56 protein-coding genes and 1 tRNA gene are annotated in these 55474 nt (G+C 64.4%); 31 read left to right on the plus strand and 26 right to left on the minus strand.

Annotated features, from left to right (window positions below):
• Positions 1 to 161 precede the first annotated feature (161 nt).
• A complete protein-coding gene (locus tag B3547_RS06960; RefSeq protein WP_124810552.1) occupies positions 162 to 1256 on the plus strand; it encodes a Zn-dependent alcohol dehydrogenase in 1095 nt (364 codons plus the stop codon).
• Positions 1257 to 1445: 189 nt separating this feature from the next.
• Here B3547_RS06960 and B3547_RS06965 read toward each other — a convergent pair whose 3' ends face one another.
• Together B3547_RS06965 and B3547_RS06970 are read right to left on the minus strand one after the other, a co-directional pair.
• Positions 1446 to 1820 carry a response regulator transcription factor gene (locus B3547_RS06965; RefSeq protein WP_292961537.1) on the minus strand — a complete coding sequence of 125 codons (375 nt, stop codon included), beginning with the start codon at positions 1818 to 1820 and terminating at the stop codon, positions 1446 to 1448.
• 172 nt (positions 1821 to 1992) lie between these two features.
• Complete coding sequence (locus B3547_RS06970) at positions 1993 to 3186, minus strand: sensor histidine kinase (protein WP_292961540.1); 1194 nt, start codon at positions 3184 to 3186, stop codon at positions 1993 to 1995.
• Here B3547_RS06970 and B3547_RS06975 point away from each other — a divergent pair.
• The 4 genes from B3547_RS06975 to B3547_RS06990 all read left to right on the plus strand — a co-directional run bounded on the left by B3547_RS06975 (position 3185) and on the right by B3547_RS06990 (position 8139).
• Entirely contained in the window at positions 3185 to 3409 is a 225-nt protein-coding gene (locus tag B3547_RS06975; protein ID WP_158453993.1) for a hypothetical protein, read from the plus strand. The two genes, B3547_RS06970 and B3547_RS06975, sit on opposite strands and share 2 nt — an antisense overlap.
• Positions 3410 to 3611: 202 nt before the next feature.
• Positions 3612 to 5882, plus strand: coding sequence for a TonB-dependent receptor (locus B3547_RS06980; RefSeq protein WP_292961546.1), 2271 nt, complete (start codon positions 3612 to 3614; stop codon positions 5880 to 5882).
• Between the two features lie 391 nt (positions 5883 to 6273).
• Entirely contained in the window at positions 6274 to 7149 is an 876-nt protein-coding gene (locus B3547_RS06985) for a helix-turn-helix domain-containing protein (RefSeq protein WP_292961548.1), read from the plus strand.
• Between the two features lie 102 nt (positions 7150 to 7251).
• Positions 7252 to 8139 carry a helix-turn-helix domain-containing protein gene (locus tag B3547_RS06990; RefSeq protein ID WP_292961551.1) on the plus strand — a complete coding sequence of 296 codons (888 nt, stop codon included), beginning with the start codon at positions 7252 to 7254 and terminating at the stop codon, positions 8137 to 8139.
• Positions 8140 to 8467: 328 nt separating this feature from the next.
• Here the strand turns inward: B3547_RS06990 and B3547_RS06995 are convergent, their stop codons facing one another.
• Positions 8468 to 8794: a hypothetical protein gene (locus B3547_RS06995; RefSeq protein WP_125956018.1), complete on the minus strand. Its 327-nt coding sequence runs from the start codon at positions 8792 to 8794 to the stop codon at positions 8468 to 8470.
• 110 nt (positions 8795 to 8904) lie between these two features.
• Here B3547_RS06995 and B3547_RS07000 point away from each other — a divergent pair, with 110 nt between their 5' ends.
• The 6 genes from B3547_RS07000 to B3547_RS07025 all read left to right on the plus strand — a co-directional run bounded on the left by B3547_RS07000 (position 8905) and on the right by B3547_RS07025 (position 16127).
• Positions 8905 to 9831: a helix-turn-helix domain-containing protein gene (locus tag B3547_RS07000; RefSeq protein WP_292961555.1), complete on the plus strand. Its 927-nt coding sequence runs from the start codon at positions 8905 to 8907 to the stop codon at positions 9829 to 9831.
• 179 nt (positions 9832 to 10010) lie between these two features.
• Positions 10011 to 10397: a response regulator gene (locus tag B3547_RS07005; protein ID WP_206694604.1), complete on the plus strand. Its 387-nt coding sequence runs from the start codon at positions 10011 to 10013 to the stop codon at positions 10395 to 10397.
• A 47-nt stretch (positions 10398 to 10444) separates the two neighbouring features.
• Entirely contained in the window at positions 10445 to 12070 is a 1626-nt protein-coding gene (locus B3547_RS07010; protein ID WP_292961563.1) for an FAD-dependent oxidoreductase, read from the plus strand.
• A gap of 213 nt (positions 12071 to 12283) precedes the next feature.
• Complete coding sequence (locus B3547_RS07015) at positions 12284 to 13000, plus strand: sensor histidine kinase (RefSeq protein ID WP_158453991.1); 717 nt, start codon at positions 12284 to 12286, stop codon at positions 12998 to 13000.
• Between the two features lie 3 nt (positions 13001 to 13003).
• Positions 13004 to 13516, plus strand: coding sequence for an OsmC family protein (locus B3547_RS07020; RefSeq protein WP_292961566.1), 513 nt, complete (start codon positions 13004 to 13006; stop codon positions 13514 to 13516).
• A 250-nt stretch (positions 13517 to 13766) separates the two neighbouring features.
• Positions 13767 to 16127: a putative bifunctional diguanylate cyclase/phosphodiesterase gene (locus B3547_RS07025; RefSeq protein ID WP_292961568.1), complete on the plus strand. Its 2361-nt coding sequence runs from the start codon at positions 13767 to 13769 to the stop codon at positions 16125 to 16127.
• Between the two features lie 49 nt (positions 16128 to 16176).
• Here B3547_RS07025 and purQ read toward each other — a convergent pair whose 3' ends face one another.
• The 7 genes from purQ to purC all read right to left on the minus strand — a co-directional run bounded on the left by purQ (position 16177) and on the right by purC (position 25228).
• Positions 16177 to 16854, minus strand: a complete 678-nt coding sequence (gene purQ, locus B3547_RS07030) for a phosphoribosylformylglycinamidine synthase subunit PurQ (protein WP_124810286.1) — start codon at positions 16852 to 16854, stop codon at positions 16177 to 16179.
• The gene (gene purS, locus B3547_RS07035; protein WP_124810287.1) at positions 16854 to 17087 is read right to left on the minus strand and encodes a phosphoribosylformylglycinamidine synthase subunit PurS; all 234 of its coding nucleotides are present in this window, start codon (positions 17085 to 17087) and stop codon (positions 16854 to 16856) included. The genes purQ and purS overlap by 1 nt, the downstream gene beginning before the upstream one ends.
• Positions 17088 to 17289: 202 nt before the next feature.
• Positions 17290 to 19590, minus strand: a complete 2301-nt coding sequence (locus B3547_RS07040; RefSeq protein WP_292961573.1) for a TonB-dependent receptor — start codon at positions 19588 to 19590, stop codon at positions 17290 to 17292.
• Positions 19591 to 19592: 2 nt separating this feature from the next.
• Positions 19593 to 20111 carry a MarR family winged helix-turn-helix transcriptional regulator gene (locus B3547_RS07045; RefSeq protein WP_255530158.1) on the minus strand — a complete coding sequence of 173 codons (519 nt, stop codon included), beginning with the start codon at positions 20109 to 20111 and terminating at the stop codon, positions 19593 to 19595.
• Between the two features lie 221 nt (positions 20112 to 20332).
• A complete protein-coding gene (locus B3547_RS07050) occupies positions 20333 to 21400 on the minus strand; it encodes a tyrosine-protein phosphatase (protein WP_292961575.1) in 1068 nt (355 codons plus the stop codon).
• A 77-nt stretch (positions 21401 to 21477) separates the two neighbouring features.
• A complete protein-coding gene (locus B3547_RS07055) occupies positions 21478 to 24330 on the minus strand; it encodes a M16 family metallopeptidase (protein ID WP_292961577.1) in 2853 nt (950 codons plus the stop codon).
• A 109-nt stretch (positions 24331 to 24439) separates the two neighbouring features.
• A complete protein-coding gene (gene purC / locus B3547_RS07060; RefSeq protein ID WP_124810291.1) occupies positions 24440 to 25228 on the minus strand; it encodes a phosphoribosylaminoimidazolesuccinocarboxamide synthase in 789 nt (262 codons plus the stop codon).
• A 322-nt stretch (positions 25229 to 25550) separates the two neighbouring features.
• On the opposite strand from purC, the gene wrbA reads away from it, so the two are divergent.
• Entirely contained in the window at positions 25551 to 26150 is a 600-nt protein-coding gene (wrbA, locus tag B3547_RS07065; RefSeq protein ID WP_124810292.1) for an NAD(P)H:quinone oxidoreductase, read from the plus strand.
• Between the two features lie 298 nt (positions 26151 to 26448).
• On the opposite strand, the gene B3547_RS07070 is transcribed toward wrbA, so the two are convergent.
• Positions 26449 to 28386, minus strand: a complete 1938-nt coding sequence (locus B3547_RS07070; RefSeq protein WP_292961580.1) for a S9 family peptidase — start codon at positions 28384 to 28386, stop codon at positions 26449 to 26451.
• A 188-nt stretch (positions 28387 to 28574) separates the two neighbouring features.
• Between B3547_RS07070 and B3547_RS07075 the strand changes: the two genes are divergently transcribed.
• From B3547_RS07075 to B3547_RS07105, 7 genes are all read left to right on the plus strand, one after another.
• On the plus strand, positions 28575 to 28985 hold the full coding sequence (locus B3547_RS07075; protein WP_292961582.1) for a ketosteroid isomerase-related protein: 411 nt from the start codon (positions 28575 to 28577) through the stop codon (positions 28983 to 28985).
• Positions 28985 to 29620, plus strand: a complete 636-nt coding sequence (locus B3547_RS07080) for a GNAT family N-acetyltransferase (RefSeq protein WP_292961584.1) — start codon at positions 28985 to 28987, stop codon at positions 29618 to 29620. The genes B3547_RS07075 and B3547_RS07080 overlap by 1 nt, the downstream gene beginning before the upstream one ends.
• The gene (locus B3547_RS07085; protein WP_292961586.1) at positions 29614 to 30513 is read left to right on the plus strand and encodes a carbon-nitrogen hydrolase family protein; all 900 of its coding nucleotides are present in this window, start codon (positions 29614 to 29616) and stop codon (positions 30511 to 30513) included. Before B3547_RS07080 ends, B3547_RS07085 begins: the two co-directional genes overlap by 7 nt.
• Before the next feature lie 63 nt (positions 30514 to 30576).
• On the plus strand, positions 30577 to 31698 hold the full coding sequence (locus tag B3547_RS07090) for a glycerophosphodiester phosphodiesterase (RefSeq protein WP_292961588.1): 1122 nt from the start codon (positions 30577 to 30579) through the stop codon (positions 31696 to 31698).
• A gap of 68 nt (positions 31699 to 31766) precedes the next feature.
• Complete coding sequence (locus B3547_RS07095) at positions 31767 to 33965, plus strand: dehydrogenase E1 component subunit alpha/beta (RefSeq protein WP_292961590.1); 2199 nt, start codon at positions 31767 to 31769, stop codon at positions 33963 to 33965.
• A complete protein-coding gene (locus B3547_RS07100) occupies positions 33958 to 34971 on the plus strand; it encodes an ACP S-malonyltransferase (RefSeq protein WP_292961592.1) in 1014 nt (337 codons plus the stop codon). Before B3547_RS07095 ends, B3547_RS07100 begins: the two co-directional genes overlap by 8 nt.
• A gap of 13 nt (positions 34972 to 34984) precedes the next feature.
• Positions 34985 to 35449: a low molecular weight protein-tyrosine-phosphatase gene (locus B3547_RS07105; RefSeq protein ID WP_292961594.1), complete on the plus strand. Its 465-nt coding sequence runs from the start codon at positions 34985 to 34987 to the stop codon at positions 35447 to 35449.
• On the opposite strand, the gene B3547_RS07110 is transcribed toward B3547_RS07105, so the two are convergent.
• The gene (locus B3547_RS07110; protein WP_292961596.1) at positions 35446 to 36552 is read right to left on the minus strand and encodes a PLP-dependent cysteine synthase family protein; all 1107 of its coding nucleotides are present in this window, start codon (positions 36550 to 36552) and stop codon (positions 35446 to 35448) included. The two genes, B3547_RS07105 and B3547_RS07110, sit on opposite strands and share 4 nt — an antisense overlap.
• A gap of 164 nt (positions 36553 to 36716) precedes the next feature.
• Here B3547_RS07110 and B3547_RS07115 point away from each other — a divergent pair, with 164 nt between their 5' ends.
• Positions 36717 to 39527: a TonB-dependent receptor gene (locus B3547_RS07115; protein ID WP_292961599.1), complete on the plus strand. Its 2811-nt coding sequence runs from the start codon at positions 36717 to 36719 to the stop codon at positions 39525 to 39527.
• The gene (locus tag B3547_RS07120) at positions 39527 to 40549 is read left to right on the plus strand and encodes a phytase (RefSeq protein ID WP_292961602.1); all 1023 of its coding nucleotides are present in this window, start codon (positions 39527 to 39529) and stop codon (positions 40547 to 40549) included. The genes B3547_RS07115 and B3547_RS07120 overlap by 1 nt, the downstream gene beginning before the upstream one ends.
• A 45-nt stretch (positions 40550 to 40594) precedes the next feature.
• Here the strand turns inward: B3547_RS07120 and nikR are convergent, their stop codons facing one another.
• Positions 40595 to 41065 (minus strand): nickel-responsive transcriptional regulator NikR, encoded by a 471-nt coding sequence (nikR, locus tag B3547_RS07125; RefSeq protein WP_292961605.1) that lies wholly within the window; start codon positions 41063 to 41065, stop codon positions 40595 to 40597.
• A 174-nt stretch (positions 41066 to 41239) separates the two neighbouring features.
• Here nikR and B3547_RS07130 point away from each other — a divergent pair, with 174 nt between their 5' ends.
• The 4 genes from B3547_RS07130 (at position 41240) to B3547_RS07145 (ending at position 45897) form a co-directional block, all read left to right on the plus strand.
• Positions 41240 to 41800: an HdeD family acid-resistance protein gene (locus B3547_RS07130; RefSeq protein ID WP_125955981.1), complete on the plus strand. Its 561-nt coding sequence runs from the start codon at positions 41240 to 41242 to the stop codon at positions 41798 to 41800.
• Positions 41801 to 41820: 20 nt separating this feature from the next.
• On the plus strand, positions 41821 to 42825 hold the full coding sequence (locus B3547_RS07135; RefSeq protein ID WP_349676478.1) for a zinc-dependent alcohol dehydrogenase family protein: 1005 nt from the start codon (positions 41821 to 41823) through the stop codon (positions 42823 to 42825).
• 167 nt (positions 42826 to 42992) lie between these two features.
• On the plus strand, positions 42993 to 45398 hold the full coding sequence (lon, locus tag B3547_RS07140; RefSeq protein ID WP_124810305.1) for an endopeptidase La: 2406 nt from the start codon (positions 42993 to 42995) through the stop codon (positions 45396 to 45398).
• A gap of 85 nt (positions 45399 to 45483) precedes the next feature.
• On the plus strand, positions 45484 to 45897 hold the full coding sequence (locus B3547_RS07145; RefSeq protein ID WP_255352115.1) for an HU family DNA-binding protein: 414 nt from the start codon (positions 45484 to 45486) through the stop codon (positions 45895 to 45897).
• Between the two features lie 126 nt (positions 45898 to 46023).
• Here the strand turns inward: B3547_RS07145 and B3547_RS07150 are convergent, their stop codons facing one another.
• Both B3547_RS07150 and rlmB read right to left on the minus strand, forming a co-directional pair.
• Positions 46024 to 46875 (minus strand): hypothetical protein, encoded by an 852-nt coding sequence (locus B3547_RS07150; protein WP_292961613.1) that lies wholly within the window; start codon positions 46873 to 46875, stop codon positions 46024 to 46026.
• Positions 46876 to 46893: 18 nt separating this feature from the next.
• The gene (gene rlmB, locus B3547_RS07155) at positions 46894 to 47736 is read right to left on the minus strand and encodes a 23S rRNA (guanosine(2251)-2'-O)-methyltransferase RlmB (RefSeq protein WP_124810307.1); all 843 of its coding nucleotides are present in this window, start codon (positions 47734 to 47736) and stop codon (positions 46894 to 46896) included.
• Positions 47737 to 47915: 179 nt separating this feature from the next.
• Between rlmB and B3547_RS07160 the strand changes: the two genes are divergently transcribed.
• A tRNA-Tyr gene (locus B3547_RS07160) sits at positions 47916 to 48001 on the plus strand.
• Here the strand turns inward: B3547_RS07160 and B3547_RS07165 are convergent.
• From B3547_RS07165 to B3547_RS07205, 9 genes are all read right to left on the minus strand, one after another.
• A complete protein-coding gene (locus B3547_RS07165) occupies positions 47986 to 49077 on the minus strand; it encodes a tyrosine-type recombinase/integrase (protein WP_292961615.1) in 1092 nt (363 codons plus the stop codon). The genes B3547_RS07160 and B3547_RS07165 overlap by 16 nt on opposite strands.
• Positions 49077 to 49271 (minus strand): hypothetical protein, encoded by a 195-nt coding sequence (locus B3547_RS07170; RefSeq protein WP_292961616.1) that lies wholly within the window; start codon positions 49269 to 49271, stop codon positions 49077 to 49079. Before B3547_RS07170 ends, B3547_RS07165 begins: the two co-directional genes overlap by 1 nt.
• The gene (locus tag B3547_RS07175) at positions 49271 to 49546 is read right to left on the minus strand and encodes a DUF2312 domain-containing protein (RefSeq protein WP_292961617.1); all 276 of its coding nucleotides are present in this window, start codon (positions 49544 to 49546) and stop codon (positions 49271 to 49273) included. The genes B3547_RS07170 and B3547_RS07175 overlap by 1 nt, the downstream gene beginning before the upstream one ends.
• An 82-nt stretch (positions 49547 to 49628) precedes the next feature.
• Positions 49629 to 49790 carry a hypothetical protein gene (locus B3547_RS07180; RefSeq protein ID WP_292961618.1) on the minus strand — a complete coding sequence of 54 codons (162 nt, stop codon included), beginning with the start codon at positions 49788 to 49790 and terminating at the stop codon, positions 49629 to 49631.
• Entirely contained in the window at positions 49781 to 49936 is a 156-nt protein-coding gene (locus B3547_RS07185) for a hypothetical protein (RefSeq protein WP_292961619.1), read from the minus strand. Before B3547_RS07185 ends, B3547_RS07180 begins: the two co-directional genes overlap by 10 nt.
• A complete protein-coding gene (locus B3547_RS07190; RefSeq protein WP_292961620.1) occupies positions 49923 to 50105 on the minus strand; it encodes a hypothetical protein in 183 nt (60 codons plus the stop codon). Before B3547_RS07190 ends, B3547_RS07185 begins: the two co-directional genes overlap by 14 nt.
• Positions 50102 to 50317 (minus strand): hypothetical protein, encoded by a 216-nt coding sequence (locus B3547_RS07195; protein WP_292961621.1) that lies wholly within the window; start codon positions 50315 to 50317, stop codon positions 50102 to 50104. The genes B3547_RS07190 and B3547_RS07195 overlap by 4 nt, the downstream gene beginning before the upstream one ends.
• A 94-nt stretch (positions 50318 to 50411) precedes the next feature.
• Positions 50412 to 50822, minus strand: a complete 411-nt coding sequence (locus B3547_RS07200) for an ogr/Delta-like zinc finger family protein (protein WP_292961623.1) — start codon at positions 50820 to 50822, stop codon at positions 50412 to 50414.
• A gap of 4 nt (positions 50823 to 50826) precedes the next feature.
• Positions 50827 to 51276 carry a hypothetical protein gene (locus B3547_RS07205; protein ID WP_292961625.1) on the minus strand — a complete coding sequence of 150 codons (450 nt, stop codon included), beginning with the start codon at positions 51274 to 51276 and terminating at the stop codon, positions 50827 to 50829.
• Between the two features lie 75 nt (positions 51277 to 51351).
• Here B3547_RS07205 and B3547_RS07210 point away from each other — a divergent pair, with 75 nt between their 5' ends.
• Positions 51352 to 51585 carry a hypothetical protein gene (locus B3547_RS07210; RefSeq protein WP_292961627.1) on the plus strand — a complete coding sequence of 78 codons (234 nt, stop codon included), beginning with the start codon at positions 51352 to 51354 and terminating at the stop codon, positions 51583 to 51585.
• Here the strand turns inward: B3547_RS07210 and B3547_RS07215 are convergent.
• Complete coding sequence (locus tag B3547_RS07215; protein ID WP_292961629.1) at positions 51562 to 52053, minus strand: hypothetical protein; 492 nt, start codon at positions 52051 to 52053, stop codon at positions 51562 to 51564. The genes B3547_RS07210 and B3547_RS07215 overlap by 24 nt on opposite strands.
• Positions 52050 to 52370, minus strand: coding sequence for a transcriptional regulator (locus B3547_RS07220; RefSeq protein ID WP_292961632.1), 321 nt, complete (start codon positions 52368 to 52370; stop codon positions 52050 to 52052). Before B3547_RS07220 ends, B3547_RS07215 begins: the two co-directional genes overlap by 4 nt.
• Here B3547_RS07220 and B3547_RS07225 point away from each other — a divergent pair.
• The 4 genes from B3547_RS07225 to B3547_RS07240 all read left to right on the plus strand — a co-directional run.
• Entirely contained in the window at positions 52369 to 53121 is a 753-nt protein-coding gene (locus B3547_RS07225) for an XRE family transcriptional regulator (RefSeq protein ID WP_292961635.1), read from the plus strand. The genes B3547_RS07220 and B3547_RS07225 overlap by 2 nt on opposite strands.
• 14 nt (positions 53122 to 53135) lie before the next feature.
• Entirely contained in the window at positions 53136 to 53543 is a 408-nt protein-coding gene (locus tag B3547_RS07230; protein WP_292961638.1) for an HIRAN domain-containing protein, read from the plus strand.
• A gap of 371 nt (positions 53544 to 53914) precedes the next feature.
• Positions 53915 to 54994 carry a DUF262 domain-containing protein gene (locus B3547_RS07235; RefSeq protein ID WP_292961640.1) on the plus strand — a complete coding sequence of 360 codons (1080 nt, stop codon included), beginning with the start codon at positions 53915 to 53917 and terminating at the stop codon, positions 54992 to 54994.
• A gap of 8 nt (positions 54995 to 55002) precedes the next feature.
• Positions 55003 to 55474, plus strand: a 472-nt coding sequence (locus B3547_RS07240; RefSeq protein WP_292961642.1) for a hypothetical protein, incomplete at its 3' end; no start/stop codon positions are given.

Here is a 55474-nt window from a genome sequence, read left to right on the forward strand (position 1 = left end):
AGGCGGGGTCCGCCGGATGGATACGATTTCTGCGAGCCGCTCGCATACGGAGTTCGGGCGGGGCCATACCGGGGTAGGGCTGGCTGCTTCGCTCTCAAACCCCTTCCTTAAGCGGGAAGGTCCCCCTCTGGTGGCGGATCGGCGAGAAGGGTGAATGGGGTATGAAGGCAGCTGTTCTGAACGCCAACGAGGGCCGCTTCGACGTGGAGGATGTCCGGATCGATATACCCAAGGGCAGGGAGGTACTGGTCGACGTCAAGGCGTGCGGGCTCTGCCATTCCGATCTTCATCTCGCCGAGGCGAACTATGGTGTGCCCCTGCCGGCCGTGCTCGGTCATGAGTTGGCGGGCGTCGTTCGCGAAGTCGGACCGGACGTCCGCGAGCTAAAGGTCGGCGACCATGTGGTCGGATCGCTCGTGCAGTTCTGTGGTCATTGCGTCTCCTGCTTGTCCGGTCGCACGTACCAGTGCGAGCATCCCGAGGAGACGATGCGCGCGACGAGCGACGGTCAGCGGCTTACGAGGATGTCGGACGACAAGCCGGTGTACACCGGCTGGGGAACCGCCGCCTTCGCCGAGCAGGCGCTTGTCCATGAGAACCAGCTCGTGAAGATTCCCGAGGCTGTGCCCTTCCCGCAGGCCTCGATTTTGGGTTGTGGCGTGATCACGGGCGCGGGAGCGGCGATCAACTCGGCGGACCTCAAGACCGGGGACACCGTCGTCGTGATCGGAGTCGGGGGTGTTGGCCTGAACGCCATCGCAGGAGCGAAGCTTGCCGGCGCTTCGCATATCATCGCGATCGACAACCAGCCCGCGAAGGAAGAACTCGCCCGAAAGTTCGGCGCAACCGACTTCATCAACTCGGGTGAACGGGACGCCGTCGCCGCGGTGAAAGAAATCCTGCCGCGCGGTGCGGACCACGCCTTCGAGGTGATCGGACTGCCCGTGACCACGGAACTTGCGGTTCAACTGGTCCGACCGGGCGGGACGGCATATCTCGTCGGCCTTCACCGTCCCGGACAGACCTTCCCCGTCGCCGGTCTTGACGTGATCGTGCGCCAGGTCGAGGTGAAGGGCGTCTTCATGGGATCAAGCAACATCAAGCATGACATCCCGATGTATGCGGATCTCTACCTGCAGGGTCGGTTCAATCTTGATGATCTCATCTCGCGTGAGGTGAACATCTCCGAGATCAACGAGGCATACGAAGACCTGAAGCACGGCGCGATTGCCCGCTCGGTCATCACCTCGTTCTGACCGGAAGCTTCGACGCGGAACTTCGCACGCATCCCGGCGCAAGTTCGCGGGCTGTCCAAAGCCCCCCGCCGGAAAACGGGGGGGCCGGCAGGGCGTGTTCGTTTGCGGCGAGATTTGCTGCAACCCTGTACACAAGCAGGTCAGGAACGGCAGCAGATTTTGAAAGCAAGGCGTCTGTAAAACCAGGAGCTAATCATCCGGACGTCGCAAGGCGCGTTCCAGACAGGCGAGCAGGTCGGCTGGATCGAATGGCTTTCTAAGGAAGCTGCTGGCTCCAGCGTCGGTGGCTTGCCGTGCGATGTCCTTGCTTGGAAAAGCCGTGATGAGGACGACGGGTATATCGGGCTGGGTCCGGCGAATATGCTTGGTGAGTTCGATCCCGCTCATGCCAGGCATCTGGACATCGCTCAAAACGCAGTCGGGCCGGCATTCCTCGTCGCGTACGTAGGCGTCGGCGTTCGCGAACGACTTGGTCCGATAGCCGAGGCTGTGCAGGAGGTCCTCTAACGAAAGGCGAACATCCTCGTCGTCCTCGATGACGCCAATCAGTGGAGACCCGAGCAACTCATTTCCTTCAACCGTTCGATTGGACCATTGATCTCACCGTCTCGCGTCGGCAAGGCTTACTGCATCATCGGGCTCGTTTTCCCCTCCATGGGGCATGGAGAACGTGGGCATAACGCAGGTGAGGTCCATGGAAATCATTCCCGGCCGCCGTCAATGGGATCGATCGTCATCACGCCGTTAGGTCTTCCGACCGGTGATGCGCCGTAGGGAGAACCGGGAGGGTGACCCGGAAGATCGCGCCTGGCTGATCCGTTCGGTTCAGTCCGACGATCGTCCCGCCATGGGCTTCGACGAGGGTCTTGCAGATGCTTAAGCCCAGTCCGAGCCCCTCTGGGCGGGAGGTGTAAAAGCTGTCGAATATCCGGGAGATGCTCTCGGCGGGTAGCCCCGGGCCGTTGTCCTTTATCTCCAGCACGTAGCAGTCGCTATGGTGATGGCCGGCAACCTGGATCGCAGGCCGGCGCGTCTGACTGTCCTTGAGTATCTGGACCGCGTTGAGAAGCAGGTTCACCAGGACCTGCTGGATCTGGATCGGGTCCGCCTGAATGTGCTTCTGCAGGTCTGGAATATCGACGGACCAGGTGATCTTTCCCCTCTCCAGTTCGTGCCTGATGAATTGCATCGATTCCCTGACGAGGTCGACTACCGGAACGGTGACGGCGTTCGTTACCCGACGCGCCGCCATCCCGCGGATGCGATCCATCACGTCGCGTGCCCGACCGGCTTGCGAGGAGATGCGGGTTATGGCGTCGAGAGCGGCTGCCACATCGGGAACATCGCGTTCAAGGAACCGGGTCGCCGCCATCGCCGAGATCGAGATGGAACTGAGTGGCTGGCCCAGCTCGTGGGCGACAGATGCCGACATCTCGCCAAGCATGGAGATGCGTGAGAAGTGCGCGAGCTCTTCCTTCAGGCCGTCAAGGGCTGCACGCCTCTTGAGTTCCTCGGTTATGTCGATGAACGCGGCAAGCCAGACCCCATGTGGTCCATTCGGAACCCGCATCACCGCAGCAAAGATCGTGTCGAAGCCCGACCCATCGAGACGAATGGAGCGAGCCTGCTCGTGGTATTCGTGCTTTCCATCGAAATAGGCCGCGGAGACGTTCTTGAGAACCGGACACAGCGGATCGAAGAACCGGTGGGTGGGCGACCCGATGAACTCGCTTTTATCCGTTCCTCCGAACATCGCGACAGCCGCATCGTTCAGATCCAGGAGGACGGCGCTGGTGAGCGCAGCCAGGTCTGCGGGACGTTCGGACAGGTAGGCCTTGAAATCTTCGACGCCGTTCTTGCGCAGTTCGTCCGCCTTGCGCGAACGCTCGCGGGCGTCAACGACGACGAACGCGATGGTGGAGATCTGCATGAAGATCTCATACCAACTCCATCCGGGCTTCTCGAACGGTTCGCGATGGCGCGGCGCGCAATCGTCGTCCTCCGAATTCCGCCTGCTCTTCCCGGAGATCGTCCTGTTGTTCCAAGGCACCGTGTCCGGGCTGGACATGCAGCCAGCGTCGGAGAGCCAGCCTGCTCCGTCGATGAGCGCGGGAGCTTTGCATACGGGTGTCGAGGGGAGGGAAGGCACCTGATCATTCCGGGGCAAGCCAAGGGCACCGGAGATGGACTTCGCAACGCTTTTGGATTCTCCCCGAGAGGACAAGGGTGGTTCTCCCTAGTATTCGCTTATTTAGCCAGTATCCCGAGGCCAGTACCTTAGCGACCCATACGATCGCATGTAGTGACACTCCCGTCTGTCCGCCGCAGCACACGCGGAGGAAGGTGGGGTATCGGGTGCTAGGGCGGATTCTTTTCTTTGGCGCCGGCGTTGCGGCGTGCGGCTCATCCGGAGGCGCGCTCGCCCAGGATGCCATTCCGGCCGGTGGGGACGAAGAGACACCCGCGATTGTCGTGACCGGGAGCAAGCTCGGGAGCGATCCTCAACGCCAAGCGCGGTCGCTGCAGATACTGAGCTCGGAAGATCTTGCATCGCGGGGGATTCAGGACGTGGCCGGGCTGGCCAAGGTGGTCCCAGGCCTGACATTCACCCGATCGACCTATGGGGTGCCCGTCTATTCCATTCGAGGGATCGGTTACTTCGACAACAGCCTGACCGCTCCGCCAGCGGTGGCAATCTACATCGACGAGGCGCCGCTTCCGTACTCGGCACTGTCAACCGGAGCCGCGCTGGATCTCGCTACCGTCGAGGTGGCAAAGGGGCCGCAGGGAACGCTGTTCGGACAGAATTCCACAGGGGGGGCGATAAACTTCGTGTCCGCCAAGCCGACGGACCGCCTGAGTGTGGGCCTATCGTCGGACATCGACAGCTTTGGGCAGTTCACCAACGAGGGCTTCGTAAGTGGCCCCATCGCCGCGAATCTCAAGATGCGGCTTTCGGCCAGCTATGAACGCGGTGGCGACTGGCAGGAGAGCGATAGGACAGGAGAGAAAAGGGGGGGCAAGGACTTGCTGATCGCCCGCCTCCTGACCCAATGGAACCCAGCCCACAATCTGGATGTCCTGCTCAACATCAACGGGTGGCGGGATCGGTCCGATACCCAGGCTGGCCAGCTGGTGACGCTAAGGGGCGCGAGCCCGCCTCTACCTCAGGGCGTCCAAGGCCATCCTGCGGGCGTGCGCAGCAACCGGTTGGCCGATTGGTCGGATGATGGCGCGTTTGCTCGTGATGCCGATTACTACCAGGCTTACCTCCGGGTGTTCTATCGGCTCGAGAACCTCACCCTCACCTCGATCACATCGTGGCAGGACCTGTCGCGTGACGATACGTCGGATTCAGACGGCACGAACTTTCAGCTTCTCCAGTCCCGGACCCCGGGGCGGGTCTCCATATTCTCCCAGGAATTGCGCGCGCGGCTCGAGCAGGGACCGGTCAAGTGGATGGTGGGAGGAAACTTTCAACGGGAACGGGTCAAGGATGAACTGGCTCTCACCATAAAGGACAGCAGTTTTCCGTTCGACGCCATTCAAACCAAGACGAGACATCGCAACCGTAGTTGGGCGGTCTTTGCCAATCTGGAGGTCGACGTCACGGACAGGCTGACTCTTGAGGGCGGCGGACGCTATACCGATGAACGCCGAAGGTTTCAGGGGTGTAGCTACGATGGTGGCGATGGCAGCCTTGCGGCGTATGTAGGCCGCGTGGCAACGACGCTTTCGGGAACGACGGTGAACATTCCCGCTGGCGGATGCGTGTCGCTTTCGGACCGTCTCCTGCCCGCGGTCACCCACACGGAATTCTCTGATCGGAACTGGTCCTGGCGCGCCGGCCTCAAGTGGTCGCTGCACCCAGCGATCATGCTTTACGCCAACGTGAGCAGAGGTCAGAAGAGCGCGGCATTTCCCACCGTCGCCGGAACGGTTGCAAGCCAGTTCGCGCCTGCCAAGCCGGAAACCGTCATTGCTTATGAAGTCGGAGCGAAGGCCACGGGCTTGGGAGGGCGCGTGCGCATATCTGCGGCTGCCTTCCACTACGACTACCGCGACAAGCAGGTGCGCGGAAAGACGATCGATCCCAACATTGGACCGGTCGGAGCACTCGTGAACATCACCCGATCAAGCGTTTGGGGAGGTGAGGTCACGGTGGACGCCGAGCCGCTCAAGGGGGTCGACCTCGCGGCCGGGATGAATCTGACAAGCAGTTCCATCCTGGGTCCATTTCTCGCCTATGACGCCTATGGCCGGCGCCGCGATCTGGGCGGGGAGCCGTTCCCCCTGACGCCGAAGTGGCAGCTGTTCGGCAATGTGGGCTATCGCCGAACCGTTGGCAGCGGTGGCTCGGAGGTGTTCGTCGGCGCGAGTATCAAATACCAGTCGGGGACGAACGCGGACCTCGGAGAAATCGCAGCCCTTTACCTCAACCCGTATGCGATCGTCGATCTGCGGGCGGGCGTGACTGTGAATGGGAGTTGGACCGTCCAGGCCTATGTCACGAACGTCGCCGACCAGAAGTATGGGACGTTCACCAGCACGGTTTCGCCTGACGTCAACGTGCGCTTCACCGGTATGCCTCGAACCTTCGGTTTGCGGGCGAGCTACCGTCTCTAGGTCGTAAACTTATAATAAGCAGGCTCGAGGTTTGGAGCAAAATGGCCCGGCGCAAGAAGGAGGGGTGCAGGAATATGTCGATATTTCAAACCACTCCGACGCCGCGCTGGGCCATTTTGGTCAAATCCCTACGGGACGTCCAAATGGCTTCCATCTCGAACCGAAAGGCGCTTGCAAAGGCAACCAGCCTTCGCGGCGCGTCTTTCGGCCCGATATGTTCGCCATTTGGACGCCTCGATCCTGCTGATTATAAGTTTACGACCTAATACTCCGTACAGATCGCCATTCGGTCCGCGGTGCCGATACCTTGGTATGTATGGCCAGCTCGGGGAGGGTGGACCATTGTCGGCGCGTAAAATGAGCTGCCGATTTCCGGTATTGGGACTGAAGTTTGTCTGAATTCACGAAACTCGACATCGAGGGTGACGTCTCCAGCCGTGACGTCGCATATCGCGCGATTTCGGGTTCAGGGCAGGTGGCACGGCAGAGCACGTTGACGAGCTCGGCGGTGCACATCGAATTCAATAGGAGAACCGCGCCGCAGCCGGTTCTTGAGTGGCTGTACCGGCAACCCGTCGCCACGATGATGTGCCTGCGGAGCGGCTTCTCCGGATACAATCTCAGCGTCGGCGGCTCGGCCGAAAGGAGCTACTCGCCGAGACGGCACAGGTTGTTCTACCTGCCTCCCGGTGCGGATGCCCAGGGTGACTACACCGTCGGAAACACCTGCAGCTACATCGCGGTGTTCTTTCCTGCCGAGCTGGCGGAGAACGCGGCGAGCGATCCGGTGATCGGGTTCGATGATCCGGCGATACGCCATGGCTTGGCCGACCTCACCAACTGGAGCGATGATCCCGGGTTTTCCATCATGGCGGAGGGGTGGACGCTTCAAACCGCAGCACGCCTCCGGCTGCGGAGCCTAAGGACAGCTCAATCACCGGATACCGTGCCCGAGCTCAAGCCCGATCGGCTCATCGAGTTCCTGCGATACGGCCATGTCGTCCCCACCCTGGGCGACATGGCGCAGGTGGCCGAGATGTCGCGCACGGAGTTCATGCAGTCGGTCTGGCAGAAAACGAAGCAGACACCGTTCGAGTATGCCGTGAAAATGCGGATGGAGGCGGCGGCCGCGCTTCTGAACGACAGAAGCCTTTCCATCGAGCAGGTCGCCTCGCGCTTCGGTTATGGATCACTGGAAGCATTCTCGCGCGCATTCGTCCGGATCTTTGACATGACCCCGGAGAAGTATCGCGCATGCCCAGGGTGACGGCGTGCCGGTTCGGTCGTGTTCGCTCGATCATCTCGATCGCGCCGCGCCACTACCAGGGTATAGGTCGACCTTACAAAATGTGGCTGACAGGTTCCGTCGATGGTGATTTCGCGGGAACCGGAAAATCCTGAGTTCTACAGGCATGTGAATGGCAAGGCGCATGTGTCCATTCGAGCGTCGCCTTCGCTACGGCTTGAAAAGGTCGATCGCGTCAGCGACGAACCCGTCGTAGCCCGCTACCGTCAGCCCTGCCTTTCGCTCTTCATGTTCGATGCCGGATATCGGCACTTCAGCGTCGACGTGGCCGGCGAGGTCAGCAACGTGTCAAGGCCGCAGCGTAGCGTCTTCGCCTTGCTTCCCGCTGCTGAGGAGGTGCGTGGAGAGTTCCACGCCGTCGGGGACCGCTTCCGCTACAGCATTGCGTACATCGAAATCGACTTTCTCAGCGCAAGTGACCGTGCGCTGTTCGAACGCCCGCTGGTAGGGTTCGAGGATACCACCCTGCAGTGGGGGATGTCGGAGCTTGGGGGATGGAGTCATGACCCGACTTTCCCGCTGATGGCCGAAGGGTGGGCCCTGCAGTGCGTGGCGCGGTTGCGTGCGAAACTGGGAGATAGGAAACCGGGGGAAGCACGAAGTGGCGGGCTGGCGCCGGCTCGGCTTAAAATGGTCACCGATTATATCGAACACCGCATCCAGGAGAGCATCACGCTCCACGAGCTTGCCGCCATCGCGGGCCTGAGCATCCGTCAGTTCGCGCGCAGCTTCCAGGCGAGCAAGGGCAAGACACCCGCGCGCTACATCCACGACCGGCGATTGGGGCGGGCTCGCGAGATGTTGGCCATGCCGGGGTTCTCGATGACGGATGTCGCGTATGCCTGCGGCTTCTCCCACGCCCAGCACTTCTCCAACAGCTTCCAGCGTTCAACCGGCATGACGCCGACAGAATTCCGGCAGGCGAATGGGGGGCGATGCGACGCGGTCTGACCGCCTTCCCATTGCGACAGGCGCGCGTCTTCCTCAGGAGTTCTTGGGGGGTGGACCCATACCATGTTATGGGATGTTCGGCCCAGCGCGCGATGCGAAAGCATGGTCGGGGGTGGAACATGCTGCGACACGACCGCATCGAAGATTGGCTTGGACTTCAAAAAGCGCCTTCCCCGAAGGCGCTTCACAGCATGAGTTGAGTGGCGGTTAGATGGCGGCAGCTATCCCAGCCGGTGCGCGCGGCGATGCGTTCTATCCCACCAGAGCATTCTGGCATCGGGGGCGCCGATCGAGCAGCAAGTCTAGCGGCCCCGGCGGTGCCTCCAGATCATGCCGCGCGGGCGTCGCACAACGGAAAGGTCGCTCCGCGATCTTGGCCGCCGAGATGCTCGAGCACCAATTCCTGCAGTTCGCTCACGGCGGACGAGGCGGTGTAGCTTACGTCCATGATGCGTTTCAAAAGATGCCGTACACTTGCAACATCCAGTTCGGGCCGATCGAGAAGCTGCTCGATCAGAGAGGACTGGAGCACCGTGGCGCAAACCTTCTGCTGGACGTGATGGGATACTGCGATCAGCCGGTCCATCCCGTTCGCCGTCTCGAGATCGAAGTTCAGGTTCGCTTCGGAGATCGGCGGCAGGGCTATCATTTCCATCGTCGTGGTCTCCTTGTTTCGACTGTCTGGATAGCATCCCCCTTGGCGAGCGAATTGCAGAACAAGGACACGACATACGCGAAACGGACAGAAAGCGCGGAGCGGACCGAGTGGCGATCGCCAACAGGTTGTCTGCGGTGACTGACAGCGCGGGCTCATCAAGGTCTTCTGAGGACAGCATCCATAACGCCGGGGGAAGCGACTACTATCGCGATGTCAGCGGAACCGTTTCTCTGGTGCCCAAGGATTCGCCATCGGTTCGCATCGAATCACTGACACGCCATTCCCGGGAACCGATAAGCTGGCTGCTCCGGCAGCCCCGTGTCGCTCTCTATTGTTGGGATGCGGGCTTTCAGCGCTACTCGCTCGATATCGGAGGCTCGCGGGTCGAGACCGAGCGAGCTTCCGGGAGTCTCACTCTCATCCCCCCGGAACTGAAGGCTTCCGGCGAATTCTATTGCCACCCGACGACGCAGTACCGCGCTGCCTTCATCGACTTGTCCCTGTTCGAGGACAGAGGCCGCTTCACGCTCTCTCAACCGCTTGCCAGTTTCACGGACCAACCCTTGGAGAGGAGCGTGAAGGAACTGTTTGGTTGGCGTGACGATGCAACCTACAGCCTGATGGCGGAGGGGTGGGCGCTGCAGGCTGTCGCTCGCATTCGTCGCATAATGGACGGTGTCCACAAGCCGACGATCGTCAAGGGCGGTATCCCGGCGCCCGCGCTCCGGCGAGTCGAGGAATACGTCCACAGCCGGCTTCATGAGATCATCAGTCTCGACGAACTCGCTGGCATCGTTGGGCTGAGTATTCGGCACTTCGCCCGTGCCTTTCAAACCTCAACCGGAAAGACGCCGGCTCGCTTCGTTCAGGAGCGCCGCATATCCCGCGCGAAGGAGATGCTCGCCCACGAGCACGTTTCGATAACAGAGGTGGCGCTCGCCTGCGGCTTCAGCCACGCACAGCATTTCTCGACGAGCTTCAGACGCGAAGTTGGAATGACACCATCGGAATTTCGCCACGCGCATAAGTCGTGAAAGCAAGGCTGAACGGGGATCCCCTACCCGGTGCCACCGTGGCGCCAATACCACGGTATGGTTCAACTGAACGGGCCAGGCGTTGTACGATGCTCCGATGACGACGGCTGACGCCGGCGCAGTGCTTCTTGTCGATTCGATCCGGCATGAGATGGTCGAGTATAAAGGGAGACCGTCTTTTGGTTGAATCGTCACCGCCCAATGGGTCGCCGCGGTTGATAGCGGTCGTCGATGATGACGAGGACGTTTCGTCGGCGCTCGGAAGTCTCATCGAGAGCATGGGCATCCACGCCATGACCTTCGGCTCTGCGGATATCTTTCTTGCTGACCGAGATCGGCGGTTCGATCTCGTTATCAGTGATGTACAGATGCCGGGGACAAGCGGTCTGGAGCTGGCGAAAATACTCCGTAAAGAGGCCGTGCCGCTGATACTGATCACGGCGTTTCCGAGCCCGGAGGTGAAGCAGCAAGCGATCGCGCAAGGCGTCCGTTGTTTCATGCGAAAGCCATTCGACCCAGACGAGTTGATCGACTGCATCGAGCGTATCCTGGCAGGCGACTTGTAGGGTAATCGCCATTGGGTATCCCTTTCTCAACGTGGAATTGAATCATCATGGAGACAATCGGAAGAGATCTGCAGGAGATGCAGCGGACGCCGCTTCTGGCTGCTCATGTAGAGGCTCTCCGCAAATCGGGAGTGGTGAGGGAGTATCCGACGGGTGTCTTCGTCGCGCGGCCCGGTGAACCCGCGGACCGTTTCATCTATGTCCTTGAGGGCGAGATCGAGGTGGTCAACCCGCTCACCAATGAGCGCCACCTTCCATCCACACTCGGCCCGACACAGTTCATGGGCGAGATCGCGTTTCTGGACGGCGGCAACTGGTCGATGCTGTTGAGGACCGCGCAGCCGACACGGGTCATCGAAGTCGATCGGCAGACGATGCTGGGCCTGATGGCGCACATCCCGGAGATGTCGGACATCATCATCACGGTTTTCGCCGCGCGACGCCGCCGTCAGCTCGACACCCGGGATGGCGCTCTCATTCTCATCGGGGAAGACAGGGACCGGGCGATCCGCAGGATCGCGGACTTCGCGAGCCGGAATCGCATCCCTTTCACTTCGCTCGTGCCTGGCAGCGACGAAGCGGTCCTGGCGGCACGCAGCTGTTCGAGTACCTCAACGGAGCCGATGGTGATATTCGGGCGGACAGTCATCGAGGATCCGACGCCAGAACGTGTCGCTCGCCTGCTCGGTATCGGCCGTGAACTGGTCGATGACGAGGTGTTCGACGTCGTCATCATCGGGGGTGGTCCTGCCGGCGTCGCGGCGGGTGTCTATGCTGGCGCGGAGGGTCTGAGCGCCCTGGTGGTCGAGGACACCGCGGTCGGGGGGCAGGCCGGCACCTCCAGCCGCATCGAGAACTACATGGGGTTCCCGACCGGGATTTCGGGCGCCGACCTTGTCTGGCGTGGCGAAGTTCAGGCGATGAAGTTCGGAACCCGCTTCGTTGTTCCAAGGCGCGTATCCCTTCTCGAGCGTCTCGACGACGGCGACTTCTGCGCCACGTTCGACAGCGGGCAAGCTGTCCGCGCGAGGGCGGTAGTGGTCGCGACCGGCGTACAGTATCGACGCCTCCCAATCCGCGGTCTCGCCCAACTCGAGGGAGCCGGCGTCTACTATGCGGCGACGGAGAACGAGGCGCGCAGCTGTCATGGCGGTGACGTCGTCGTGATCGGTGGGGGAAATTCCGCCGGGCAGGCCGCCATGTATCTCAGCCGCTCGGCGCGCAGCGTGAGGGTGCTGGTCCGCGGAAGCTCGCTTGCGGCGTCCATGTCCAGCTATCTGTCGAGCAGGCTGGAGGCGGATCCGGCGATCACGATCGATTACGGCGCCGAGGTCGTCTCCCTCGAAGGGGACGAGCGTCTGGAGAGAATTTCTATACGGGATGTCGTCAGCGGGGATGAGAGGGTGGTGGATGCTTGCTCGCTCTTCGTGATGGTCGGAGCTGCGCCCAACACGGACTGGCTGTCGGGGCTGGTGTCACTCGATGACAAAGGTTTCGTCGTCACGGGCGATGCCGCTGGCGCCGCATCGTCCTACGCGACCTCCTGTCCGGGCATCTTTGCCGTAGGCGACGTGCGGGCCCGCTCGGTCAAACGTGTCGCGTCTTCGGTGGGCGAGGGATCGGTGGTGATCTCCCAGGTCTGGGACTTTCTCAATCCGAGCCTCGGTCGCTAGAGTCAGGACGCGAAGTTCGCAATACCAATGTATGAGCGCCCTGATCCGGTAGGGCGGTCCCATCGCTTCCCCTTCGCGGCTACATTGTTTGCAGCGAGCACCACCCGCAGGGGAAAGGCAGCGCCAGCGACACGAAGTTTTCGGATCGCCGGAGGCGAACCGTCCTCGCCAGGTCCTCGACCCGTGGTGCGGGTGAGAGTGGAGGAACGCACAATGAACCCGAGCATGCTGCATCCTTCGGGGGAGGTCCTGGCGGATTCCGAGATGAACCATCGGATCGCGAACAATCTCGCGCTCATCGCCGCGATCGTCGAACTTGATGGGCGCACCGTCTCCGACCCGCAGGCAGCGATCGTGTTGGCGGCAACGCAGCGCAGGATTCACGCCGTGGCCAGCGTCCATCGGGCGCTGTACCGCGAACCCCTGGCGGAGACCGTCAATCTCGGCGTTTTCCTCGATGAACTGGGCGATTCCCTCCGCGCCCTGGTTTCCGATGGCCGGGACCGCCGGACAATCACGGTCAAAGCCGACGACTTTGACCTTCCCAACGAACATGCCGCCGCTTTCGCGATCATGGTGAGCGAGCTGGTGGGAAATGCCTGCAAGCACGCCTACCGCGTGGACGATCCCGGCGAGGTACGCATCCTTTTCGACGCAACGCCATCCGGAGACTGGCGTCTGGCGGTCGAGGACGATGGTGTTGGCATTGGTCACCTCAATGGCGGAGAGCGCGGACTGGGTTCGCACATCATCCAGGCTGTCTGTAAGAAGCTGGGTGGTCAGCATGCATGGGAGGCGTGCTACCCGGGGACCCGTTTCATGATGTGGACGGGAAGCAAGCCAAGGCGAGCTCGGAGTAGCAACGCGATGACAATGGTTGGCGAGATTCTCGATGCAGAGCACGCAGGAACCTGGAGTTCGAAAGGGTGAGTGATGAAGATTGACGAGAAGCGCGAAGAAGCCATTGCGGAGAAGACAGGCAGCGGGCGGTTTCAGCTGGCGATCACGGCCGGCGGCGCGCATTTCATGGCAGATGAGCCGGTGGAGGTTGGCGGCCTGGGATCCGGGCCAAGCCCCTACCAACTGCTGGCGTCGGCGCTCGCGGCCTGCACAACGATGACGCTACAGCTCTATTCCGAGCGCAAAGGCTGGGATGTCAAAGTAAGGTGCACCGCTGTCGGCCATCGCCGCGATGAGGCGTCGAACCCACCGGATATTTTCACGCGCAGGATCGAGTTCGATGCCGACATTGATCCGGCCAGGAAAGCCCGGCTCCTGGAGATTGCCGATCACTGCCCCGTCCATCGCACGCTCATGCGCGGAGCGCAGGTAGTCACCACGGACGGGGCTCTGCCGAGCGCGGCCCCGGCGACGAGTCACATGGCCGACATGGAGGCCTTGATCGCTGTCGGTCGCGGCTCCTTCGACTTCACCGAAACGAATTAGGGCAGGCTGAACCGCGCCGGGTTTGCCGCAGGCTCGGCAACATCCCGCCCGCCGAAGCCGAAGATCAATGTTATACTGCCGCCACCACACGCGCGATGGCAGCCGCAGACCCGGCGCGGTTCAAGGACGTCTGTCGTCTCATCGCAGAGCCGTTTCCTCGTGCCTCTGCGAGACATCCGAAAATCCCGATTGTCGCTCAACACCCGCTTACCATTGTTCAAGGTTTGCGCGGTAAGGCGAAGGCGTGCAAATGCCGCCGTCGCTCTCGATTCAGACACTGCCACGCAGTCTGCCGGTCATGGCCGTTCTTGGCCTTGACGAACCGGTCGAAGGCGATTGGGCAAGGCTGCGCGGCTATCAGTATTTCAGCGCATTCCGTCGTATGTATCTGAAAGTCGGCATGAATGTGCTGGCGGCGCTATTCCTTGCCTTCGTGAGTTTCGGGGCAACGCCTCCTCTCTTCATCCTTGGCTGGATGGTTCTCCTGGCCGCTGTGCTGCTTCAGGGCATGCGCCTGGATCGGGGGCTGGCCGACGCCGACCGCCGCCGTTTGACCAGGCCGGAAATCGTCCGCCACGCGCTATGGATCGTGGCGCTGGCCTTGATCTGGACGCTGCCGCTGGTTGTGTTTCCCCTGTTCGGACATGTGGAACGGCTGGCCCTGTGGATGGTGATGACGGTGATTATTGCCGGCATGGCCTATGCGCTGGCCGCGGTGCCGCTGGCCCCGCTGCTTTTTGGCGGCATCGTGGGCATTACCGGCGCGGTCATGTTCGTGTGGTCCGGTCAGGTCGTGAATGGCGGGCTGGCGCTGGCGTTCGTGACGATCGTTTCCGCCGGCAGGATCGAGGCGGCACGTGCGTTCCTGAACGCGCGCGTGGCCGAAGCCGGCATGGCCGAAAAGGGCGAGGTGGTTTCGCTTCTGCTGCGCGAATTCGAGGAAGGCGGGGCGGACTGGCTGTGGCAGATCGATACGGCCCGCCGGGTCCGCGCCGCATCGCCGCGTTTTGCCTTCGCGCTCGGCTGCGAGCCGGACGAGGCAGATGGCAAGCCTCTGATCCAGCTGATCGCCGGACCTTCGTGGGATAGCGGGCAATTCCATTCCAGCCTGCACGATCTGGCGGAACGCCTGAAGCGGCGCGAAAGCTTCTCCAACCTCATAGTCCGCGTCACCATCGATGGTGGCCACCGGTGGTGGGAGCTGTCGGCATCCCCCAAGGTCGACGAGAATGGTGGCTTTGCCGGCTTCCGCGGCGTGGGTTCAGACGTGACCGAACAGCGCGAAAGCTCCGAGAAGATCGCCTATCTCGCCAGCTACGATACGCTGACCGGTCTGCCCAACCGGATGATGGTGACCGACACGCTGGGCGAAGCGATGGCGGACGCCGACAAGTGGCGCACGCGTTGCGCGTTCCTGATGATCGACCTCGATCGTTTCAAGGCTGTCAACGATACGCTGGGGCATCTTGTGGGCGACCAGTTGCTCGCGCTCGTTTCCGAACGGTTGCGCAAGCTGATGACCGACAACGAACTGTGCGGCCGGCTGGGCGGCGACGAGTTCGCCATCGTCCTTCGCGACGCTTCGGATACGGATCGCATAGCCCATGTCGCCCAGGCGGTGATTCATGCGCTGTCGCAGCCGTATCAGGTAGACAGCCACACCCTTTATGTGGGGGCGAGCGTGGGTTCCGCCATCGGACCGCGCGACGGGGCGACCGTGGAAACGCTGATGCGCAACGCCGATCTGGCGCTTTACCGGGCGAAGGACAGCGGCGGGGGGACGCATTGCAACTACGAACCCGCGCTTCATGCCCATGCCGAGGAACGCCGGCAGCTGGAATTCGCGCTGCGCCGCGCGCTGGAACGGAACGAACTGCACCTGACCTATCAGCCCGTGGTTGATGCCACGAGCGAACAGCTGGTGAGCTTCGAGGCGCTGCTGCGCTGGAACAGTGCCGAACACGGCATGATCAGCCCGGCCAAGTTCATTCCGCTGGCCGAGGACACGCGGCTGATCGTACCGATCGGCGAATGGGTGCTGCGCATGGCCTGCCTCGAAGCGGCGCGCTGGCCCGATCCGATCAAGATCGCGGTGAACGTGTCGGGCGAACAGCTGCTCGATCCGGCCTTTGCGGACACGGTGGTCAGCGCGCTTTCCGCCAGCGGGCTGCCGCCGCATCGGCTGGAGATCGAAGTCACCGAAAGCATCTTCGTGCGCGATGGCACGACCGCGCAGGCGACCCTGCAGCGCATCATGGCGCTGGGCTGCGGCGTGGCGCTGGATGACTTCGGTACCGGCTATTCCTCGCTCGGATACCTGCGGCAGATGCGGTTCTCGACAATCAAGGTCGATCGCATCTTCGTGCAGGGCGCGGCGCGGAAGAACGCGGAAAGCCTGGCGATCGTGCGCGCCGTGGTGGCCATGGCGGACAGCCTGGAAATGTCGACCACGGCCGAAGGCGTGGAGACCGAGGAGCAACTGGCGGTAATCCGCGCGCTGGGCTGCAAGAAAATCCAGGGGTATTATTTCGGCCGCCCGATGCCGGCGGAAGATGCGCGCGCTCTGTTCGCGCCCGCATACCAGCAGCACAGCGGTGGCGCGGCCGCCTGAGCCAGCCTACTTGAGCCAGGCGACTTGAACCAGCCTGCCAGAGCAGCCGTCAGGCGGTGACCAGCCCCCGCACCACGCTTTCGAACAGCACGCGGCCATCCGTGCCACCCTGCGCCGCTTCGATCATGCGTTCGGGGTGGGGCATCATGCCCAGCACGTTGCCGCGATCGTTGAGCACGCCGGCGATATCGCGCTGCGAACCGTTGACCGGTTCGGCATAACGGAACGCCACGCGGCCTTCGCCTTCCAGCCGGTCAAGCGTTTCGGCATCGGCGTAATAGTTGCCGTCATGATGCGCGACCGGGATATGAATCCGCTCGCCTGCATCGTAGCCGGAGGTGAACAGCGACTGGCTGGTTTCGACTTTCAGCGCCACTTCGCGGCAGACGAAGCGGATGCCGGCATTGCGCATCAGCGCGCCGGGCAGCAGGCCGGCTTCGGTCAGCACCTGGAAGCCGTTGCACACGCCCAGCACCGCCACGCCGCGCTCGGCGGCGCGGACCACCGCCTGCATCACCGGCGACCGAGCGGCCATCGCACCGGAGCGCAGATAGTCGCCATAGGAAAAGCCGCCGGGCAGGGCGATGAAGTCAAGACCATCGGGCAGATCGGCATCGCCGTGCCACACGCGGTGGACGGTGCCGCCGCTGATCTCCTCGATGGCGACCGCCATGTCGCGATCGCAGTTCGATCCGGGGAAGGTGATGACGGCGGCCGTAAAGGACATCAGGCGACCCTTTCGATCCGGTAGTTCTCGATCACCATGTTGGCGAGCAGCTTTCGCGCCATGTCGTCGAGCGCTTCGTCGGTGACGGTTGCGTCGACATCGAGTTCGATCATGCGGCCGGCGCGGACATCGTTGACGCCCGAGAAGCCGAGGCCTTCCAGCGCATGATGGATCGCGCGGCCCTGCGGATCGAGCACGCCGTTCTTCAGGCTGACATAAACGCGGACCTTCATCGGCGGCGGGCCTTTCGCATCAAACGGAGGGATTGGGACTCGTCCGCGCCTATGCCCCCGCACGGCGCGAAGGGCAAGGTCCGGATGGCGGTGCGTGGGGACGGAAACAGGCCGTGCGCGGTCCGGGTAAAGAAAACGGGTGCCGGCAATCATGCCGACACCCGTATTCCTGGCGTTGTCCCTTGGGACAGCCGTCAGGCCATCAGAACTTGTATCCGGCCGAGATGCCCCATTCGCGCGGGCGGCCATAGGCGCCTTCGGCCAGGCCGAAACCGGAAGAGGCGTTGCCCGACAGCAGATAGAGCGTGTTGGTGAGGTTCGTGCCGAACGCCGAGAACGTCAGCGCATCGTTGGCGAAGGTATAGCTGAAGCGCGCGTTCAGCAGGCCATAGCCCCCCTGCGTGATGATCGGCGTGTTGGCCACGTCGTTGTAGATGCGGCTGTACATCGTGTAGTCCACGCGCAGGCGCGCGTCCGATCCGTCGTTGAAGCCGTGGCTGACTTCGGTGCCGGCCGAAACGGTCCATTCGGGCGTCTTCACGAACTTGCTGTTGACCGTGATCGGCAGGACCTGCGTCGGGCCAAGGCCCTGGCCGACGCTGGTGTAGCGGGCGTGGGTGTAGCCCACCGCTAGGTTGGCGCTGAACCAGTTGGCCGGGCGCATCACGGTTTCCAGCTCGAAGCCGTCGATCTTGCCCGAAGCCGCGTTCGCCACGAAGTTCTGTGGCGTCTGGTTCACGGTCAGCTGGATGTTCTTGTACAGCGAATGGAACACCGCAAGGTTGGTGGTCAGCGCGCCGTCCAGCCACTTGGCCTTCACGCCGCCTTCATAGGTGTCGAGCGTTTCCGGCGCATACTGGGTCACTTCCGCCGCGCTGTCGAGCGGACGGCCGTTGAACCCGCCCTGCTTGAACCCGCGCGAGAACGAGGCGTAGAGCAGGATGTCGTCGGTGGCCTTGAAGTTCAGGCCGAAGCGCGGCGTGAACTTGTTGAACGTGGCTTCCTTGGTCACGTCCACGAACTTCACGTTGTCGCGCTGGCGCACGTTGATCGAGGTGAAGACCTTCTTGTCCGAGGTGTAGCGCGCGCCGACCGTGACCGACAGACGGGGGACGATCTCGAAATCGGCCTGACCGTAGAACGCGATGCTGCGGTTGTTGGTGTAGTTCTGGATGAACACCGCCGGCGAATAGGGCGGGGTGGCGGCGAGCGGGGGCCACAGGCCGATGGCGAGGTCCGCCGTGGCGATGTCGCTGCCCTTTTCCTTGAAGTAATAGCCGCCGACGACGAAGCTCAGCTTGTCGTCTAGCACCTTGCCGCTGGCCTGAAGCTCCTGGCTGAACTGCCACTGCTTGTCGCGGTTGGTGGTCTGGCGGAAGGTGAACGGCGTGTTGTCACCATCGCGCGTGAAGTAGGCCTTCATGTCGCGGTAGGCGGTGATCGACTTCAGCGTGACCTGGCCGAGTTCGAGCGCCACGGTGCCCTGCGTGCCCCACAGGTCCAGATCGTTGCGGTTCGGGCCACCGGCCCAGGTTTCGAACGGGCTGGCGGTGATGTAGCTGGCGTTCAGCGTGTTCTGCCCGTTCGGCGCGGTGATGCCCAGCGTGGGCGCAACGAAGCGGTTGTAGTTGGTGAGGAACGGCGTGCCGGTGATGCCGGGGGCGTTGGCCACCGCCAGCAGATCCGAAGGTGCCGAGTTTTCGCGCGCGCGGGTATAGTCTCCGCCGATGTCGATCGTCAGCGTGTCGGTGGGCGCGAGACGCAGCGTGCCGCGCACCATCTGGGCGTTGCGGTTGCCCTGCGTGCCGCCATCATAGAGCCGCTTCACATAACCATCGCGGTTGAGCGTCGCGCCCGAAAGGCGCAGCGCCACCTTGCCTTCGACCAGCGGGATGTTGACCGCGCCCTTCACGTCGATGCGATCGAAGCTGCCATAGGTCGCTTCGAGCTTGCCTTCGAACACGTCGAGCTTGGGGCGTGCGGTGGTGATGACCATGGCGCCGCCGATGGTGTTCTTGCCGAACAGCGTTCCCTGCGGGCCGCGCAGCACCTGCACCGAGGCGATGTCCACCGCATCCATAACGCCGCCGATCGAGCGGGCGTAGTACACGTCATCGACATAGAAGCCGACGCCCGGATCGGAGAAGATCGCGAAGTCGTTCTGGCCCACGCCGCGGATGAAGACAGTGGCGTTGTAGTTGCCACCCGAAAGCGCGGCGGCGCCATCGAAACGGATGTTGGGCGTGAAGCGCGCGACCTGGTCCAGCGTGTCGACGTTGCGGGCGGCGAGCGCATCGCTGCCGAACGCCGTCACGGCGACGGGCACGTCCTGCAAGCGTTCGTTGGTGCGGCGGGCGGTGACGATGATGTCGTTGGTACCGGCATCGCTGGCGGCTTCGGCCGACTGACCTTCACCCGATGCCTGGGCAGTTTGTGCCTGTACGGTGAACGGGGTGGCGAGAAGCGCCGCGCCCGTCATCAGTTTCCATGCGACCTTGCGCATTGTCAGATCCCCTCTTTGGTGTTGGAGTTGGTAGTGAAATCAAGCGTGCTGGCCCGCACCCGGGCGAGCAGGACGCGCAGCGTTTCCCGCTCGGTTTCGCTGAGGCCGCCGAACGAGACGGCATCGGCGCGCAGCGATGCCATGCGGAATTCCTCATAGAGCGTCTCGCCGCGCAGCGTCAGGTGGATGCCGCCGCGCCGAGAAACACCTTGCTGGCGCGGCGCAACCGCGCCGAGCGCGGTGAGGGCGTTGACAACTTCCATCGCGCTGGCACGGTTGATGCTGAGCGCGCGGCCCAGTTCGGCCTGCCGGCATCCAGGATGAGTGCGAATGTAGGCCAGCGCCGTGGCGCGCGTGGCAGTCAGGCCCAGTTCGGCCAGCATGCCCCGGATCAAGTCCATCGCGAGAACGTCGGTCGCGTGCAACTGGTAGCCAAGGCGCGCGCCGATATCGCCGAAGAGCCCGGTCCCGGGGTTGGCATCAGGAATGGCTTCCGTTTTGGCGGCGGATCTGCCTGGCATCCTTCAATCCCTTGCGCGCTGTCTCGTGGCAGCTGGTTTGTATGGAAGGCATACAAGTGCGAGGTAGGCGTGCCAATTGTTTTGTATGGCGGCCAGACAAACTACGGAAAAGGTGTGGCCAATCTGCCGCACCGATCGCGGCGATCAGGAACGCGCGGCGCCCCGGAAGACCGGGGTCGCCTGCCGGGGTTTTATCATTCATCCAAATGATAATATTAGATTTATTCGGTATAATGGGCGCGCAGGGTAGCAATGTCGGCGTCCGACAGGCCGATTTCCTGGTTCAGATAGCCATCGACCGAACCCCAGCGCTTCTCCACTTCATCGAGCGCGGCCAGGAGGAATGGCGTGCCGTCCGCTTCCATCAGCGGCTGCGGCTTCGCCAGTTCGGGCTTCGACTGGTAATAGGAAAACAGCTTCGCGGCATAGTTGTCGGGGAACGCGGCCGGATCGAACCGCGGCATTTCGTATTCCGGGCGGCGCAGGGCGGTGGAAGCGAGATAGTCCTTCACGATCACCTCGCGCGGGGTACCGAGCGCGGACAGCACGATCGCGGTAACGAAGCCGGTGCGGTCCTGTCCGGCCGAGCAGTTGTATTCGATCGGGCCTTCGTTGCGCTTGAGCAGGTCGAACACCAGCCGCAGTTGCGGGGTCAGCAGCACCGGCATCCCCCGATAGACCGCGCTGCCGTTGGTGGGGGTGGCGCCGGAAGCCGCCATCAGCCGTTTCATGCTGTAGCCAACGGCGGTGTAGCGCACGCCGTCGATCCGGGTGGGGGCAAGCTGGCGTTCCTCGTCCGAGCGCAGGTCCACCATCGCGTTCAGGCGCAGCGTGCCGATCGTGGCGAGGTCGGCGTCGCTCAGAAGCGGGGTCGCGCCCGCGCGGTAGATCATGCCCCAGCGCACCGTTTTGCCGCCGGCCGCCGGATAGCCGCCGATGTCGCGGAAATTGGAACCCTGTTCGAGCGGCACGACGCGTTCGACCGCGCGGGTTACGGTGCCGGTGGCGCGATCGCGCACCAGGAACCAGCCGCGCGCGCCGGCGGGCATCGTGACGGTTTCATGGCCGTCGCGATCGTTGGCGGAAACCGGCGTGGCGGTGGCGACGGTGGTATCGGGCGTATCCGCGCGGAACACGTCGGCCGCCTTGATCCCGGACCAGCGCACATCCACCGAGGTCGGAGCTGTACGGATGACCTCGACGGGCTGGCCGGTCTGCGCCAGCGCGGGGGCGGCCAGGGCCATGGCGGCCAGCGCGGTGAGGCTCCAGAGCGTGCGGAAACGGATCATGGCGGTCATTCCTGTTGCGGCATCCTGATGCGCGCGCGGTAGGCGCGGCGCATGACCGGTCGGTGACAGGAGGGGGCTTAGGCGGGCGGGGCGTCCACGCCTTCGGGCAGGACCAGCACCTGCACTGCCTTGTCCAGCGCCAGATAGCGGCGCGCCACGGCCAGCAGGTCGGGCGGGGTCAGCGCTTCCAGACGGGCTTTGGCTTTGCGGAAGCGGTCGAAGCGCTCCGGCTCGCTTTGCGCGCGCTCGGCCAGCGCCATCCAGCCGCCGTTGGTCTTGAGCGCGTTGTCGATGCGCTCCAGCATCGGAGCGCGGGCGCGGCGGAGCACGTCGGCATCGACTGGCGTGGAGGTGAGCTGGCGGACGGTGTCAGCCAGCGCCGCACGGGTGGCGGCGATGTCGGCCACATCGACCGACGCCTGGATCGCGAAGGTGCCATAGCCACGCCACACGTGAGAAAGGCTGGATTGCGCGCCGGGCGAATACGACTTGCCCAGCTTTTCGCGCACGGTGTCGAGCACCTCGATACCAGTCACCTCGTCCAGCAGATCGATAGCCATGGCCTCGTCGGGATCGCGGTCATCGCGCGTGGGCCAAACATAACGCACGATCGCCTGGTTCGCCTGCCCTTGATGCCGGATCACGCGCAGCCCGCGCGCGGTGGTGAAGGGGCGCTGGCGTTGCACATCCCAGCCACGGAATTCAGCTTCGCGCTGGGGCAGGGCGCCGAAGGTCCGAGCGACCAGCGCGATCGCCTGCGCTTCGTCGAAATCGCCGACCAGCGCGATTTCCATCGCGCCGTTCGCCAGCCGATCGGACACCGTGCGGCGCAAGTCGGCGAAGCTGAGCTTCTGGTAGGCGGCGGGAGCTTGCAGGGTGAAGCGCGGATCGTCATCCGAAAGCAGCCCGCCTAGCGTGTTGGCCAGCGCGGCCGACGGCGTGGCGCGGTAGCGCGCAAAGAAATTGGCGATGTTCTGCCGGTAGAGCACCTCGCCTTCGGGGCGGTATCCTGGGTCGGTGACTTGGGCGGCAAGGTACTGGAGCTGCGCTTCCAGATCGCGCCGGGTGGTGGTGACGCCCGAATAGAACGTATCGCCCCCGGTGGCGATGCCGCCGCCGACCGAGCGCCCGGCCAGCAGTGTCTGGAGATCGTCCTGGCTGTGCTTGCCGAGGCCACCGGCGGAGAACATCGCCATCATCTCGGTCGCCAGCGGATTGTCGCGGGTGTCGAGCATCTCGCCCCCGTCGATCGACAGGCGCACCTGGATGCGGTCGGTCTCCAGCGAGGTGGGCTTGAGGTTGAGGCGCACGCCGTTGGCGAAGCGGATCTCGCGGATGCCGAAGGCGGGCTCCGTGCTGTCGGACACTACCGCGCCCGGCGTGCCGAAATCGGTATAGGCGAAGGCGCCGGAGGGGCCAGTTTCGGGCAGGCCGGCTGACGCTCGGATCGCGGTGTTCCAAGCCTGCCGTATCGCCTTGTCGCCGCCCGATGGCGTGGTGCGGCCCTGGAAACGGATCAGCGGATGGTCGAGCGGCACCGCTTCGCGCTTGAGCGCCGCCAGCACCGCCTGGGGCGTGATCCGCGGGGCGAAGGCATTGAAGCGGGCGAGCGCGCCGGCGGGAGCGGTCGGCACCGTATCGTCGCGGATCAGGCCCAGCGCGGCCTGCACCAGTGTGCCGTTGCCACGTGTATCGGCGCTGGCCGCCGCGTTTTCGATGCCGGTGCGAATGTTGGCGACCTGTTCGTCGATCTCCGCGGGCGTGAAGCCCGTGTCGAGTGCCTGCCGCAGGGCCGTGGTCGCGGCGGCGAGGCCGCGCTGCCAGCCGCCGTCCACCGTATCGACCACCAGATTGGTGGTGCGCCCAATGCGGAATACGTCGCCGGTGCCGAAGCCCGCGCCCCGGAACGGCGGATCGACCTTGCGGCTCATCCGCTGGAAGCGCCGGTTGATCACGCCATAGCCGATCTGGCGCAGCAGATTCGTGCGGCGGCTGGCGATCGTGTCCGGTTCGTCGAGCCAGGGGCCATGGCGCGAGGCGGTGACGCGTTCGGACAGCGCCGGATCGAGCCAGACTTCCGTCCTGCCCTTCTGCGCGCGATCGACCTTGCCCTGGTCCGGCCGGGGAGGGACGGGCGCGGGCTGCCAGCTGGCGAAGCGGGCCTGGATCGCGGCTTCGACGGCATCGGCATCGAAATCGCCGATCACGATCAGCGTGGCGTTGGCGGGAACGTAGTGCCGCGCCCAGAACGAGCGCAGCGCATCGGCCGTGGCGGCATCGAGCGTGGCCACGGTGCCGATCGGCAGCCGGGCGGGATAGGTGGCGTGGGGGTAGAGGAAGGCAAGCTGGTCTTCGAGATTGGCCCGCTGGTAACCTTGCCCGTCGCGCAGTTCCGAAAGGACCACGCCGCGTTCGCGCGCCACGGCTTCGGGCGCGAAGGTCAGCTCGCTTGCGGTCTCGCGCATCAGCATCAGCGCGGTATCGAGCAGGGCGGGATCGGCGCGTGGCAGATCGAGCATGTAGAGCGTCTGTTCGAACCCGGTCTGCGCGTTGGTGTCCGCTCCGAACGACAGGCCGTTGCGTTCGAGCAGGCGGATCATCTCGCCTTCGGGAACGTGGGTGCTGCCGTTGAAGGCCATGTGTTCGACGAAATGGGCAAAGCCGCGTTCCTGCGGGCCTTCGTCCAGCGATCCGGTAGCCACGTCCATCCGCACCAGCGCGGTGCCGGCGGGCGTGGCGTTGCGCCGGATCACATAGCGCATGCCGTTGGGCAGCTTGCCGAAGCGATAGCCGGCTTCGGGAGCGAGATCGCTTTGCTGGAAGGCCCAATCGGGCTTGGGGGCGCCGTGCCTCGAAGGATGGGCCAGCGCGGGCGTCGCGCCAAGCAACAGGCCGGCGGCCAGCAGGAACAGGGAACGGCGCGGCGTCATCTCGGCGCCGATCCTGCCGCGAGTCGGCTTAACGGGCAATGAGGGATGTGCGCCGGAATGGCGGGGCAGGCATTCCCCCTCCCGCAGCGGCGGGAAGGGGGAAGCGGCCTTACTTCTTGTTGCGCAGCTTGCTGCGGTGCGCGCCCAGGTCGAACACCTCGCTCGGACCGCCGTCGTTTTCGAGCAGGCCCAGCCGGCGGGCGACTTCCTGGTAAGCTTCCTCTTCGCCGCCCAGATCGCGGCGGAAGCGGTCCTTGTCGAGCTTTTCGCCGGTGGTCATGTCCCACAGGCGGCAGCCGTCGGGGCTGATTTCATCCGCCAGGATCACGCGGCTGTAGTCGCCATCCCAGATGCGGCCGAACTCCAGCTTGAAATCGACAAGGCGGATGTTGATCGCCGCGAACATGCCGACGAGGAAATCGTTCACGCGGATCGCCATTGAGGAAATGTCCTGCATTTCCTCGTTCGAGGCCCAGCCGAAGCAGGCGATATGCTCTTCGGCGATCAGCGGATCGCCCAGCGCGTCGTCCTTGTAGTAGTATTCGAGCAGGGTGTGGGGCAGCGGTTCGCCTTCGGGCAGGCCCAGGCGCTTGCTGATCGAACCGGCGGCGACATTGCGCACGACCACTTCGATCGGAATGATTTCCACTTGCCGCACCAGCTGTTCGCGCATGTTGAGGCGGCGGATGAAGTGCGTGGGGATGCCGATGTGCGAAAGGCGCGTGAACACGTATTCGCTGATGCGGTTGTTGATCACGCCCTTGCCGTTGATCGTGCCGCGCTTCTGCGCGTTGAACGCGGTGGCATCGTCCTTGAAATACTGGATCAGCGTGCCGGGTTCCGGGCCTTCGTAGAGAATCTTGGCCTTGCCTTCGTAAATCTGGCGGCGACGGGACATGGGCGGGTCTTCCTCAAGCGTGCGAAGTTTTCTGGTCTTCGCGGGAAATCAAAAACCCCGGCGTGGCGAGGTGAGTCGCGAAAAGCGACCCTATCGCGGAAGCCGGGGCGTCGCAGCGCCCATAATGGAAAATCGCAAGGTGCGCAATTCCACGCCGGATTGCCCGTGCCCTGTACGGGCTGTGGTTCGGGCAGCGTTTGGGTTGTTCAAGATTTTGGAACGGTTTCTGCCAGTTTATCCGGATGACCTGATTGCGGGAATCACGGCATAAGGGCTTCGTGTTCAAGCGGGGCCGCTCCCGCCACCAGCAAGGATGAAAACGATGAGCAAGGTCCTGGTTCTCTACTATTCCAGCTATGGCCACCTCGAAACGCTGGCCAACGCCATTGCCGAAGGCGCCCGTGCGACCGGCGCGGAAGTGGACGTGAAGCGCGTTCCCGAGACCGTTCCGCTGGAAATCGCGCAGGGCGCGCATTTCAAGCTCGATCAGGCCGCGCCCGTGGCGACGGTGGCCGAACTCGAAAACTACGACGCGATTATCGTCGGCACCGGCACCCGCTTCGGCCGCATCAGCTCGCAGCTGGCGGCGTTCCTCGACCAGGCCGGCGGCCTGTGGGCGCGAGGCGCGTTGAACGGCAAGGTCGGCGCGGCGTTCACGTCCACCGGCAGCCAGCATGGCGGTCAGGAAACGACGCTGTTCTCGATCATCACCAATCTGCTGCACTTCGGCCTGACCATCGTCGGCCTCGACTATGGCTTCCAGGGCCAGCTTGGCCATGACGAAGTCACCGGCGGCGCCCCCTATGGCGCGACGACGATCGCCGGCGGCGACGGAAGCCGTCAGCCGAGTGGAACCGAACTGGATGGAGCGCGTTATCTCGGAAAGCGCGTAGCCGAAACCGCCAACAAGCTGTTCGGCTAAAGCCCGTTCCCCCTCAAGGATCGGTCCGCGCCCGCGCCAGCCCCCCCCTCTTATGCGCGGGCATACAGCGGGCCGATCTGACCCTGAAGAGGCCGCAGACTTCGTGTCTGCGGCCTTTTTGTTTTTGGACGGTGGGGTGTTTCCGACCCCCAGCCCCTCCCGCAAGCGGGAGGGGAGCGAGACTTGCGTCGCCGCAGGTGCCGTTAGTCGCAGCGGGGTGGGCTTTCAGCGCGCCGCGCTTGCAAGCAGCCTGAGTGCATTTTCGTCTGGTCAGTTGTCTCCGCCCGACGACGATCTTCTACTTCCCGCCCAGCAGATTGGCCTTCCAGAAGCCGATCTCGGACCAGAACTGGTAGTCGGCGTTTTCCTTCTTGGCGAAGCCGTGGCCTTCGTTGAGCCCCACGATGTGCCAGGCCGCGCGGCCCTTGGCGCGGACGGCGGCCACCATCTGGTCGGCCTCGCTCTTGGGCACGCGCGGATCGTTGGCGCCGGTCACCACCATCAGCGGAATGGTCAGGCGGTCCACGCTGGTCAGCGGGGAGATCGCGGTCAGTTGCGCGCGCTGCTTCGGATCGCGCTCGTCGCCATATTCGGCGCGGCGCAGGTCGCGGCGATAGCCTTGCGTGTTTTCGAGGAACGTGACGAAATTGCTGATCGCGACGATGCAGTCCGCCGCCTTCAGCCGGTCGCCATAGCGGATCGCGGAGGCATAGCACATGTAGCCGCCATAGGAACCGCCGGTGACCGCCATCCGCGCCGGATCGATCGCCGGATCGGACTGGAGCCGGTCGAGCAGCGGGCCGATGTCCTTCACCGAATCCTCGCGCCGGAACGGGCCGTTGTCCAACCCGACGAAGCGCTTGCCGAAGCCCGACGATCCGCGCACGTTGGGATAGAACACCGCGATGCCGAGTTCGTTGATAAGGTAGTTGGCGCGCCCCTTGAAACCGGGCGTGGCCTGCCCTTCCGGCCCGCCGTGGATGTTGACGATCAGCGGCCGCTTGCCGGGGAACTTGGCGGGATCGGGGCGGTAGAGGAAGCCGGTGACGGTTTCGCCATCGAAGCTTTTTACCTGCACCAGTTCGGGATCGACGTTGGCGGCAGGATCGAGGCCGCCGGTCTCGCTGGTGGTCCAGCGCGTGGCCGCCAGCGTCTTCGGATCGACGGCGAAGGCGTCCGCCGGCACCTTGGCCGAAGACAGGGTAAGCCCGATCGTGCCCCATGGCGCGACCTTGAGCGTGGAGATCACGCCGGCCGGCAGCGCGGTGACATCGCGGACCGCGCCGGTCTTCGGGTCGAGCAGGCGCAGCTTCGAGATGCCGGTTTCGTTGACGGCATAGGCGATGAAGCTGCCGTCATCGGCGATCGAGAATTCCTCGATATCGCCCTTGGCTTCGGGCGCGCGGGGCGTGAACTTGCCCGTCCGCGGATCGAGCGTGCCGAGCCGCTGGTAGTCCGATCCTTCGTCGCTGGTGACCCACAGCGTGCCATCCGGCGCGATATCGGCGGCGGCATAGGCGATCGGCTTGGCGTGATCGCCGATCGGCGTGAGCTTGCCGCTGGCGATATCCAGCCACCACAGGTTGCTCTTCTGGATCGAGACATATTCGCGCACCACCGCGCTCTTGCTGTCGGGCGTGAAGCCGGCGACCGACCAGCCGCCGCCCTTCACCTGCGCGACAAGGCGGTTGGACGCCGGATCGCGCGGGTTCGCCACGTAAAGATCGGAATCGACGCCGTTGCGGCGCGTGGAGCTGTAGGCGATCCATTGGCCGTTATGGCTGAAGGCGTTGAATTCGTTGCGGCTCTTGCCATCGGTCAGCAGCGTCAGGCGCCCGTTCTTCAGCGTGTAGAGCTGGAAGAATTCGTCTCCGCCCTTGTCCTTGCGCACCACCAGCGTGCCATCGTTGGGCGCGTACCAGCCGGCCAGCGGCTCCGCTTCGAAGCTGATCTGCTGGCGCGCCATGCCGGAGCCGGCCACGGTGTGAAGCTGCGGCACGCTGGCGAAGCGCGTGGAAATCAGCATGTTGCGCGTGGCCGGGTTCCAGTCGAGAAAAGCGGCGGTGCGGTATTCCATGTAGGGCCGCGTGGCATCGACCACTGCCATCGGCACCGGCGGCGCGCCGTCGACGGCGATGGTGGCGGGCTTCGGCGCGTCCTGCGCCAGAAGCGGGGCAGGAGCGATGGCTGCGACCATGGCTACGGTGGCGGTCAGGGTGAGAAGACGAGCGCGCATCGGGTTCTCCGGTCCGGAACAGGGCGTTGCGTAGGACGCCGGTTGTGGCCGCGCGCGGCGCGGTCCGCAACGTCCTTTTGGCCGGGCGCGGCGGCCGATTGTTGCACCGGTGCAGCACAGCTTTCCCGGCGCGGCTCTGGTCCCGCAACGGCGGATTGGCTAGGCAGGGGCGCAAAGGAGACCCGCCGATGAGCCGTGCCGCAACGCTTGCCCTTCTCGAAACCTACTATGGCGCGTTCAACGCCGGGAACTGGGAAGGGATGCTGGCGTGCCTTTCGGACGACGTGGCGCACGATATCAACCAAGGCGAACGGCAGGTGGGCAAGGACACGTTCCGCGCCTTCATCGCGCACATGGAGCGCTGCTATCGCGAGCGGCTGGAAGACATCGTGCTGATGGCCAACGAGGAAGGCACGCGCGCGGCGGCGGAATTCGTGGTGCATGGGGAATACCTCGCGACGGACGAGGGGCTCCCCGAAGCGAATGGCCAGACTTATGTGCTGCCGGCGGGCGCGTTCCTCACCATCGCCGATGGCCGGATCACGCGGTTGACGATGTATTACAATCTGGCCGACTGGACGGCGCAAGTGGTCGGCTGATGAGTAGCGCCGCCAACCCGCGAAGTGGGATCGCCGCCAGCCCGCGGAGCGGGATCGTCGTGCGCCCGCTGACCGGGGAGGAGATCGCCGCCGTGCTGGGCGATCTGGCCGACCTGCGCATCCGCGTCTTCGCGGCCTATCCCTATCTCTATGACGGTGACGCGGCCTATGAGGCGGAATACCTGCGCGAATATGCCGCCGCGCCCGATGCGGTGCTGGTTGCGGCGTTCGACGGGGATCGCGTGGTCGGCGCGGCCACGGCAGCGCCGATGCTGCACCAGAAGGCCGAATTTCGCGCCCCGTTCGAGGCGCGCGGGCTGGACGTGGCGCGGCTGTTCTACTTCGGCGAAAGCGTCCTGCTGCCTGAATACCGGGGCCACGGCATTGGCCACGCCTTCTTCGACCATCGCGAGGCGCAGGCGCGGCGCTGCGGCGCGGATGCCGCCTGCTTCGCGGCGGTGATCCGCCACGGCGACCATCCGGCGCGGCCGGCGGGCTATACCCCGCTTGATGCGTTCTGGACCAAGCGCGGCTACGCGCCGATCGAAGGGCTGGTGACCGAACTCGGCTGGAAGGACCATGGTGAGGACGGGGAAAGCGTGAAGCCCATGCAGTATTGGCTGCGGCAATGGTGAGCTGGCGCGTCGCAGCGGCGCAGTATCCGATCGACCAGCTGGCGGACTGGGACGCCTATGCCGCCAAGGTGGCAAAATGGGTGGCGCAGGCGGCGGACGGGGGCGCGGCGCTGGCGGTGTTTCCCGAATATGGCGCGATGGAGCTCGCTTCGCTCGATCCGGCGACGATGGGCGATCTGGCGGGATCGATCGAGACGGTTTCGGCGCTGCTGCCGTGCGTCGATGCGCTTCACGCCGAACTGGCCGCGCGGCACGGGATGCATATCCTGGCCGCCAGCGCACCGCGCAAGGATGCCGACGGGCGCTTCCGCAACACCGCGCGGCTGTTCGCGCCGAACGGGCGGATGGGCGTTCAGGACAAGCTGGTGATGACCCGCTTCGAGCGCGAGCAGTGGGGAATCGCGGCGGGCGCGGGGCTCAAGCTGTTCGAGACCGCGCTTGGCAAGCTTGCGGTAAACATCTGCTATGACAGTGAATTTCCCCTGCTGGCAAGGGCGGTGGTGGAAGCGGGGGCAGAGGTGATCCTTGTCCCTTCCTGCACGGATTCGCTGCACGGATACTGGCGTGTGCGGATCGGCGCGCAGGCGCGGGCGCTGGAAGGCCAGTGCTATGCCGTACAATCGCCGACGGTGGGCGAGGCGGCGTGGTCCCTGGCGGTGGACGTCAACCGCGGCGCGGCGGCGGTCTATGGCCCGCCCGACCGGGGAATGCCCGTCGATGGCGTGCTGGCCATCGGCAGCGAGAACGCGCCGGGCTGGGTCTTTGCCGATATCGACACGGCGCGCGTGGCGGACTTGCGCGCGGACGGCGGCGTGCTGAACGCGCGGCACTGGACCGAGCAGCCGGGTGCGCGGGCGGCCTTGCCGGCGGTTGAGCTCGTCTCGCTGTTGTAGGCGCTTGTCACATTGCTGTCGTGTCGCGATCCTAGCGCGGTCTTCGGAATGAGGAGACGGGCCATGACGGCGGGATTTTCGCGGCGGGGCATTATGGTGATGGGAGCGGGTCTGGGCATGGCGGTGCTGGCCGGCGGTTCTGCGCTGGCGGCGGCGCGGCCGCGCCCGGCGAAGCCGCTGCTCCTGGCGCATCGCGGCTGTTCGGCGCTGCGGCCGGAGCACACGCTGGCCTCCTACGCCAAGGCGATCGCCGACGGCGCCGACTTCATCGAGCCGGATCTTGTCGCCACCAAGGACGGCGTGCTGGTCGCCCGGCACGAGAACAACATCGCCGAAACCACCGACGTCGCCGCGCATCCCGCATTCGCCGCGCGCAAGGCGGTGAAGGTGATCGACGGCGAAAAGCTGGAGGGCTGGTTCACCGAGGATTTCACGCTGGCCGAATTGAAGACGCTGCGCGCGAAAGAGCGGCTCGGCGCGCTGCGGCCGGAAAGCATGGGCTACGACGGGCAGTTCCAGATCGTCACCTTCGAGGAGGTGATCGATTTCGTCGCGGCCGAAGCGGCGGCGCGCGGACGAACGATCGGGATCATTCCCGAGATCAAGCATTCGACCTATTTCAACGGCATCGGCCTGCCGATGGAGGATATGTTCCTGGCGCGGGTGAAGGCCAGCCGGGTGCTGGCCACGATGCCGATGATCGTCCAGTCGTTCGAAATCGCCAATCTCAAGCGGCTGCGCACGATGCTGGCGGGCATGGCCAACGTCCAGCTGATGCAGCTGATCGATGACGATGCGCAGCGTCCGGCCGACGTGGCGGCGGTGGATGGCGCGCTGACCTATGGGGCGATGCTGACGCCGGCGGGGCTGGCCGAGATCGCCCTCTATGCCGACTGGGTCGCTCCGGCCACGCGCCGGATCATTCCGCTCGGCGCCGATGGCAGGCTGGGGGCACCGACGTCGCTGGTGGCGGACGCGCACAAGGCGGGCCTGCTCGTCGGCACGTGGACGTTCCGGCCGGAGAACACGTTCCTCGCGGGCGATTTCCGCGATCGCGGCGATGCGAAGGCGCGCAATCCGGAGGGCAGCGTGCGCGAGATCCGGCGCTATCTGCAAACCGGTCTGGATGGGTTCTTCACCGATGATCCCGCGCTTGGCTATCGCGCATTGCATGTGTCGCGATAGGGGGGTGACGCCCGATTTCCCTTGCGCTACGCAAGGGAAATGATCGCATTTGAAACCAGGTGGCGCTGATGGACGCCGCCGAGCAGGTCCACCAGCAGTTCCTTGCCGCGCTCGATGGCGACGGGCTGCGCCGGCGTTCCAACCTGGGGCTGGCCGACGTGGGGCTGGCGCCCGAACGCGCCGCCGCGCTGCTCCACAGCCAGATGCTCAGCCGCCAGCTGGACCGGCTTTCGCGCAAGCTGCAAGCGCGGGGCGAGGGGTTCTACACCATCGGATCGTCCGGCCACGAAGGCAATGCCGCGCTGGCCGAGGCACTGCGCACCGATGACATCGCTTTCCTCCACTACCGCGACGCCGCGTTCCAGATTCATCGCGCGGGGCGGGTGCCGGGTGAAAATCCGGCGTGGGACATGCTGCTGTCGTTCACCGCTTCGGCGGAAGACCCGATCTCGGGCGGGCGGCACAAGGTGCTGGGATCGAAGCGGCTGGCCATTCCGCCGCAGACCAGCACGATCGCCAGCCACTTGCCCAAGGCGGTGGGCGCGGCCTTTTCGATCGGCATTGCCCGCCGGATGGGGCTGGAGGATACGCCACTGGCGCCGGATGGTGTGGTACTGTGCAGCTTCGGCGATGCATCGGCCAACCATTCGACCGCGCAAGGGGCGATCAACACCGCCGCCTGGGCCGCGTTCCAGGGCACGCCACTGCCGCTGGTGTTCCTGTGCGAGGACAACGGCATCGGCATTTCCACGCGCACGCCGAAAGGATGGATCGAGGCGAACTTTTCCGGCCGCGCCGGGCTGCACTATATCCAGTGTGACGGCAGCGATCTGGTGGACGCCTGGCGCGGCGCGCGTGAAGCGGTCGATTATGCCCGCCGCCATCGCAAGCCGGTGTTCCTGCACATGCGCACGGTGCGGCTCTATGGCCATGCCGGCAACGACGTGCAGCTTGTCTATCTTTCCAAGGACGACATCCGCCGTGACGAGGAGCGCGATCCGCTGCTGGCGAGCGCGGCGCTGCTGATCGAGGAAGGCGTGATGACCGCCGCCGACGTTCGTCGCGAATACGAAGCGATCGAGGCATCGCTGCTGCGGCAGGTCGAGCTGGCGATCCGGCGGCCCAAGCTGAAGGACGTGGCCGCCGTGATGGCCAGCATCGTGCCGCCGAAGCGCGAGGGCGTGGAGCGTCCAGTTCCAACAGCGGAGGCCCGCGCGGCGTTGTTTGCCGACGATGCCGCGCAGATGGAAAAGCCGCAGCACATGGCGCGCCTGCTCTCGTGGGCAATGGCGGACCTGCTGCTGCAATATCCCAACGCCATCGTCTGCGGCGAGGACGTGGGGCCGAAGGGCGGCGTCTATAACTGCACGGCCAAGCTGCATCAGCGTTTCGGTTCGGCGCGCGTGATCAACACGCTGCTGGACGAACAGGCGATCCTGGGCCTTGCCATCGGCGCGGCGCACAACGGCCTGCTGCCGATGCCGGAAATCCAGTTCCTGGCCTATGTCCACAATGCCGAGGACCAGATCCGGGGCGAGGCGGCCACGCTCTCGTTCTTCTCGAACGGGCAGTACACCAATCCCATGGTCGTGCGGATCGCGGGGCTACCCTACCAGAAGGGCTTTGGCGGCCATTTCCACAACGACAATTCGCTGGCCGTGTTCCGCGACATTCCCGGCGTGGTGCTGGCGGTGCCGTCGAATGGGCGCGATGCGGTGGCGATGCTGCGCGAATGCGTGCGGCTGGCGCACGAGGAACAGCGCGTGGTGGTGTTCGTGGAACCGATCGCGCTCTACATGACGCGCGATCTTCATGCCGAGGGCGATGGCCTGTGGACCAGCGTCTATCAGGCGCCTGGCGAAGGCGCGGTGCGGCTGGGCGAAATCGGTGTGCACGGCGATGGCGCCGATCTGGCCGTGGTGACTTATGGCAACGGGGTCTATCTTTCGCTTCAGGCGCAGAAGCTGCTGGCGGAACAGGGCATTGCCGTGCGGGTGATCGACCTGCACTGGATCGCGCCGCTGGCCGAGGATGCGCTGCTCGAAGCGATCGCGCCGTGCGGCAAGGTGCTGATCGTCGACGAATGCCGCGAGACCGGATCGCAGAGCGAGGCGCTGATGGCGCTGTTCGCCGAACGTGCGGCCGGCAAGTCCACGGCACGGATCGCCGCGACCGACAGCTTCATCCCGCTCGCCCGCGCGGCAACCTATACGCTGCCCAGCCGCGACATGATCGCGGCGAAGGCGCGGGAGATGGTGCGTGGCTAAGCAGTCCATCCTTGTCGTCTGTCCGGGGCGGGGCACCTACAACGCACCGGAACTGGGCTATCTGGCGCGGCACCACGGCGGCCGGGCGGAACTCGCCGCGTTCGATGCCCTGCGCGCGGGGCGTGGCGCGCCGACGCTGAGCGAACTGGACGGGGCGGCTAAGTTCAGCCCTGCGCTCCACACGCGCGGCGATATCGCGGCGCCGCTGATTTACGCCGCGTCCTATCTCGATTTCCTGAGCATCGACCGCGATCGGTTCGAGGTGGTCGCGGTGACCGGCAATTCGATGGGCTGGTACACCGCGCTGGCCTGCGCGCGCGCGGTTTCGGGCGAGCATGGCTTTGCCATCGCCGATGCCATGGGGGTCAATTCGCAGAAGCACGCGCCCGGCGGGCAGGCGGTGCTGGTGCTGGCGGGCGAGGACTGGCGCGTCGACCCCGCGCTGCGTCGGGCAGTCGACGCGGCGATGGCGCGCCATGGCGTGCTGCCCTCGATCCATCTCGGCGGGATGCTGGTAGTGGCGGGGAGCAAGGCCGCGCTGGATGCGCTGGAAAAGGACCTGCCCGGCCTGTCGCGTCCGCCCCTGCGCCTTGCTGGCCACGGCCCGTTCCACACGCCGCTGATGGCGGAAAGCGCCAACGCGGCGCGGGCCAGCCTGCCGGCCACCTGGTTCGGCCGGCCCGAGGTGCCGCTGATCGACGGGCGCGGCAAGATATGGCGGCGATTCGAAAGCGATGCGGAAAGCCTGTGGGACTACACCTTCGGCCACCAGATCCTGGCACCCTATGATTTCACCACCGCGATGACCGTGGCCATTCGCGAGTTCGCGCCGGACCGGATCGTGCTGCTGGGGCCGGGCGAAACGCTGGGCGGCGCGATCGGGCAGGTGCTTGTGGCGTTGAATTGGCTGGACATCGGCAGCAAGGATGCGTTTTCATCGCGCCAAGGAGAGGATGCGACCCTGATCGGCATGGGGAGACCCGGCCAGCGGGAGTACGTCGTCTGATGAAAACAGTCTTGTGAACCAGCCATCCGTGCTGTTCGTGTGCCTCGGGAACATCTGCCGTTCACCGATGGCGGAGGCTGCGCTGCGCGCGCGGGCCGTGGAAGCCGGGATCGCGGTAACGGTCGATTCCGCCGGCACCGGAGACTGGCATGTCGGCCGCCCGCCCGATCGCCGCGCGATCATCGAGGCGGGGCACCATGGTATCGACATATCCGGCTATCGCGCGCGGCAGGCGAAGGCGGAGGATTTCCTGCGCTTCAGCCATATCTTCGCGCTCGATCCGCAGAACCTGCGCGATTTGCTGGCCATCGCCCCGCGCCGGCATTTGGCTCGGCTGGAACTGCTGATGGACCTCGTGCCCGGGCGCGAAGGAACGGCGGTGATCGATCCCTATTACGGGGACGCCGAGGACTTCGAGCGCGCCTGGGCCGATGTGAGCGCGGCGGCGGACGTGCTGATCGAACGGCTGGGGCGTTAGCTCAACAGCGCGTAGATGCGCTCGTCCTCGGCCTGCCAGGCGATGCCGTTCGCGTCGAGCCAGGCGTCGTCGTAATACGTCCCGGCGTAGCGCTCGCCGGAATCGCACAGGATGGACACGATCGATCCGGCTTGTCCGGCGGCCGCCATTTCCCCGATCAGCGCCGCGCAGGCGTGGATGTTGGTTCCAGTTGATCCGCCGACGCGGCGGCCGAGCCGGCGCGAGAGCGCGCGCATGGCGCCGATCGATCCGGCATCGGGAATGGCCATCATCCGGTCGACCACCTGCGGCATGAAAGACGGCTCCACCCTCGGGCGGCCGATGCCTTCGATGCACGAGCACTTGCCGCAGCCGAGGTCGCGGATCGAGCGGTCGGCGAAATGGCGGTGGAACACCGATCCTTGGGGGTCCGCCACGCACAACCGCGTGCCGTGCCGCGCGTAGCGGATGTAGCGGCCGATCGTGGCGGAGGTGCCGCCGGTGCCCGCGCCGCAGACGATCCACGTGGGCACCGGATGTTCCTCGTTGCGCATCTGGCGGAAGATGGTGTCGGCGATGTTGTTGTTGCCGCGCCAGTCGGTCGCGCGTTCGGCGTTGGTGAACTGGTCTAGGAAATGGCCGCCCGTCTCCAGCGCCGGTACGCGGGCGGCATCGGTCACTTCGCCGGCGTTCTGGACGAAATGGACGTCCCCGCCATGGAAGCGGATCGCCTCGATCTTGGCGGGCGAGGTGCCGTGCGGCACCACCGCGATGAACGGCAGGCCGATAAGCCGGGCGAAATAGGCTTCGGAAACGGCGGTCGATCCGCTGGTCGCATCGATCAGCGGGGTGCCGGGGCCGATCTGCTGGTTGCACAGCGCATAGAGGATCAGCGAACGGGCGAGGCGGTGCTTGAGGCTGCCGGTCGGGTGGCTTGATTCATCCTTGAGATAGAGCGTGATGCCGGGAAAGCGGGGCAGTTCCACGCGCACCAGATGGGTTTCGGCCGAGCGGGTGAAATCGGCATCGATCCGCCGCACCGCTTCCAGCGTCCAGGCGCGCAGAGCTTCCGGCGAGAGGGTTTCGGCCGGGGGAAGTGATGAATGCGGGGCGGTCTGGGTCATCCGCCCGCCTTTAGAAGCCTGGCTTTGTAATGACAAACTTTACCTTTCAGCGAATGGATGACTGATTTGTGAAAGGATCATTACGGATCGGTAATCTTCGTCGCGAATCCGTCAAATCAACGCCCTAGGCGCGGCCCCGACCGTCAAAGAAGTGGGGACCGTTCATGCTTTCGATCACGCAACCCGGCGCGGCGCGCCGGGCGTTCTATCGTGCCATCCTGATGACCAGCGCCTGTGGTGGCCTGTTCGTGTCACCCGCCGTTGCGCAGGAGGCGCCGGCCGTCCCCGGCGAGGAGGAAGCGGGCGAGCAGATCGTCGTCAACGGATCGCGCCCGATCGTTGAATCCGAAGAAGCCGCGCTGCAGGTGCAGAAGATGTCGGATTCGCTGGTGGCCGTGGCCGCATCCGACAGCGTGGGTCGCTTGCCCGACCAGAACATCGCCCAGGCGGCCAGCCGCCTGCCGGGCATCGCGGTGGAGCGCGATCAGGGGCAGGCGCGCTATATCAGCCTGCGCGGCGCGCCGAAGAACTGGACCACGCTGTCGTTCGACGGGATCAACGTGGTCAGCCCCGAAGGGCGTAACGCCCGCTTTGACTCGATCCCGTCCGCCATCGCCGGCAAGATCATCGTGTCGAAGGCGGTGACGCCCGACATGCCCGGCGAGACCGTGGCGGGCAACGTCAACATCATCACCCGTTCGGCGTTCGATTATTCCGGCTTCCACATCGCGGGCAAGGCCGGCGCGGGCGTGGCCGAATACGGCAGCCGTCCGCAGTACGAAGGATCGCTGGTGCTTTCCGACCGCTTCAACGTGGGCGGTGGCGAGATCGGCGTGCTGGTGTCCGGCTCGTACTACGAGCGCCGGATGATCACCGACAATTTCGAGCACGACTGGGAGCAGGTGAGCCAGGACGTGCGGCCGGGCTACGAAACCCGCTTCTGGACGCACGAGACCGAAAACAAGCTCTACCGCCTGACGCGCAAGAACTGGTCGGTCTCCGGCCGGCTCGACTGGAAGCCGGACGACAACAACACCATTTCGCTGCGGTCGATCTACACGATCTTCACCGACGACGAGGCGCGCGACAACTATCGCTTCGACATGGACGACCGGCAGGGCGATCTGGTCGCCAACAGTGCGGCGTGCAACGCCACCGTGAACACCGCGCCGACGACCTCGGGTTATGCCGACGTGTGCATCGGCAACACGCCGCTGAAGGGCACGATCTATGGCATCGACATCCGCCAGCGGTCGACGCTGCGCGCGTTCAAGCAGTCGATCTTCACCAACACGCTGCAGGGCACGCACAAGTTCGGCGAAGGCTGGACGCTGGACTGGCTGGGCAACTACACCGAATCCAAGGATGACCGTTCGGTGGTGGGCGAAGCTTCGTGGAACAGCCCCAACACGCGCAACCTGCGCCCCACCGTGGCCTACGATTTCACCGATCCGAACCTTTCGCCGCTGACGCTGTACACCACCACCCAGCTTTCCGGCCCGACGCGCTATACGGCGGGCGCGCAGGTGACGGCGATCGATACTTTCACCAAGCCACTGGCCACGTTCACGGTGCTGGACGCGGTGGACACCACCAAGGCCTATACCGGCCGGCTGGTGCTGTCGCGCGAGACGCGGTTCCTGGGCGCCGACGCCACGTTCAAGGCGGGCTTCCAGTTCGACCAGCGGACCAAGGTGGTGGACGAGAACCTGCTGACGCTGGACACGGCGGCGCAGTTCTCCGCCGCGGGCATTCCCACGGATTACAACCAGTTCTCGCTCGATACGGCGTTCATGGGCAAGATCCAGCCGGGCTACACGTTCCGCTATTTCGATACCGCGAAGATGCGCGCGGCTTCGGCGGCGGCGCGCAAGGTCGGCACGTTCGTGCCGCAGATCGCCAATATCTACAACGTGCGCGAGCAGGTATTCGCCGGCTACCTGATGGGCACGCTGCGCTACGACTGGGGTTCGATCGTCGGCGGCGCGCGGGTGGAGCACGTCAAGAACCGCGGCATCGCCACCGGCATCACGGCGGAGGCTGAGCAGACGCTGGTGTTCCCGAGCCTGCACGTCAATTACAACCTCGACGATACCAAGAAGGTGCGCCTGTCGCTCAACACCGGCGCTGCCCGCGCCGACTACGATCTGCTGCGCCCGAACGTGGTGATCAACGATACCAACGAGACGATTTCCGGCGGCAACCCGGCGGTGAAGCCGGAACGCGCCTGGGGTCTGGACGGCTATTTCGAATGGTACGTGAAGCCGCAGGGCTATCTGATGGTCGGCGTGTTCTACAAGCATGTGACCGACGTGCTGTACACCCAGCGGCGCACGTTCGGCTCCAACGCGCTGAATACCGCTGCGTTCGACCGTTCGGGCTATATCTTCTCGGGCATCACCAACGGCGGCAGCGGCCGGATTTATGGCATGGAAGCGGCAGCGCAGTTCCAGCTCGAACCCTGGGCGGAAGAGCTCGGCATCCCTTCGTGGATGGGCGGCTTCGGCATCAGCGCCAACGTCACCGTGAACAACAGCAAGGTCAGCAAACCGGCGGTGTATGACACGGCCGGCGCGCTGCTGGTGGCGAGCCGCAAGGTGCGCCTGCCGAACACCTCGGACCTCGTGTACAACATTGGCGGTTACTACGAAAAGTACGGCTTCTCCTTGCGGCTGCAGTACCAGCGGCGCAGCAAGTGGCTGGATGGCATCGCCGATACCCTGACCGACGCGGGCGATGCCTATTGGGCGGCGGACGACGAGATGGACTTCTCGGCGCGCTATGCCGTAAACAAGCATGTCGAGATCTATTTCGACGCGCAGAACCTGCTCAACCAGCCGGGCCGCCGGTTCGTCGATCCTTCGGGCATTCTCAACGCCAAGGGGACCAAGACCAATGGCGCGATCGAGAACTACACGATCGAATGGGAACGCTTCGGCCGTCGTTACAGCGGCGGTATCCGGGTGACGTTCTGATGCTGCTGACGATCTGGAGCGCGGCCGCGCTGGCAGCAGCCGCGCCGCCGTCGGTCCCCACCGTCGAAGTCACCGCGCGCGGTGAAACCGCGCCGGTGGCGACGGCGCAGGGCGATGCCGCCGATGATCCGGCGATCTGGCGCAACCCGGCGCGGCCGGGGGAAAGCCTGATCGTCGGCACCGACAAGAAGGCCGGGCTCTACGTCTATCGTCTGGACGGCAAGGTGCGCGATTTCGCGGCGGCCGGGCGGCTCAACAACGTCGATCTGATCGACATGGGCGCGGCGGGCGTGATCGTCGTCGCCAGCGATCGCAACGACGAGGCGCAGGCGAAGCTGCAGGTCTGGCGGCTCGATACCGCGGCGGCGAAGCTGCAGCCGCTGGGCGCGGTGACGGGCGGCGCGGGCGAGGCGTATGGCGTATGCCTGCTGCGCGATGCGGCCGGGCTGACCGCGTTCTCCGTGCTCAAGCACGGGGCGATCGTGCAGGTGCGGATCGTGCTCGACGGCGCGGCGCCGACGGGGCGGATCGTGCGGACCATGCAGTTGCCGACCCAGACCGAGGGCTGCGTCGCCGATCCGCGCACGGGCACGCTCTATGTGGGCGAGGAAGACCGCGGCATCTGGGCGTTCGATGCGCGCGAGGATCGACCCGCCGAAGCCACGCTGGTCGCGACCGTCGACCGCGCGCACCTGTTCGACGATGTGGAAGGCCTGGCGCTGATGCCGGTGGGCCGCAACGGCGGCTGGCTGATCGCGTCGAGCCAGGGGGACAACGCCTATGCTCTGTTCGAGCTGCCCTCGATGAAGCCGGCGGGGCGTTTCCGCGTGGTGGCGGGGCGGTTCGGCAGCACCGAGGAAACCGATGGCATCGCCGTGATGCCGGGCAGCTTCGGCAAGGACTACCCCGCCGGGCTCTTCGTGGCGCAGGACGGGCACAACCAGCCGGCGCCGCAGAACTTCAAGCTGGTATCCTGGCGCGATGTTCTGGCCGCGCTGCGCAAAGGGCGCGCGCGGCGTTGAGCGGCTGCGTGGTCGAGCGCCGGATTTGTCGGCGCGGTCGGGGTGCTAAAGCGTGGGCGACAGGTGGTTGTGGCCGTGGTGGACGTGATCGTCCGCATGGTCATGGCTATCGTCGGGCTGCACGCGCAGCAGGTTGATCGCGCCGAACCGCACGCCGCGTTCCGAGCGGACCGCATCGGCGAAGGCCCGCACCGCGTGCGTCGGGCCTTTCAGGATCACGCTTTCCAGGCTGTGATAGTGATCGAGGACCACCGTGGTCCGCGCGGCGACAAGATCGTGGTGGGCGTGCTGCATCTCCGCCAGCCGCTGCGGCAGCGCGCGGACGCGATGCTCGACCACATAGGACAGGTTGGCGACGCAATGCTCCCCCGTTTGCGCTTCGCCGTGCCACTGTTCCAGTCCGCCGCGCACCAGATCGCGCACCGCTTCCGAACGGCTGGAATAGCCTTTCTCGCGCGCCATGCTGTCCAGCGAGGTGGCAAGGGTTTCGTCGACGGATATGGTGATGCGCTGCATGGCGGGGCAACGATGCCACCGGCGGGCAGGCCAGACAACCCGCCGCTTTCGTTTCCGCGCAGGCGCTCGCGACATGGCCGCCGCCCTTTTTATCGATGCCAACGCCACCGGCGCAAAAGATGCTAGGGTGGGGCCTTCGGATTCGCCGTATCACCGCATCGGGAGCCGCTTTGGATGACACAGATCATAGGCAGCAGTCTGATTGTCGATGACCGCCCTGGCCGGGCCTGGGGATGGTTTGTGGGTGTGGGCGTGGTGCTGGCCATGCTTGGCGCGCTCGCGTCGGCCAATCTTATGTTCGCGACGCTGGCCGCGACCATCACCGTGGGCGTCATGATGTTTGCGGGCGGCGTGTTCCAGCTTGTCCACGCCTTCGGCGTGCGGCGCCAGGGACGGACATGGTGGTGGGCGCTGTCGGGCCTGCTCTACATGGGCGCGGCGCTCGTCACGCTGGCCGACCCGCTGTTCGCGGCCGGCGTGCTGACCCTGCTGCTGGCGGCGAGCCTTGCCGCATCGGGGCTCGTCCGCGCCTATGTTGCCTTCGCCATGCGCGAGCGGGGGTGGGGCTGGCTGCTACTCTCCGGCCTCGTCAGCATCGGCGTGGCGCTGGTGCTGGCACTTGGCTGGCCGTGGAACACGATCTGGGTGCTGGGGCTGGTGTTGGCGGTGGACCTGTTCCTGCAGGGCTTCATGCTGCTGCTCGCTGGTTTTGCCTTGCGAGCCGTCCGCCTGTGAATAACCGTGTGGATGGGCCCGTGGACAAGTCTGAGATCATGGTCGCGATGGAGATCGAGGCGCCCGGGCGTCCGCTCAGGCGCATAGAGCGGGCGGTTCCCGCGCCCGGCCCGAACGAACTGCTGATCGCGGTAAGCGCCTGTGGCGTGTGCCGCACGGACCTTCACGTCCTCGATGGCGAGGTGAAGGCGCGCTATCCGGTCATCCCGGGGCACGAGATCGTTGGGCGGGTTATGGCGCTGGGCGAAGGCGTGACAGGTTTTGCCGTGGGCCAGCGCGTGGGCGTGCCCTGGCTTGGCCATACCTGTGGAACGTGCCCCTATTGCGCCAGCGGGCGCGAGAACCTGTGCGATGCGCCCGCGTTCACCGGAGCCACGCGCGACGGAGGCTACGCCACGCATACCGTGGCGGACGCGCATTTCTGCTTCGCGCTGCCCGATTGCTTTTCCGACGTCGAGGCCGCGCCGCTGCTGTGCGCCGGTCTGATCGGCTGGCGCGCGTTGCGGCTGGCGGGCGAGGGCAAGGTGATCGGCCTCTACGGCTTCGGCGCGGCGGCGCATATCCTGGCGCAAGTGGCGGTCTGGCAGGGGCGGACGGTCCACGGCTTCACCAAACCCGACGATGCGGCGGGGCAGGCCTTTGCCCGCTCGCTTGATTGCGTCTGGGCCGGCGGATCGGACGAGATGCCGCCCGAGCCGCTCGACGCCGCGCTGATCTTCGCGCCGGTGGGCGATCTGGTGCCGCAGGCGCTCAAGGCGGTGCGAAAGGGCGGGCGCGTGGTCTGCGCTGGCATCCACATGAGCGACATTCCCGCCTTTCCCTATGCCGACCTGTGGGAGGAGCGGCAGATCCTGTCCGTCGCCAACCTGACGCGCGAGGATGGCGTTTCGTTCTTCGCGGTTGCCGAGCAAGCCGGCATCCGTTCCGTGACCGAGAGCTTCCCGCTGGCGCAGGCCGATGAGGCTTTGGCCCGGCTGCGTTCGGGCGCGCTGCAGGGCGCGGCGGTGCTGCTGCCCGAGGGATGAAGCGCCTTGACCTTGTCATTGCGGGCTGGCGCGGACGGAATGCGCGGAGTGGCTGAAAAGCACCGATCCACAGCCGTTATGCGTTTTGCCATTGCGGGCGCGGGAATGCCCTCCCATATCCTGCTCAAGCCCGGCGCCCTGATCCGGGACAGACGGAAAAGTTGCTGATGAATCTGTACCCCTTGCTTCCCCTGCGCGACATTGTTGTCTTTCCGGGCATGGTCGTGCCCCTGTTCGTCGGTCGCGCGAAGTCGGTCGCGGCGCTGGAAGCCGCGATGGCGGGCGAACGCGATATTTTCCTGCTCGCCCAGCTCGATCCCGGCTGCGACGATCCCGATCGGGATGACCTGTACGATACCGGCGTCATCGCCAAGGTGCTGCAACTACTGAAGCTGCCCGATGGCACCGTGCGCGTGCTGGTCGAAGGCACAAGCCGCGCGCGGCTGGAAGCGCTGACGCCCGAAACCGGCGCCAACGGCGAAGTGCTGATGGCGCAGGTGGAAACGATCGACGCGATCGAGGCCGAAAGCACCGAGATCGAGGCGATGATGCGCCAGGTCGTCGAGCAGTTTGGTGAATATGCCAAGCTGTCGAAGAAGCTGTCGCCCGATGCCGCCGGCCAGCTTGGCGAGATCACCGAAGCGGGCCCACTTGCCGACGCCGTTGCCGGTCAGATCGCGGCCAAGGTGTCCGACAAGCAGGCGCTGCTGTCCGAGAACGATCCGCTCAAGCGGCTCGAGATGGTGCTTTCCTTCATGGAAGGCGAACTCGGCGTGCTCCAGGTCGAGCGGAAGATCCGTGGCCGCGTGAAGCGGCAGATGGAGAAGACGCAGCGCGAATATTACCTCAACGAACAGTTGAAGGCGATCCAGTCCGAACTCGGCGGCAGCGACGATGGTGAAGCCAACGAGATTCAGGAACTGCAGGACAAGATCGACCGGCTCAAGCTTCCCAAGGAAGCGCGCGCCAAGGCGCAGGCGGAGCTGAAGAAGCTCAAGACCATGCAGCCGATGAGCGCCGAGGCCACGGTCATCCGCAATTACCTCGACGTGCTGCTGGGCCTGCCGTGGGGCAAGCGCAGCAAGCTGAAGAAGGATATCGCGGCGGCGCAGTCGGTCCTCGATGCGGACCACTACGCGCTCGACAAGGTCAAGGACCGCATCGTCGAATATCTGGCCGTGCAGGCGCGCACCAACAAGCTGAAGGGGCCGATCCTGTGCCTCGTCGGCCCTCCGGGCGTGGGCAAGACCTCGCTGGGCAAGTCGATCGCCAAGGCCACCGGGCGCCAGTTCGTGCGCCAGTCGTTGGGCGGCGTGCGCGACGAGGCGGAAATTCGCGGCCACCGGCGCACCTACATCGGCTCGCTGCCGGGCAAGATCGTGACCAACCTGCGCAAGGCGGGCACCTCGAACCCGCTGTTCCTGCTCGACGAGATCGACAAGCTGGGGCAGGACTTCCGCGGCGATCCGGCGTCCGCGCTGCTCGAAGTGCTCGATCCCGAACAGAACGCCAAGTTCCAGGATCACTACCTCGAACTCGACGTGGACCTGTCGGACGTGATGTTCGTCTGCACCGCGAACAGCCTCAACCTGCCGCAGCCGCTGCTCGATCGCATGGAGATCATCCGGCTCGAAGGGTATACCGAAGACGAGAAGGTCGAGATCGCGCAACGCCATCTGGTGGGCAAGCAGGTCGAGGCGCACGGATTGAAGAAGGGTGAGTTCGAGCTGACCGAATCCGGGCTGCGCGACCTGATCCGCTATTACACCCGCGAGGCCGGCGTGCGCACGCTGGAGCGCGAGATCGCCCGGCTCGCGCGCAAATCGCTGCGCCAGATTCTGGAAGGCAAGGCCAAGGCCGTCTCCGTGACGCCCGAAAACCTCGCCGATTATGCCGGTGTGCGCAAGTTCCGCCATGGCGTTTCCGACGAGGAAAACCAGGTTGGCGCGGTAACCGGGCTGGCATGGACCGAAGTGGGCGGTGAACTGCTGACGATCGAAAGCGTGACGGTGCCCGGCAAGGGCGGCGTGCGCACGACCGGCAAGCTGGGCGAGGTCATGAGCGAAAGCGTCCAGATGGCGTTCAGCTTCGTCAAGGCGCGCAGCCCGGCTTATGGCATCAAGCCTTCGATTTTCGCGCGCAAGGACCTGCACATCCACTTGCCCGAAGGCGCCGTGCCCAAGGACGGGCCGAGCGCGGGCATCGGCATGGTCACGGCAATGGTTTCGACCCTGGCCGGCATCCCCGTCCGTGCGGACGTGGCGATGACCGGCGAGGTGACGCTGCGCGGGCGCGTGCTGGCGATCGGTGGCCTGAAGGAAAAGCTGCTCGCCGCGCTGCGCGGTGGCATCAAGACCGTGCTGATCCCGGAAGAGAACCGCAAGGATCTGGCCGAGATTCCGGCCAACATCCGTGAAGGGCTTGAGATCGTTCCGGTAAAGCACGTGGACGAGGTACTCGCGCTGGCGCTGGCCGGGCCGCTGGAGCCGATCGAGTGGACCGAAGCGGACGATCTGGCGAGCCAACCCGGAGCCGCTGTGGGAGGCCAGCCGGCCTCCACCACCGCGCACTGACGGTCTCCTTCGCGGGACGTCCGCGAAGCCGCAATCACCAGGGGGCGCATCTCCGCATGGGGGTGCGCCTTTCCGTTTGCGGGAAATGCGTTGGTTTTTGAGACAAATTCAACGTTTCTCGTTGCTTTTGTCTTTGACAGCGGATTCTTTCTCCGCTCAATTCCCGCGCACCCGAAAGGCGATTCCGAAACCGCAGTTTTCCCAAGAAAAGGTAGGGGGTTCCGCAATGAACAAAAACGATTTGATCAGCGCTGTCGCCGATGCCAGCGGCCTCTCGAAAGGTGATGCCACGAAGGCGGTGGAAGCCGTTTTCGATTCCATCTCTGGGGCGCTCTCGAAGGGCGACGAAGTGCGTCTGGTCGGTTTTGGCACGTTCTCGGTCGCCAAGCGCAAGGCTTCGACCGGCCGTAACCCGCGCACGGGTGAGCCGATGTCGATCAAGGCCTCGTCGCAGCCGAAGTTCAAGGCCGGCAAGGGCCTGAAGGACGCGGTGAACTGATAACGAGCCGGGCCGCCTGGCGCGAACGGGTCGCGCCGGCAGAAGCCCGGCCGTTGCTGGAAGTCCGAGCACAGAAAAACCGCGCCGGTCATGCGATCGGCGCGGTTTTTCTTTTTGGGGTGAAGCTTATCGATCGAGCCGGATCAGTGCCGTTGGCATCGCGGCCGTCCGGACATCGACCTTCCAGTCCAGCCTTTGTCCGGCCGGATCGGGCTTGGCGCCTTCGTCGGTGTTGTTCGCCAGGATCGCACCGTCGGTATGCAGCGTGAACGTGCCGTCCATCTGCGGCAGGGTGCCGTCACTGCCCTTGGCCTTGTCCTTGGCCACTTCCGCCAGCATCGCCATGAGTGGCGATGCGGAAGCGCTGCTGGCGAAGGCGGGGGCATCGATCCGCACGCTGCCGTCGGCGCGGCGGATCATCGTGACGAAGGGCACCACCGCCGGCATCCGTTCGATCATCGGGAAGCTGAAATCGTGGTCGAGCCGTCCGCTAACGGCATATTCCACTTCGAACCGTCCGTCGCCGCGATTGATCACCGATTTCCAGCCCGCCTGGCGTGACAGGCGTTCCGCGAACGCATCGGCCGCCTTCGGATCGGACGGGTCCAGCCCGCCGAGCCAGGCCTTGGCCATGCGTTCGTTCTCCGCGTCGCGCTGCGATGCCCCGGGCTGCGCGACGTCCCACGCGGCACGCTGCGCGTCGACTTCGGCCTTGGTGCAGGGCCGGCTGGCCTGACTGCCTTCATCCCGGCAGGGCGAAGGGGTGAACGGCTTCTTCTCGCCCGTGCCGGCCGGCTTGTCCTGCGCCAGCTTCGACAGCGGAAGCAGGAAAATCTCGCCCTTGTAGGTGAAGCTGAACGTGCCGTCGCGGTGCAGGGTGAGATCCGATCCGAACTTGCCGGGCAGCAACATGCAGGCGGCCAGTACCAGCGATGCCAGCACCAGCAGCGTACCGGTGAACAGGCGCTTTGTGCTCACGATGTGCTTCCTTCCGGTTCAGTCGGTCGTACGCGTGGCGATCGCATAGAGCGCGATCGCGGCGGCGTTGGACACGTTGAGACTTTCGATCGCCGAGGAGATCGGCAGGCGCGCGATCGAATCGCAATGCTGCGCCACGTTGTGCCGAAGCCCTTCGCCCTCGGCCCCCAGCACGAGCGCGACCGGCCCGGAGGGCACCGCCTGCGGGAAGGCATCCTTGCCATCGCCGTCCAGGCCGATCCGCCAGTATCCGGCCTCGGCGATATCCTCCAGCGCGCGGGCGAGGTTTACCACGCGCACCCACGGCACCGTTTCGAGCGCGCCCGAGGCCGATTTCGCCAGCGTGCCCGATTCGGGCGGGGCATGGCGATCCTGCGTGACGATCGCCGCCACGCCGAACGCCGCGCAACTGCGCAGGATGGCGCCCACGTTGTGCGGATCGGTGACCTGGTCGAGCAGCACCAGCGTCTTGCCGTCGGCTTCGTCCAGCACGTCGTCGAGCGCCACGTCGTCCAGCGGCAGGCATTCGAGCACAAGGCCCTGGTGCGGCGCATCGCGCGCCACCAGCCGGCCGAGATCGGCGGCCTGCGCGTATTCCACCGGCAGCGACGCGGGCAGTTCGGCGTCGTGATCGTCGAGCATCGCCTGGATCGCTTCGCGCGTGCCCCACAGTTTCTTGGCCACGCGATCGGGATTCGTCAGTGCGGCTTCCACAGCGTGGCGGCCCCACAGGCGCACGGTGCCCTGGCTGCCGCGCCCACTGCCCCGGCCGCCCTGCATCCGCCCTGCGCGCCCGCGCAGCGCGCGGCCCTTGCGCTGTCCGTCTTGCCGGGCTTCGCGATGATCGTGGGGAGCGGCCATGGAGAGTACCTTTATGCTGGAATGCGAAAATATCGTGCGCCTCCTGCCAGTCGCCCCATTGACAGGCAAGCGATGCTTCGCCAAAGGGGCCGCCTCTCGGCCGGACGGCCCCTTCGCGGGGGTCTCAAATCAGAGGCGGACCCGTTTCCGGGGAACCCTCGCACCGGCAGCACTGGTGTGGACAGGTGGCCGAGTGGTTAAAGGCAGCAGACTGTAAATCTGCCCGCGCAAGCGTACGCTAGTTCGAATCTAGCCCTGTCCACCACCATTCTTCTCCTTTTCCTTGGTTTCCTGCGGGATTGCGGGGTTTTTGCGGCTGGATTTGGCGAACCTTTCGTGAAGGTTCGCCAACGCTTTACCGGCGAGTGCTCGTTTGTTCGCGCTTTCGGCGTACTTTGCGAATTCGCGATCGGTCTTGTGGCCGGTGACGGCGCGGCCCTCCAGCGTGGTTGCGCCTGATTCTGCCAGGCGGCGGCTGGTGGCCTTGCGGAGGCCGTGGGGGGAGCAGTGGGGGAGGCCTGCCTTGAGGCAGGCGCGCTTGAACCAGTTGTAGAAGCCGGTGGACGAGAACGGCTTGCCGTACATCGTTTCCAGATAGACCGTCTGGCCGCCCGGGAAGGTGCGCAGCGCCTCGAGCAGGTCTGGCCCCATGGGAACGTGTGTGCCGCTATCGTTCTTGGAGTGGTGCAGGATCAGATCATCGCCGATTCGATTCGCGGGGCCGACCAGCAGGATGTCTGACTTGCGGAGCGCGGTGGCGAGCAGGAGTTCCTTGGCGAGTCGTTCGCGTGTGCCGAAGGGCCACTGCGAATCGAAGGCATCGAGCTCCGCCTCGGTCCACGCATGGAAGCCCTTGCCGGTGCGGAAGGCATCCGTTGCCTCCACCGGGTTATCCGTCCGCCAGCCCAGCTTGATGGCATGGCGGTGAAGGCGCGCCAGCACCTTGCGCAGGTTGTTCGCCGCCGCCGGCGTATCGCGCATCGACGTGAGCTTGCGCTCCACGTTCTCCGTGGTGACGCGGCGCACGTCCTTGTGGCCGTTCCTGGCGCGGAAGCGTTCGATGATGTTGCGGTAGGTCTGCTGGGTGCTGCGCTTGCTGTCGAGCCAGCGCGGGCTTTGGTAGAAGCTGACGACCAGCGCATCGTAGGTGTAGGGCGCGAAGCGTTCGACCTTCGGCTTCACGGCAGCCTGGGCAGCGGCGTATTCCTCCATGAATTCGGGCGTGCCGGGCGCGTTCCGGAAGTGATAGGTAGGCTGCCCCTTGCGCCGATACCGGTAACGGACCTTGCCGTGCCGATCCCGGTACTGGGAGACGTTCACTGGAAGCCAGCGGCGTTTCATCAATCGAGCTCCTCGCCCATGGTATCGTCGACGGCGTTGCGCCGCACGGTCACCTCCAGGCTGCCATCGAGCCGGATGGCGACGCGCACTTCCTCAAAACCCAGCCCGTTGACCGAGTTGATGGCGCGGCGAATGTCTGCCTGACGGAACCGGACCGGCGCCGGGGCGACGAATGGGGGCGCAGCCGTTTCCATCAGTCCATCCCCAGCGCGCATTTGTAGGCTTCGAGGATGCATTCCATCTCTCGCCGGTCATCAGGCTTCATCTTCCGCAGGCGGACGAGCTGGCGCATGAGGCGCGCATCGTAGCCAACCGAACGCCCTTCATTGTAGACATCGCGGATATCCTCCCCGAGGCCCTTCTTCTCTTCCTCTAGCCGTTCGATCCGTTCGATCAGCAGGCGCAGGCGATCGTCCGCAGGGCGGCGTTCATCCGGCAGATCGACCGGGATGGTGAGCTGGCTGGTCATTGGCGATCCTTCCGGCGGTGAAACGCGCACCAGAACGCGCCAAAGGCGGTTCCGGCACTGAAGGCGATGGCGGCGATCAGCATCACAGCCTGCCCAGGGCGAGCGAGGTGGCGGCGAAGATCGCGCCGGCACCGGCGGATATGGCCAGCGTGCCGATGATAATCATGATCTGCCGGATGGCGGCATTGCGGCGCCAGCGGCGCAGATCGGCATCGGCGGCGGTGCCGGGCTGCTTCAGTTCCATGGCAGGCACCCCTGCAAAGGGCACTGCGCCAGCCCGGCGATCACGCGATCGGCAAAGTGCCAGAAGGCCATGACCGCGCCGAGCAGCAGGGCGGGCCGCGCCAGATCCCCGGTGCGGATGCGGGCGGTGCGATCAATGGGTTTCATCGGGCGCCTCCGCAACGATGCCCGCGCCGCTGCACGTGGGGCAGGTGACACACTGGCGGCCATAGATGGCATCGAACACGGGCTTCATCCGTTCGCGCCATTCGCGCGCCTGCTGCAGCCGGGCGAGCCGTTCCGCCCCGCGAATATGCCTGACCGGGTTGAGCATCACGCGGCCCTCCCGCTGCTGGCTTGCCGCAGTTCGCGCACCGGGATGCCGGCGCGCGTGCAATCGGTGCACCAGACGTTGCCGTGCCGGGCCGTCCAGCCCACGGGCACAACGCCATCGGCGGCGATGTGGAGGGAGCCGCACGACGCGCATTCAAAGGTGGCGACGTGGAGGCGGGGATCGGCGGTGGGCCGCTGCGCAGCAAGGAAGGACATGGGCGTTTCCTTTGGGCATGGCTTCCCCGTTGCCGGAAGCGAGGCCCGGCGCGGGCGAAGCGAAAAGAGATGTGGCGGGGGAAGGGGGCTCAGATCATCCCGGCGGCTCCCGTGGCGGCGCGGGGCGCATGCCATCGAAGAGGCCGGGTTGATTCGGATCGGGCGGTGTCATCGCCTCCAGCGCCTGCTGCCGGGAAACCGGGCGCAGGGGCAGGGTGACGCGGGGGTTGGGGATGGCGCTGGGCACGATCCCGAAATCATAGCTTTCCGTGGCTTTCCATGTGTGCCCGCACAACACGTTGGGGCACTGATAGTAGATGTCGCGATGGGTTTCGGTGATCGCCCGGCTGGACCGGCGATAGCCGATGAAGCGGCAATGCGGACAACGCAGCGCGCCCGATCGCGTGGGCTGCGTGCCATCGAACGGGACATCGAGCGGGAAGGCGGCGGGGGCCGGTTGCGCGGCTTCGGCCGGAACGGGCGCGAGATAAGTGTGATCATCCATGCGATCAGTTCCCCTGTTCCTGCCGCTTCAGCGCGGCGACGCCATCCTTGAGCGCGCCCACCGCCTCCTCAGCCTCCTGAAAGGCGCGGCGGCGCGCCTCAGGGTCATGAGGGCGGTTGGCGGCGGCGATCAGCGCGGCAACGGCCTCTCCGCCCTCCTTGGCGGCGCTGGCGGCGGCATGAGCGATATCCAGCGCCACATCCCGCGCCAGCACATCAAGCTGGAGCGTGAACACCCGCTGGAACGGCCCGTGATCCCCACCGCTGGCCACAAAGGCCTTGTCGAGCCGCAGGGCATCGAGAATCGATATCTCGCTGTCCACATCGGGATCGGACCACATGCGCACCAGGCGTTCGCTGCGCCCGCAGATCGCGGCGCAACGATCCCACCCGATGCGCGCGGCGATCACCATAAGCGCACGGTGAAACGTGATGGGTTCGCGCAGCTTCGTCATGCGCCGGTAAATCCTTTCAAAATCGCGGTTCGATTGAAAGAGACAGGGCGATGCCGCGTGCGGTATCCGGCCTGCATGAGCAAACCGGACGAAACACCGAACACGCGCGCGGATTTCGGCGCGGCCCTGCTGGAGTTCACCTGCCGCTTCGCCACCGTGATGGTGGACAAGGGGCTGATGGACGGCGCGGAGGCCGGCGAGATGCTGCAAGGCATCGAACGGGCGATGGCCACGGGCCGGCAGGACCCCGCCACGCTGATCGCCCTGCAGAATGCGCTGGAACGGTCAGCCCGAAACAGCATCGACTGATCCCTCTGCTTCAACGGGCAGCAATCCCAGCGCGCGCAGGCGTTCGTCGATCTGGCTGTCACGCAGTTGCTGGAGTGCATACGCATGGTTGCGCCGGGAGCGATCGATGCCCTTTGCCCATTCGGATTCGGGCGTTCCCTCGCTGGCAAGATGGGCGTCGAAATTGCGCACCATCTCGGTGAACTGGCGCATTTCCGAGAGCAAGCCAGTGTCGCGGATGCGGATCGTTCCGCCTCCGGCCAGCAATCCCAATGTGCGCAGGCGTTCGTCGACGCGGGCATCAACGCGGGCATCGATCGCCTGTTCGATGGCCTGCTGGCTGCGGCTGAGAAGCTGGTCCGATGCCGCCTGCATATCGTCCACGAACTGGCGGCCGGCGTGCTGACGGTCGGCCGCGCTCAGATCGGGATCGTTCAGGGCGGCGAGATAGGTCTGCATGGCGCCCGCCATGGATTTCGGTTCGGTCACGCGGCGGCGCTCCTGTTCGGGGTGTGGGGCTGGTGAAGCGGGACCACCGCCGCTGCGCGCTCGTGTCCATGGCCTGCGGGCCAATCGGGCGAGGGGCCGAGGTCGGCGGGATAGATATCGGGGCGAAGGTGATGACGGGGAACGCCAGTGGCAGCTTCAACACGCAGGACGAACTCGGCGGGGACACGTTTGGAGCTTTGGACCCACTTCCACACAGCCGCCTGCGAGAGCCCGATCTTACGAGCTAGTGCAGATTGCGAACCTGCAATTTCCAGTGCCCATTGTAGGGCCTCATAGGGGGTAGGGTTTATTACCATGGCGGTTGACTACAGCCAAAGTTTTAAATCTGTCAAACGAAAAACGTTTAGAGACAGGTACAGCCATGGTTGTAATGTGCAGCCTATGTTTAGAGCTGATCGTCTTGCTGCGCTGATAAGCGAAAAGGGCCTTTCGCAGAGCGAGCTCGCTCGGCGAGTAGGGGTATCTCAAGCTACGATCTGGAAATTGGTGAAGGAGCCGAGCCAAGGTTCTAAGCATCTTCACCGGATTGCAGCGGAGTTGGGAGTGTCTCCAGCCTATTTGGCAGGAGATACAGACGATCCGACGCCGGGTTTGGTGCCGGCCAAAGTGGCAACCTTCGAGGAACTGGCGGCCGAGCATGGGCTGATTCCCATCCGGCATCTCGATCTCGCATTCGGCATGGGCGCAACTTACGTCGACAACCCGGTTGACGAGGAAATGCGCATGTTCCCGGAAACCTTCATCCGGGCCTTCACCAGCGCACCGCCGGAACTGATCTATTTTGCCCACGGCGTGGGCGATTCGATGATGCCCACGGTTCATCCCAATGATCTTCTGATCATTGACGCCTCAACCCGGCGGATGACCATGAGCGACCAGATCTGGGCGTTCAACTATGCTGGCCTTGGCATGATCAAGCGCCTCCGCCCGATGCCCGATGGCGGGGTGAAGATTTTGTCTGACAACCAGAGCGTGCCGGCCGAAACCGCCTATGACGGCGAACTGAACCTGTTCGGCCGCGTGGTTGCGGTCGTCCGCAAGATCTGATGGCTTTGCCGGCGATGTCGCTGGCGGTGGTTGGCGTGCACCACGCCAACCCCGACAAGGCAAAAAGCAACCGCCGCTTCGAAATCATGCTCTCCTCGCCGGGCGAACCGGTGGAGTTGTGTCCGCAACCGAACAACCCGGCAGACCCCAGCGCCGTGGCCGTGTTCTCCATGCGCGGCATACAGATCGGCTATCTCACCGCTGAACGCTGTGGCCGGATCGGCGCCCTGATCCGCGAAGGCCGGGAAGTGCAGGCCGTGTTCCAGGCATCGGCCGATTTCGGCGCATGGATACGCGTGGCGTTTGATGGCGAGGTGCCGGTGGTGGACCCGACCGCGCTGGCACCAGAGCCCGTGCCAATGTTGGCGGAAGGGGCCGATCCGGAGGCGGAGTTCTATCCGGACGAGGTTTGGGATGATTGAGGGGGCGTGGATTAAAGTCTTGTACGTCGTCTCAGCTTGCCGATCCAAAGGACGGGGCTGGGACATTGCCGTCATTCAGGGGCCTTCGTCGAAACAGTGGCTTGTAGCTGGACACCGACCGTTCGGAAAGACCGCATTCAGCGGCAAGGAACGGCCAAAACTGAATGGTAGGCGCCTGAAAGGTTTCTTCTGTCGGACCTGAGCTAGTTATCATTCCTGTGGCGGTTCATTCTCCTACGGACAGCGCCACGAGAAACCGTGCAGGTCCAAAACTCGTTGCTTCAAAGTGCCATACTCGGCAACCTAATTGGATGAGTGACCTTAGATGGAGGCAAGGCACGCGCCCCATCAATTGCGGGATTAGAGACGATATGGCGGAAAATGACACTGACTTCTCGATCCTGGATTATGAGGTAACGGAGCCTGACCCCGAAAATGAGGCGACCCCGGCGCCAAAGTATGAGATTTTTTCGTACCCCGCTGACACCACTCTGAAGGGCTACCTTGAGCAGTGGACAAACGAACAATTATGGATACCCCCGTTTCAGAGAGGCTATGTTTGGGACCAGACACGAGCAAGTAAGCTAATTGAGAGCTTTTTGCTCGGACTACCTGTTCCACCCGTATTTCTATATAAGCCCGCTGGATCAAAACAGTTTTGGATAGTTGATGGGCAGCAACGAATTCACAGTGTCGTTGATTTTCAGAGAGGAATTTTCGGGGAAAGCCGCTTTAGATTGAAGGGCGTCGATGCAAGATGGGAAGGCAAGACTTTCGCTGACCTGGGTGAAACTGACCGCTTTAATCTAGAAACTGCGGTATTGCGTGCTATTGTCATCCAGCAAACGCACCCAGCAGATCATTCAAGTATATATCATATATTTGAGAGGCTTAACACTGGTGGAATCCGATTGAATGCCATGGAGGTAAGGCAGTGCGTATTTTCCAGTGAATTTCTCAATGAATTGAAGGTCGTAAATGGTCTACAGGATTGGCAAAAGATACTGGGTACAACAAAATCTGATAAACGATTAAAAGATGTTGAGTTGGTATTGAGGGTTATTGCTTTATATCGTGACTTTGAGAATTACGACAAACCGATGAAGCAATTTCTGAATAAGTGCGCAGCTCACTTTCGTGCGGGTGAAGCTCCAGAAAATCTGAAAATTATGGCAGAACGAGAGGAGGTTTTTCGTCGATTTTCTGACGCCTGCAGCCTCGTGGTTCAAGAGATCGGAGAACGGCCTTTCCACTTGAGAGGGCGGCTGAATTTCAGCGCCTTGGATGCGGTTATGGTCGCTGTGATGCGCAACGCCACCGTTTCTGATCTGGCCGACAAATTTAAAAAGCTCTTGGCCACCGAGGCGTTTATGGAGGACGTGTCGTACAACACCAGCGATGAGGCTGTCCTTCAAAGGCGAATGAAGCTCGCAAATGAGCTTATTTGCTAGGCCGCGAAATGCCCCTTGACCGCACAGAAACAGCCATCGCGCTAATTAAGGGCCAGGAAGATGGAGGGCAATCTGACGGGCCAATTTCTAGCTTCCTGGCTCAATACGTTTCGGTAGTTCTGTATGCCGAGATGGAGGAAGAAATTGCGAGCGTTGTGAGGGATCATATCACTAGTTGTTCGAGCGCCGCACTGGGCCTGTTTATTCAGGGCAACATGGACGGAATTATTCGGCGAACGCCAAAATCGGACATTGGAAAGCTAGTTTTGCAGTTTGGGGAGGCATTCAAAACTGCTTTTGAGGACAAGATCGACCCCTCCAGCGTCAGTCGATACAGTAACGTCATTGCCGCCCGCCATGCCGTGGGCCATCGACAAGGTTCGAGCATAACACTCGCAGAAGTTGAGTTAGGCCTCGCGGGTGCTAATCTCATTATCTCTGCGCTGAAAGAATGCGGAGGGTTCGAAAAACTCTGGCGCT

The organism is Novosphingobium sp. UBA1939 (genome assembly GCF_002336885.1).
Taxonomy (GTDB): Bacteria; Pseudomonadota; Alphaproteobacteria; order Sphingomonadales; family Sphingomonadaceae; genus Novosphingobium.

Coding starts and splice junctions, on each gene's coding strand:
- B3547_RS06960 (WP_124810552.1), top strand. CDS start 162: ATGAAGGCAGCTGTTCTGAACGCCAACGAGGGCCGCTTCGACGTGGAG.
- B3547_RS06975 (WP_158453993.1), top strand. CDS start 3,185: ATGAAGATCTCATACCAACTCCATCCGGGCTTCTCGAACGGTTCGCGA.
- B3547_RS06970 (WP_292961540.1), bottom strand. CDS start 3,186: ATGCAGATCTCCACCATCGCGTTCGTCGTCGTTGACGCCCGCGAGCGT.
- B3547_RS06990 (WP_292961551.1), top strand. CDS start 7,252: ATGGTGATTTCGCGGGAACCGGAAAATCCTGAGTTCTACAGGCATGTG.
- B3547_RS06995 (WP_125956018.1), bottom strand. CDS start 8,794: ATGGAAATGATAGCCCTGCCGCCGATCTCCGAAGCGAACCTGAACTTC.
- B3547_RS07010 (WP_292961563.1), top strand. CDS start 10,445: ATGGAGACAATCGGAAGAGATCTGCAGGAGATGCAGCGGACGCCGCTT.
- B3547_RS07015 (WP_158453991.1), top strand. CDS start 12,284: ATGAACCCGAGCATGCTGCATCCTTCGGGGGAGGTCCTGGCGGATTCC.
- B3547_RS07020 (WP_292961566.1), top strand. CDS start 13,004: ATGAAGATTGACGAGAAGCGCGAAGAAGCCATTGCGGAGAAGACAGGC.
- B3547_RS07025 (WP_292961568.1), top strand. CDS start 13,767: ATGCCGCCGTCGCTCTCGATTCAGACACTGCCACGCAGTCTGCCGGTC.
- purQ (WP_124810286.1), bottom strand. CDS start 16,854: ATGTCCTTTACGGCCGCCGTCATCACCTTCCCCGGATCGAACTGCGAT.
- purS (WP_124810287.1), bottom strand. CDS start 17,087: ATGAAGGTCCGCGTTTATGTCAGCCTGAAGAACGGCGTGCTCGATCCG.
- B3547_RS07040 (WP_292961573.1), bottom strand. CDS start 19,590: ATGCGCAAGGTCGCATGGAAACTGATGACGGGCGCGGCGCTTCTCGCC.
- B3547_RS07045 (WP_255530158.1), bottom strand. CDS start 20,111: ATGCCAGGCAGATCCGCCGCCAAAACGGAAGCCATTCCTGATGCCAAC.
- B3547_RS07050 (WP_292961575.1), bottom strand. CDS start 21,400: ATGATCCGTTTCCGCACGCTCTGGAGCCTCACCGCGCTGGCCGCCATG.
- B3547_RS07055 (WP_292961577.1), bottom strand. CDS start 24,330: ATGACGCCGCGCCGTTCCCTGTTCCTGCTGGCCGCCGGCCTGTTGCTT.
- purC (WP_124810291.1), bottom strand. CDS start 25,228: ATGTCCCGTCGCCGCCAGATTTACGAAGGCAAGGCCAAGATTCTCTAC.
- wrbA (WP_124810292.1), top strand. CDS start 25,551: ATGAGCAAGGTCCTGGTTCTCTACTATTCCAGCTATGGCCACCTCGAA.
- B3547_RS07070 (WP_292961580.1), bottom strand. CDS start 28,386: ATGCGCGCTCGTCTTCTCACCCTGACCGCCACCGTAGCCATGGTCGCA.
- B3547_RS07075 (WP_292961582.1), top strand. CDS start 28,575: ATGAGCCGTGCCGCAACGCTTGCCCTTCTCGAAACCTACTATGGCGCG.
- B3547_RS07080 (WP_292961584.1), top strand. CDS start 28,985: ATGAGTAGCGCCGCCAACCCGCGAAGTGGGATCGCCGCCAGCCCGCGG.
- B3547_RS07085 (WP_292961586.1), top strand. CDS start 29,614: ATGGTGAGCTGGCGCGTCGCAGCGGCGCAGTATCCGATCGACCAGCTG.
- B3547_RS07090 (WP_292961588.1), top strand. CDS start 30,577: ATGACGGCGGGATTTTCGCGGCGGGGCATTATGGTGATGGGAGCGGGT.
- B3547_RS07095 (WP_292961590.1), top strand. CDS start 31,767: ATGGACGCCGCCGAGCAGGTCCACCAGCAGTTCCTTGCCGCGCTCGAT.
- B3547_RS07110 (WP_292961596.1), bottom strand. CDS start 36,552: ATGACCCAGACCGCCCCGCATTCATCACTTCCCCCGGCCGAAACCCTC.
- B3547_RS07115 (WP_292961599.1), top strand. CDS start 36,717: ATGCTTTCGATCACGCAACCCGGCGCGGCGCGCCGGGCGTTCTATCGT.
- B3547_RS07120 (WP_292961602.1), top strand. CDS start 39,527: ATGCTGCTGACGATCTGGAGCGCGGCCGCGCTGGCAGCAGCCGCGCCG.
- nikR (WP_292961605.1), bottom strand. CDS start 41,065: ATGCAGCGCATCACCATATCCGTCGACGAAACCCTTGCCACCTCGCTG.
- B3547_RS07130 (WP_125955981.1), top strand. CDS start 41,240: ATGACACAGATCATAGGCAGCAGTCTGATTGTCGATGACCGCCCTGGC.
- lon (WP_124810305.1), top strand. CDS start 42,993: ATGAATCTGTACCCCTTGCTTCCCCTGCGCGACATTGTTGTCTTTCCG.
- B3547_RS07145 (WP_255352115.1), top strand. CDS start 45,484: ATGCGTTGGTTTTTGAGACAAATTCAACGTTTCTCGTTGCTTTTGTCT.
- rlmB (WP_124810307.1), bottom strand. CDS start 47,736: ATGGCCGCTCCCCACGATCATCGCGAAGCCCGGCAAGACGGACAGCGC.
- B3547_RS07165 (WP_292961615.1), bottom strand. CDS start 49,077: ATGAAACGCCGCTGGCTTCCAGTGAACGTCTCCCAGTACCGGGATCGG.
- B3547_RS07170 (WP_292961616.1), bottom strand. CDS start 49,271: ATGGAAACGGCTGCGCCCCCATTCGTCGCCCCGGCGCCGGTCCGGTTC.
- B3547_RS07175 (WP_292961617.1), bottom strand. CDS start 49,546: ATGACCAGCCAGCTCACCATCCCGGTCGATCTGCCGGATGAACGCCGC.
- B3547_RS07180 (WP_292961618.1), bottom strand. CDS start 49,790: ATGGAACTGAAGCAGCCCGGCACCGCCGCCGATGCCGATCTGCGCCGC.
- B3547_RS07185 (WP_292961619.1), bottom strand. CDS start 49,936: ATGAAACCCATTGATCGCACCGCCCGCATCCGCACCGGGGATCTGGCG.
- B3547_RS07195 (WP_292961621.1), bottom strand. CDS start 50,317: ATGTCCTTCCTTGCTGCGCAGCGGCCCACCGCCGATCCCCGCCTCCAC.
- B3547_RS07200 (WP_292961623.1), bottom strand. CDS start 50,822: ATGGATGATCACACTTATCTCGCGCCCGTTCCGGCCGAAGCCGCGCAA.
- B3547_RS07205 (WP_292961625.1), bottom strand. CDS start 51,276: ATGACGAAGCTGCGCGAACCCATCACGTTTCACCGTGCGCTTATGGTG.
- B3547_RS07210 (WP_292961627.1), top strand. CDS start 51,352: ATGAGCAAACCGGACGAAACACCGAACACGCGCGCGGATTTCGGCGCG.
- B3547_RS07225 (WP_292961635.1), top strand. CDS start 52,369: ATGGCGGTTGACTACAGCCAAAGTTTTAAATCTGTCAAACGAAAAACG.
- B3547_RS07220 (WP_292961632.1), bottom strand. CDS start 52,370: ATGGTAATAAACCCTACCCCCTATGAGGCCCTACAATGGGCACTGGAA.
- B3547_RS07230 (WP_292961638.1), top strand. CDS start 53,136: ATGTCGCTGGCGGTGGTTGGCGTGCACCACGCCAACCCCGACAAGGCA.
- B3547_RS07235 (WP_292961640.1), top strand. CDS start 53,915: ATGGCGGAAAATGACACTGACTTCTCGATCCTGGATTATGAGGTAACG.